We start from the raw sequence: 57,671 nt of genomic DNA on the forward strand, positions 1-57,671 counted from the left end.
AAAGCCAAGGAGCTGAGGAAATATATCGAACCTTTGATCACCAAGGCCAAAGAAGATACCACCCACAACAGAAGGGTAGCGTTTGGATATCTGAAGAATAAAGAAGCCATCAAAATCCTTTTTGGTGAAGTAGTGGAGAAAATCGGGAACCGACCCGGTGGCTACACGCGGATCATCAAGACAGGCTTCAGACTCGGAGACAATGCGGAAATGTGTATCATTGAGTTGGTAGATTACAATGAATTGTTGCTGAAAGAAGATCAGCCTGTCAAAAAATCCGGCCGCAGAAGAAGCAGGAGAGGTTCTGGAAAAGGTAGTGATTCGGCTAATGTACCTGTAGCTGAAGAAGTTAAAGAAGAAGAAAAGCCAAAGTCGGGTAAAAAGGCAAAGGATACTGAAGAAGCTAAGGCTTCCGAAGATGCAGAAAAGAAGCCTGCAGATAGTGCGCCCGAGTCACCTGAAGCTTCGGCTGAGGAGGATTCAGACAAGAAAGATGAAGACAAAAAGTCTGAGTAATCTATGGTTTATCGGATAAATAGAATTTGGGATTGAGCAATTGTTCAATCCCTTTTTTATGCCCTTTTATTTAAATGCTTTCTACTACTTATGATAAATTTCTTAAATTTGCCTATCAAAAATTGATATGAACAAGAAAAAAGCCACCCTCCTTTTAGCAGATGGAACCGTATTTACCGGTAGTTTAGTAGGTAGTCATGGTACAAACGGTGGAGAAATTTGCTTCAACACCGGCATGACCGGTTATCAGGAAATTTATACCGACCCCTCATATACCGGGCAAATAATCGTCAACACCACCGCTCACATAGGGAATTATGGGGTAATCGATGAAGATGCAGAATCTGATAAACCCTTGATTGCCGGTATCGTTGTTAATGATTTTTCTGAAATATACAGTCGTGTTGATGCGAAGGAATCCTTGCAACAATATCTGGAGCGTCACGGAATCACCGGGATAGCAGATGTGGATACCCGGAAGCTGGTGAGACATATCCGGTCCAAAGGTGCCATGAATGCCATTATCAGTTCCGAAATAGACGACCTGGATACCCTGAAAGCGGAATTAGAAAAGGTGCCGGATATGAATGGACTTGAGCTTTCTTCTTTGGTATCGACAAAGACAGCCTATTACCATGGCGATGAAAAAGCTCCCATCAGGGTAGCATGTATCGACTATGGGATTAAAAAGAATATTCTCAGGTGCTTTGCAGAGCGCGGAGTCTATTGCAAGGTGTTTCCGGCCAGGACAAGTCTCGCGGAGATGGAGCAGTGGAATCCGGATGCTTATTTTCTTTCAAACGGCCCCGGTGACCCGGCTGTAATGCAATATGCCGTAGATACCACCAGAGAGATTCTGGAGATGAACAAACCTTTGTTCGGGATTTGCCTGGGACACCAACTGCTGGCCAGAGCTTGTGGTATTTCCACCTATAAAATGCACCATGGCCACAGGGGATTAAACCATCCCATCAAAAATATGACTACCGGTAAGAGCGAGATTACCTCGCAGAATCATGGTTTCGTTGTGAGTCGGGAAGATATTGATCTGAACGAACAATTGGAAATCACTCACTTACATCTCAATGATGGCACTGTAGCAGGCATAAAAGTAAAGGATAAGCCTGCATTCTCTGTCCAATACCATCCGGAAAGTTCTCCGGGCCCTCATGACTCCCGTTACCTATTCGAGCAATTTATTTCATTATTAAAGAACTAAACCATAAACCTTATTTTGATATGACATTGATACAATCCATTCACGCAAGACAAATATTAGATTCCCGGGGTAACCCTACCGTTGAGGTAGATGTATTTACAGATAATGGTGCCTTTGGCAGGGCGGCAGTGCCCAGTGGTGCTTCCACTGGTGTGCATGAAGCTGTAGAGTTGAGAGATGGCGACAAAAGCGTTTATATGGGTAAAGGTGTTTTGCAGGCGGTTGCCAATGTCAATGACCTGATCGCTCCGGAGCTGATTGGGTTTGATGTGTTCGAGCAAAATCAGATTGATCAGCTCATGCGTGACCTCGATGGTACCAAAAATAAATCCAAGTTGGGAGCGAATGCCATTTTGGGTGTTTCGCTGGCTGTAGCCAAGGCCGCCGCAATGGAATCGGGACAGCCATTGTACCGCTATATAGGAGGTGTTAACGCCAATACGCTCCCCGTGCCCATGATGAACATTTTGAATGGAGGCTCCCATGCAGACAACGGGATCGATTTTCAGGAATTTATGGTCATGCCGGCTGGTGCTTCCTCCTTTTCCGAATCTCTCAGAATGGGTGCGCATATTTTTCATGAGTTAAAAGCGGTTTTGAAGGCAAAGGGTCTGTCTACAAATGTGGGGGATGAAGGGGGGTTTGCTCCTGATCTGAAAAACAATGTAGAGGCTATTGAAGTGGTATTGCAGGCTATAGAGAAAGCAGGATTTCGTCCTGGAGAAGACGTGTTTATCGCGATGGATCCAGCCTCTTCAGAGTTTTATGACGAAGATAAAGGCCTGTATGTATTCAAAAAATCTACCGGCGACGAGCTGACTTCAGAACAAATGGCAAACTACTGGACAGAATGGGTCAATAAATATCCGATCAAGTCCATAGAAGATGGCATGCAGGAAGACGATTGGAAGGGTTGGAAAATGATGACGGAGTCTGTTGGTGATAAAATCCAAATCGTAGGTGATGACCTGTTCGTTACCAATGTGGAGAGGTTACAAAAAGGCATCGATGAGAAAATTGCCAATGCGCTTTTGGTAAAAGTAAACCAAATAGGATCGCTGACAGAAACCATCAACGCCGTAGAACTGTGTCACCGAAACAAATATAAATCCGTGATGTCCCACAGATCAGGAGAAACAGAAGATTCCACTATTGCGGACCTGGCCGTGGCACTCAATACAGGTCAAATCAAAACAGGATCTGCTTCTCGCTCCGACAGGATGGCAAAATACAATCAGTTGCTCAGAATCGAAGAGCAATTGGGAGATGCGGCCTATTTCCCGGGATTGAAGTTTTAAAGGAAAAAGACTTTCTTTGGGTAATGTACCCATAGAAAAGAATGAAATCAAATCAGAAAAACCCTTTTAGAGCCTTTGGCTTTGAGTGGGTTTTTCTTTTTTTATTCCACTGTTAAAATTTTGATAAACACCCTCCCGATCTCTCCTTAGAGCAGCATGATTTTAACCGTTCACGTTAGTAATGGCCTGGGTTTGGATTTTCCGTAACTGAGGAAATGCCTCCCCTTATGTCAGGCAGGGCGATAAACACCTCCCGGTACAATTGGTTTTTGTTTGCCGTATTCTTAGGTTTATTGAAATATTGCTACAATGAAAATGAGATCGTTCTGTATCCTCGGTGTTTTTCTTCTTTTGCTGGGAACAACGGCTGCCTTTCCTTCAGAAGCCCAGAGGATCATGGTAGAAGGAAGGGTAGTGGACGAGGAAACAGATTTACCTCTGCCTTTTGTTACAGTATTTGTAAACAATACTGCGGGAGGCACTGTGGCCGATGAAAACGGACATTTTGAGCTGGAAATGGACGCAGGTCATTATGAACTCGTCTTGTCTCTGGTAGGTTACGAAAGTCTCATTTTTTCGGCAGATTTCTCTGATAAGTCACCTCGATTTCTATTTAAGATGGCACAACGGCCAATTGACCTCAACGAGCTCCTGGTGGATGGGGAAAGAAGCCCGGAATGGTATGAAAATCTGAGGACCTTCGAATACCATTTTTTAGGTAGTAGTCAGTTTGCTGCGAGCTGCAAGATCCTCAATCCGGAGGTATTGATTATAGACTTTGATCAAAAGGTATTGAAAGTACACAGCATTGACTTTTTAACGATAGAAAACCATGCCCTGGGATACCGTATCAATTATCTTTTGACTTCTTTTGAATTGGATACGGACAAAAGGACATTTCACTTTTCCGGGTACCCCCGGTATTCGCAAATGGAGGGTGGAAAAATGAAACAGCGCCGCTGGGAAAAAAACCGGATGACTGCCTATCAGGGCTCCTGGTTGCATTTTAGACATAGCTTGCTGAAAGGTTCCTTAGCTCAGGAAGGCTTCGAAGTCAGAAGAATGAAGCTGATCCCCAATCCGGACAGGCCATCAGACAGGAGGATTCTGGAGGCAAAGGGACAACTTAAAATCGTAGAAGAGATGCCCCATAGCCCGTTTAGGGACTCGCTCCTGGCGATTGTCAGAAAGCAATCTCTTCCCAAAACAGTAGAATTGGTTTCGCCGGATACCTTGCAAAAATCGGCCTACAGCCAGGTCCTAGATGGGGAGGGGACCTTGCAACTGGAATTTGAAGATTTTTTGCAAATCACGTATACAAAAGGGAGGTTGAGCAGAGAGTTTGTGGATTCGTTTGCACCTGGTGAAGCACCCAGGTCACCTTATCCGGTTTCTCTGTTGAGTCAGACGGCTCCTGTGAAGATATATCCGACAGGATTGGAAGATCCTGCCCTTAAGTTGTTTGTGGAAGGATATTGGAGTTGGCAGAGAATGGGGGATGCCGTACCGATTGATTTTGAATTACCAGAATAGTGCCAGCAACGGAACACTGTTTTTGGATGGTTGTCGATAGTTTTCCTATATTTGGAAAAACATACAGTAAGGAAATGGCCAAATACATCAGGTATACCAAAAACTTCTACTTCGTATTTACCGTTTTATTCATCATATGGATGGTTTTTATTGACAGCAATGATATCATCAGCCATATTAAACTCCGGTCAAAGCTGAATGATCTGGAAGATCAGAAGGAATTTTACCAGGAGCGAAAGGAAAAAATACAGGCTGAAAGAGAAGAATTGCTAAGCAATTATGAGTTGCTGGAAAAGTTTGCGCGGGAGCGCTATTTGATGAAACGGAAAACGGAAGACCTGTATGTTATTGTGGAAGAATGATTTTTGGTTTAAAGCAGCAGCAAGTATGCTGCTCCTGTTTTTTTTATCCCTGACCACTAGCTTTGGACAGCGGCAGATCTACCCGGAAGACAATCCCCCGTTAAAGGAACGCATGTATTTTGGTGGAAACGGAAGTCTTCAATTTGGCACCATCACCTTTGTCGAAATATCCCCTTTGGCTGGCGTGATGATTACTGAGCGGTATTCTGCAGGCCTGGGAGCTACCTATCAGTATCTGAATAACCGGTTTTACCAGAATGGAGATGCCCATATTTATGGAGGGCGGCTATTTAACAGGTTTAATGTATTGCCCAGGATTTTTCTGCATGCAGAGTACGAAGCCTTGAACGTAGAGGTGGCCAATCCCATTCCAAATACCAATGATGTAGTCTTCACCAGAGATTGGGTTCCCGGTTTATTTGGAGGAGCCGGCTATTTTACCCCATTTGGAGAAAGAGGTGGGATGAACTTTATGCTGTTGTATAACTTTAGCTACGACAACAGAAGATCCCCCTATAATGAACCATATGTCATCAGAGTGGGTTTTGTATTTTAAAGTTACAGTCAAGCATGGATTCATTCATAGACCGATTGCACAAAGCCCACAACCACTGCCCGGAATGTCCATCCCCAAAAGTAATTAATCGCTTTTTTGACGATATCCTGGGTATACTTTTCCCGGAGCATGCCAATGAAATACTCAGAGACCGACAGGCCCTGCAGGCGAAATTTTTTCAATTGAGGGAACAACTGCAACAGATACTCAAAAAAAATGAGGCTTTGCATCACGCTGATGGTGCGGCCCTGTCCCATGCATTTTTTGATCGATTGGAAAAAGAGGTTTTTGAAAGGGTACACGAAGATCTGCAAGCCATGTTTGATGGGGATCCGGCTGCGAAGTCAAAAACCGAGATCATCCGTTGTTACCCCGGCTTTTATGCCATTGCTGCCTATCGCATAGCCCACTTATTGCACGTGTTGGGTATTGGATTGATTCCCAGAATGATAACGGAATATGCTCATGGCAAAACCGGTGTAGACATACATCCCGGAGCCAAAATCGGACGTCACTTCTGTATAGATCATGCTACAGGGATAGTCATCGGTGAGACCACAATTGTGGGGGACAGGGTGAAAATTTACCAGGGGGTGACCTTAGGTGCCCTGAGTGTGAACAAGGAAGATGCAGATAAAAAACGACACCCTACCATCGAAGATGATGTAGTCATTTATGCCGGAGCTACCATTTTGGGTGGGGATACAGTAATTGGCAAAGGCAGTGTGGTAGGTGGCAATGTATGGTTGACCAAAAGTATTCCTCCAAAAAGTAAAATTTATTACCAGACAAAAATTTACGATGGGGCTTCAAACCTGACAGACTTTTATGTGCTGAAAAGTGATGCCTGAAATACCCAGCTATGCAGTTATTTGAATTAATTGGGAATACCCCTTTAATTGAGCTACAGCGGATTCCAACCAATCCCCGAGTGAAAATTCTTTGTAAACTTGAAGGCCAGAATCCGGGAGGTTCCGTGAAGGACCGGGCCGCATATTTTATGATTCGTGCCGCACTTGACCGCGGAGATATCGGCCGGGGATCCAAACTGATCGAAGCCACTTCCGGGAATACAGGCATTGCACTGGCCATGGTGGCCAATCTTTTGGGAGTTCAAATGACTCTGGTAATGCCTGACAATTCTACCCAAGAGCGGATACAATCCATGGAAGCTTATGGAGCCAGACTCGTGCTGACCCCTGCAGAGAAAACCATCGAATACTCGAGAACCCTGGCAGAGGAAATGGCAGAAAACGAGGGTTTTCACATGTTGAACCAATTTGCCAACCCGGACAACTACAGGGCCCATTACGAAACGACCGGCCCTGAAATATACAGGGATACTGACTCAAAAATCACTCATTTTGTTTCAGCAATGGGTACTACCGGTACTATCATGGGTGTATCCAGGTACCTCAAAGAAAAGAACCCTGACATCCGGATCGTCGGGACACAGCCCACCGATGGTTCAAGTATCCCGGGCATCAGGAGGTGGTCTCCGGAGTTTTTACCAAAGATTTTTGAGCCTGAACGAGTGGATCAGGTAATCGACGTCAGCGAGGAGCAGGCGACAGTTATGACCCGTAGAATGGCCAAAGAGGAGGGTATTCTGGCCGGCATGAGTAGTGGAGGGGCGCTTCATGCGGCCATAGAACTTTCGAAAACGCTCGAGGAAGGACTGATCGTCTGCATTACCTGCGACAGGGGCGACCGCTACCTGAGTTCGAACCTGTTTGGCTGATTACCTGGGATCAGAAAGCTGACAAAGTTTTTAATATTTTTAATTTTTTTCCACGCCTTTTTCGGCAGTGGAAAATATCCCTTATCTTGCCCCGCATGAATGACTACAAAGCAATAGAGGCCCATTGCAGGGTTAATTCGGCAATTTCCGCCAAAGTATTGGATGAGTTTTTACTTTATTATGCTGCACAGAAAAATAAGCTGGACAGGGAGGCAGATCTACGACTCGGAACCTACCGGCACATCACCCAGACTGTAGACAAGAGCTGGTACAATTTGCTGAAATCACAGTATATCATCCACAAGGTGCTGAAGGACGGAGGCCTGATTCACAAATACCTATCTCATGTCGCTGTCAAAAACCTGGAGGATGAACAACGCGCCTGGCTTGGAGAGCAGGCTGCCATTCCCTGGCGGTTTAGTTTTTCAAGAGTTTTGGATAGCCCTCAAGCTGGCTTCTACAATATGGAAGATGTATTTACAGAGGAAAAGTACCTGCTGTATTCTCCGGGCATGGCGGATATATCGAAAGATGGAGACATAGAACTTTGGTTTAACCTGATAGCATTCAATGGATCCTGCTGGCAAACCTATGGTCCCCTGGCTGGCTACCGGAGTTTTTCTGCCGATGACATTTTCTTTTATGCAACCGAGGTAAATTCTTCAATTTCGGACGAGGAGGAGTTGATGCAGGACGTGGATAAAAATCCCGTACCTTATATGATGCTCTTCGGAAGATCTAATTACCCGTTGACCATACATGAGGGGCAGGTGCTGGAACTGGTACTGTCAGAATTAGATGACATTATTTTGAATGAAGCAGATTTAGAAAATGAGTTTGAGGTGGACCGCATAGACATGGTATACCGAATCAAATTACCTGGAATGGAAAACAAGCCGCACTTTGCTGCTGCTTATTACGATCAGGAAGCAAAATTTCTCCAGGTCACAGCCATGACGGAGACAGGATATATGGGATTGGTCAAAGCTTTTAAGAAGCTGGGAGTTTCCGTAGGTGTTCCGGCAGATATCTATGTTCGCCCCTCCATGTTGACGGCTGCGCAGGAGATCCTTAAAAAGGAAATCGAACTCATGCCCTATGAATTGCTTTTTGAAGAAGATCTGGACCAGGAAGATCCTGATGTAGAGATGAAAAAGCTGAATGAGTTGATGGCGCTGGCACTCCCATATATCAATGCTGGAAAGGAACCGGATCTGGAAGCATTGGCCGATGAAGTCGGCCTGGATCTGGAAGGCAACAGGGAAGTCATCACTGCTCTATTTGACGATATCAAACAAAAAAGGAAGGGATGAGCTTCTGATAATGCCATGCCGACGTTAATTTGAAATAGAGCGGCTGTTTTTGCATCAACTACATCAAAAAAATGCCTATATTACCTTTATAACCTTGCGTGGTCCACAATGAATAATAGAAGAGAATTTTTAATCAAATCGGTTCTTGGCATGGCGGGTCTGTCATTACTCCCTGGCTGGTCAAATGGAGCTCCGGCCATTATCAGGAACTACAACAAGCCCGACTCGAAAATCAATGGTGTGCAGATAGGCTGCATCACGTATTCCTTCCGCTCCCTGCCTGACCAAAGTGCTGAAGCTACCTTGAAATATGTTACTGACTGCGGTATCAATGCTATAGAATTGATGGGAGGACCGGCTGAATCTTTTGCCGGCATGCCGGAATCGACCCTTGACCGCAGGCGAATGTACCAACTGGCTGGAAAAAGGCGAAGTGGTGAAACACTTACTGATGACGAAGCAAAAGAGTTTGCTTCACTTCAGGAGCAAGCAGCTGATTATGCGAAGGTAGTCGCGGCATGGAGGGCTAAAGCAGATTTTCAGAAATTTGAACAAGTCCGTAAAATGTATAAAGATGCGGGGGTAAGTATTTATGCCTTTAAGCCCGGCGCTTTCAGTCAGAACAATACCGATGCAGAAATTGCCTATGGCATGAAAGCAGCCAAAGCACTCGGAGCCTCCCACGTCACTCTGGAACACCCTTCTGATGATGCCCATACATTGAAATTGGGAAAAATGGGAGAACAACACAAGATATCAGTAGCGTATCATGGCCATGAGCAACAAACCTTCACCTTCTGGGATACTGCCCTGGCCCAAAGCTCCAGGAATGCATTGAATTTTGATGCCGGTCATTACATAGCTGCAGGGCATACAGATATCATGGCTTTCTTGGAAAAACACCACAAGAGGATATTAAGCATGCATACCAAGGACAGGCAAAGCCCGGCAAATGGCAAGGGAAACCTCCCCTGGGGTACCGGAGATACGCCGATCGTGGAGATTTTACAAAAGATGCAGCAAAGCAGGTACAAATTCCCAGCTTCTATTGAATTGGAACATCAGATTCCGGAGGGGTCGGATGCGATCCGCGAAGTGCAGAAATGCCTGGAATACTGTAGAAAAGCCCTCGCCTGAGCAAATACCTAAAGCACCCCGGCCATTGGCGGGGGCGCTGAAATACCTTTAGACCATTCCACAAGGAAGGAGCTTCCACCAGTCTGATCAGGAGGACCTTTTCCAACTCGCCCGTGAGCGGACAGAAGTGTCCGTTTTTATTTTGGTCAGAAGGAAAAATCTGTCTTTACGGCCCTCACTAAACATTTTTTGTCCTGGCATCATATTGGCGCAGGGTTGGTATAAAGGCTGCTCTGCCTACAATGACCGAACAGATATGGTACAGCACTACTTCCGGATATTTCTCCGAAACCTCCAACAGCACCCTACCTTCACCCTGATCAATATCTTCGGGTTAGCAGTGGGGATGGCGTCCAGCATCATGATCTTTATGTTTGTTCAGCACGAACTCAGCTATGACGGTTATCATGAAAAGTCGCACCGGATTTTCAGGGTATCAAGGGCATGGTACAACCAGGATGGAGCCATTAGTCTACACCTTGGCCATGCGGCGCCTCCTTTTGGGCCCCTGCTGAAATCTGATTTTGATCATCAGGTGCGGGATGCAGTAAGGCTCATGAATACGGATGTTATTATTGCCAGGGAGGAAAAGGTGTTCAGAGAGGAGCGCTTCTTTTTCGCAGACCCCCAGCTATTTGACGTCTTTTCATGGAAAATGGTGGAGGGAAGCGCAGACAAAGCACTATCCTTTCCAGATGGTCTGGTCCTTAGTGTATCCATGGCCGGAAAATATTTTGGCGACCAGGATCCCATGGGTCAGGCATTGGAAATACGCGTAGGCTCCAATGTTTTTTCAGGGCTTGTGAGGGGGATTATGGCTGATATCCCGGATAACTCACATTTCAAAGCTGATTTTTTTGCGGCTATGGACCCGGTTGTGGATTTTTATGGTGGTTATGATGCCATGATGACAAACTTTGGCAGTAATAATTTTGCCACTTACCTGCTACTGGAGGAGGGGGTTGCACCTGAGGAGATCGAAAGCCAACTGGCCGATTTCATTGATCGCCATATCCCTGCAAACGGACAAGGCATGCCCGCTTCCCTGGGGACGCAGCTTTTTCTATGGCCCTTGACGGATATCCACCTCTATTCCAATCTCGATTCAGAAGTTGAACCCAACAGCAATATTGAATATGTCTACATCTATGGGGCAATAGCCTTGTTTATACTGTTGATTGCCTGTATCAATTTCATGAATCTGGCCACGGCACGCTCTGCACGGAGGGCATTGGAAGTGGGATTGAGAAAGGTTATGGGGGCAGATCGGCAGCTTTTGGTCAGGCAGTTTATGGGCGAAACCACGCTCATGTCTTTTCTCGCCTTGCTGATAGCGCTACTCCTCGTCTGGCTCACCTTACCCTTTTTCAGTCAATTTACCGGAAAAGAGTTGAGTCTGAATTTGTTGAAACACCCGGAATACCTGGTGGCATTTGCAGGATTGGTGATTCTGGTGGGTTTAATTTCCGGTAGCTATCCCTCGCTGTTTCTTTCGCGATTTCAGCCTGCAAACGTTCTTAAAGGTACCTATAAGATCGGTTCAATTCATGAAAAGTTGAGGGCTATTCTGGTAGTGGGTCAATTCGCAATATCCATAGCATTGATTGTAGCAGTGTTGGTGGTAATCCGCCAGCTTGATTTTATGAAAAATAAGGACCTGGGTTTTAGAAAAGATGAGATTGCAGTTCTTCCAGCCTTCCAGGAATTTACAGCCAATTATCAACTGCTGCGGGACCGTTTGATGCAACACCCGGGGATTGAACAGGTGGCCATTTCCAGCAGGATCCCTTCCGGCAGACTGCTGGACTCTCAGGGTGCGCAGGCAGAGCTGGATGGTAATCTTACCCCCATCAATACCCGCATCTCCGACATACATGTCAGTCATACCTTTATGCAGACTTTTGGGATGGAAATATTGGAAGGAAGGGACTTTGACTTCAACATAGGAGCGGATTCTACCCAGGCTTTTATTCTGAATGAATCGGCGGTACGGGCCATTGGCTGGAGATCACCGGCTGAGGCTCTAGAAAAACAGTTTAACTATGGTACCAGAAGGGGACAGGTTATAGGAGTAGTCAGAGATTTTCACTTTGAATCATTACACCAACCCATCAGTCCCATGGTTTTTATGGTGCCTGACTCCAGGTTCAATCAGGTAGCGGTAAAACTCAAAAGAGAAGGAAGGGATGATGCCCTGGCGTTTCTCCGGGAAGAATGGCTGGCCATGAGGCCGGATTATCCCCTGGAAATCAGTTTCGTCGCCGATAAATTCGATGAACAGTATCGCGATGAGGAAAAAATCGGAACTGTTTTTGGTTTTTTTGCCGGCCTGGCCATTTTGATATCCGTTCTTGGCTTGTTTGGGCTTTCTACCTACGCTACAGAGCAAAGGACCAAAGAAATAGGAATCCGAAAGGTGTTGGGGGCAAGTAGCTGGAATATCGTGTTGCTATTGGGAAAGGACTTTCTGACTCTGGTATCCATCGGTTTTGCTATTGCCGTACCCCTGGCCTGGTTCGGGATGAACCAATGGCTGGAAAATTTCGCCTATAGTATTTCAGTTTCCTGGCTTGTAATGATTATGGCAGGTGTACTGGCTTTGTGTATAGCGGCCATCACAGTCAGTTCACAATCGTTTCGGGCTGCATTGATCAATCCGGTGGATACCTTTAGGAAAGAGTAAACTTTCTTTTATATTGGGAAAATTTCAACAGCTCCCTTTTCACCTCCGAAATGCAGCCCATAGAATGCTGTTTTTTAGCAGGTTCCGGTACCGGGAATCGGCAAAAATCCCGGGGCCATGCCCTGGTTGCAGGTATACCGATCGGGTTTTTGGGTTGACTTCCCGGCTCCACATCAGGTGCTCCATGCTTTCAGAATGGGAGCTGCTGATCAGTACATTTACATCAGGAGAAATAAAGACCTGACCATATATCTCATCAAAAATTTCAAAATCCTCAATGGCCAGGCTGATCGGATGGTCTTTGTCTGCGATCCTGGCATCATAATGTACATCATGCTGGTAATTTGATTGCATTTGGGTACTATCCTCATTTTCAATGTACCGACCTCCCAATACATCCCGGTAAAAATCCCAATCCTGGTAGGAAACGATGGCATGATGGAGAAATACCAGACCTATGCCATCCTTTACCAATTGTTCGAATCCGGCCTTTTCAGCTTCGCTGATTTCCTGGACCATATCATAAAAGAGGATCACATCATATCCTTCAGGGTTAAGAAAATAAGCATTGGCTTCGGGCTGAGCCAGTTCTTTATATTCAATGTTACGCAAAGCATCCATCATTTCGAAAAACGCGGGGCGATCAAATCCATGCCCTCCTGTGATCACCAATACGGAGATTTTCTCCTGCCGGGCATTTCCCACATTTGTCAGACAAAAGCAGATAAGCAGGTATATACACAATGCTTTCATAGCGGATTTATTTTATATGATCGCCTCCTTTCGGGAATGCTGCCACCGCATCTGAATGCCGGCGCAGCATGACTTCCAATAATTCTTTTAACCTGTCTTTCAATTCCTGTGGCTGAATGATGGTGACCTCATCCGCCATCATGATGATCCACCTCAGAAAACCTTCTAAAGAACAGGTCATAAAGGTCAGTAAAACAGTATCACCGCAGTCCTCTTTTAGTACAAATCCCTGGTCATACAGTTGGGATTGGAGGTATTTTACCATCGATTTTTTGGTTGCTATAACGACTTTGGTCAGGTTTTCTTCTTTCTCAATTTTTTCCAGGTAGGCCTGAAGAGAGGGGTGGTTCCCTTTGAATCTTTCATCCATGACCTTTAATGCATTTATCCTGTCCAGCCGGAAGGTGCGGTAATCATTCCTTAACCTGCAGTAAGCGATCATGTACCATTGCTCGAAAGCAAAGTATACCCCGATGGGTTCTAGGATGCGGGTGGAGGTTTGCTCTTCTACGAAAGTGGTGTAGCAGATCTCGATCAGTTTTTTTTCCGAAAGGCTATCCAATATCCCCTGCAGTACCTGTTCCTTGCCAGCTGCCTGCAGGCTGTTTTTTCTTCTCACCTGTATATGGGAAGATAGGTGCTCGATGACGTCTTTTTCCGGTTGGCGAAGGACAGATTTGATTTTATAGACCGCAGTTTGAAAATTTTTACTACTTTCTCTATCCGCTACTTTTTCAACGACCTTTTCTGCCACCAGAAAAGACAAGGCTTCTTCCCGGGTAAACATAACTGGTGGAAGCCGGTAGCCGTCAACCAGGGCATATCCTTGTCCGGCCTCACCGATGATGGGAACACCAGCCTCTTCCAGGGCCCGCATGTCGCGATAAATGGTCCTGAGACTTACACCAAACCTTTCCGCAATCTCATTGGCCCTGAGCAGTCTCTTGGATTGCAATTGGGTAAGTATGGCTGTAAGTCTGTCTAATCTGTTCATCAGTTCTAAAAACAAATCAATGTAATGAATTTATAGTGCCAGAAAAAATGTATGTTTTTTTTAGGGAAGGGTAATCCTGCTGACATAGGGCTGTCACAGTCGGGTGTTTAATTTGGAACATCAATAAAATTTTAACCAAATAAACATCATTATGGGAACCAATGCAGCAAAAAACGAAACCACGCATCAAATCATTTCTCCCTCCCAGATGCATGCCCACTGGCAGGGACACCGGAAGTTGACCAGGCGGGTCATTGAAGCCTTTCCGGCAGACCAATTGTTTACTTTTAGTTTAGGAGGCATGCGAAGCTTCGGGGAGATGGTCAAGGAGCTGATCGCCATTGCGGGGCCCGGGGTGAAGGGGCTGGCTACCGGAGAGTGGAAAGAATTGGATGAAAACCTGGACCTGGGCGATAGTAGGGAAAAACTGTTGGAAATGTGGGATGAAACCACACAGGAAATCGACCATTGGTTTCCGGAAATTCCATTGGACAAATACCAGGAAACGGTGATTGCCTTTGGTCAATACGAAGACAAAACATACTGCACCCTGCTGTACTTTATCGACAATGAAATTCACCACAGGGGACAGGCATATGTTTATCTCAGGGCATTGGGCATCGCACCGCCTGATTTTTGGGAACGGTAATCTGCAGATGGAAGATTTCTTCCGGTAGTGGATAAAAAGAAACAAGCCCGAAGCCATACAGCTCCGGGCTTGCTCCGTTTATGCTCCGGTTACCCAGTTTTCTACCTCATCTTTGGTAGGGTTGGGCGCTTCCAGTTTGAGTTTTTTTCGTTTTCCGCAGACATCATTGAACAGTTTGTTTGGGTTTTGTCCCCTGAGCTGCTCCAGTGTATGGATATTCAATTCCCGGATAGCCGGGACCAGTCCCGGGTGTATACCCAAAGCAATAAAATCATCGTCTGAAGCCACCTGAACTTTTTTCTCTGGTTTCATCTGTGGGAAAAACAAGACCTCCTGAATCGTGCTCTTATTGGTGAGCAGCATACAGAGCCGATCTATGCCGATACCAAGTCCAGAGGTTGGGGGCATTCCATATTCCAGTGCCCGCAGAAAATCCTCATCCATGGCCATGGCTTCATCATCTCCTCTGGCAGCCAGTTTGAGTTGTTCCTCAAATCGTTCCCGCTGGTCGATCGGGTCGTTCAGCTCTGTGTACGCATTGGCGATTTCTTTGCCATTGACAAAAAGTTCGAACCTTTCCACCAACCCTGGCTTGTCCCGGTGTTTTTTGGCCAGGGGGGTCATTTCTATGGGGTAGTCGGTGATGTAGGTGGGTTGAATAAGGTGGTCTTCCACTTTTTCACCAAAAATTTCATCGATGAGTTTTCCTTTTCCCATGGAGTCATCAACTTCCACTCCCAAATCAGCGCATACAGCCCTCAGGGCTTTTTCGTCCATCTGGCTGACATCCACCCCCGCATATTCCTGAATAGATTCAAACATGGTCAGCCGGCGGTAAGGCCCCGCAAATTCAATCATATTTTCACCGACCTTAGCCTGTGTTTCGCCTAAAACAGCCCTGGCGATCTGACCCAAAAGGTCCTCAACCATCTCCATCATCCAATTGTAATCTTTGTAGGCGACATAGATTTCCATTGATGTAAATTCTGGATTGTGGGTACGGTCCATGCCTTCATTCCGAAACATCTTACCAATTTCATATACTCCTTCAAAGCCTCCTACAATCAATCGCTTCAGGTAGAGCTCATTCGCTATTCTTAAAAACAGCGGAATGTCCAGCGCATTGTGATGGGTGTCGAATGGTTTGGCAGCTGCTCCACCATGCACCTGCTGAAGGATGGGAGTTTCTACTTCCAGCCAGCCATGCTCGTCAAAATACCTTCTCATGGATGAGATCACCCTGGACCTGGCCACAAAGGTGTCTTTTACCTGCGGGTTTACAATCAGGTCTACATACCGCTGCCGGTAGCGCAATTCCGGGTCGGTAAATCCATCGTAGACGTTTCCCTCCTCGTCTCGCTTAACGACAGGAAGCGGTTTTAGTGATTTGGACAGCAAGGTCAGTTGCTGCACATGCAGTGATATTTCACCGGTTTGGGTAGTGAAAATAAAGCCATTCAGGCCGATAAAATCACCAATTCCGAGCAATTTTTTGAATACCGTATTGTAAAGGGTTTTGTCTTCTCCGGGACAGATGTCATCCCGTCTGACATAGATTTGTAGCCTGCCGGTGCTGTCCTGTATTTCTGCAAAACTAGCCGACCCCATGATCCGGCGGGTCATTAGCCGGCCTGCAATGCTGATGTTCTTATAGTCGTTTTTTCGATTTTCATAGTTTTTGTGAATGTCTGCTGCCGAGGCATTGATCGGATAGGATATCGCTGGGTAGGGGTCTATGCCCAATTGCATCAGCGCTTCCCGGTCCTTTCTTTTTTCTATCTCCTGTTCGTTCAGTAATTGCATGTATAAAGGTGGTTATGCTATTGTTGGAAACTCGGGCAGGTTTTTACGCCTGCGTATTTCTTGTTTGATCAGTTTCAGTTCTCTGCCTGTCTGGCCGGAAATCCCGGAATTTTCTTTTGCTCTCCTGCCAAGGTAGGGCAAGACTTCCTTTACCGGGCCGTAGGGCAGGTATTTGATCACGTTAAACCCCGCCTGGGCCAGGTTGAAGGAAATCGGATCACTCATACCGTATAACTGGGAAAAATAAACCCGCTCGTCATTCCGGGACAGCCCGTGAAGGTCTGTCAGCTCAGCCAATATGGTATTGCTCAGTTCATTGTGAGAGCCATTTACCACGGATACCCGCTGTTTGTTGTTTATGCAAAACTGCAGTGCTTTGTTAAAAGCTTCGTCTGTATCCGCCTTTGTCTTATGGATGGGGTCGGGATAGCCGCGGTATGCCGCTGCCTCACGTTCCTTTTCCATATAGGCTCCTCTCACCAATTTTGCCCCCAGAAAATAGCCTCTGGTGACGGCATCCAGGTGTGCATCCTTTAGGTTGCGCAGCATGTCTTTGCGGTATAACTGAAAGGTATTGAAAATGATTGCACTTTGTGTATTGAACCGCCGCATGGCTTCCCGGGACCATTCGTCTATGACTCCCTGAAACCAACTTTCCTCACCATCTACCATGATGCGCACTTTGGATTGAAATGCAGCCTGACAGATAGCCATAAACCGTTCTTTACCTTTGGCCAGTTGTTGCCGGGCTTCCTCAGAAAGATGCTGACCAGCCTGTGCCTGCGCAAGGAGCATGCTGTCAGCTATTCCGGAAACCTTGAAAACAGCGAATGGCAGGTTTTCATTGGTCCTGGCTTCCTGAATGGTTCGGATGATTTCATCCATTGCGGCTGAAAAACCGACTTCATCCTTTTTTCCTTCCACTGCATAATCCAATACAGACCTGACTCCAAACCTGGCCAGCCGTTGGATAGTTGGCCTGCAATCCGCTATATGCTCTCCGCCGCAAAACTGGCGGAAAACAGTTTCCCTTACCCATTTATCGATAGGAAGACCGACCGAAAATGCCATCCTTGTGAACCAGATACCGGCCTTTACCAGGATAGGATAGCCCAGCAGCTGAAACAATCCCTGCATTTTTTTCATCTCCTCATCAGAAAGGTGGGCAAAGGCTGTTTCCAGGTTATCAAAAGAAAAAGCAGGTTTTTTTTCCATTTTCAAGGGGCAAAGATACCAAAAAAACACTGATTGAGCTGCTTTTGTTGTTTAGATTTCGACAATCGCTATATTTCCGTACGGATCATCCTGTTAGGAATTTATACCGGGAATGGTCCGCGGCCTACCTGCTTTACGATTCTCAAAATCGACATACCTGTCAGATTATTGTTGAGATTTTCCCTATAAAAGGCCATCTGTATAGATGCAGGCTGAGAGCACCAGTCCATTCCTTTTCAATTGGCGGGATGAAATAAAATTCAAATGATTTTCAATAAAAAATCAATAACTGTTTGATTTTTAATCGGGGAAGGATTACATTTGACGCATGAAAAAATTTGCAGCTACATATTTTAGCTTCTTTTACTTTTACTTTCGTCCCTATGGCCGAATCGGAGCTGCATATTGTCTTGAGAAAAAGTAACTAAAGATAAACAAACACAAAAGCCCGATTCGCGAGAGTCGGGCTTTTTTAATTTAACCGTAAATCGAAAAATGGAAAATCACTTACAAACGAAAGACTGGGGCCTGGGCCTGGACAAGGAGCACCTGATCATCGCCGGACCCTGTAGTGCCGAGACGCCCGAGCAAATCGAGAAGGTTTGTCAGGACATGATCGCAGCAAATGTGGTGCCCGATGTATTTCGGGCAGGAATCTGGAAGCCCAGGACCAGACCGGGAAGTTTTGAGGGCATCGGTGAAGATGGTCTGAAGTGGATGGAAATCGTTCGGCATCACCTGAATATTCCCATTACAACTGAGGTAGGCAATACGGCTCACGTCGAATCAGCACTGAAGCATGGGGTAGATATTCTCTGGATTGGTGCCCGTACCACTGTCAACCCATTTGCGGTACAGGAGATTGCAGAAGCTTTGAAAGGGGTAGATATACCGGTGATGGTAAAAAATCCCATGAATCCAGATCTGGAACTTTGGAGGGGAGCATTGGAAAGGCTACAGGCTGTTGGAGTCAATAAATTGGCTGCGATTCACCGGGGATTCAGTGATGCCTACGACAAGAAGTTCCGAAACAAACCCAACTGGTCTATGCCGATTCACCTCAAAAGGATGTGGAAAGGCATGCAGGTCATCAATGATCCCAGTCATATTGTAGGTAACCGAACCGGACTGCTGGAGACGGCACAGCGCGCCATAAACTTCGGGTTGGATGGCTTGATGATTGAAACCCATCACGATCCCGACAATGCCTGGAGTGATGCCAAACAACAGGTTACGCCCAGGCAATTGAAGGACATTCTGGATCAGATTGACTTCAAACATACCCTTCAAACGGAGCATCCATCAGAAAAACTAAAAGATCTCAGAAATGCCGTAGACCACCTGGATGACCAATTGCTGGACTTGCTGGCCGAACGCTTCTCTATCATAGATCAAATCGGTGCACATAAGAGGGAACACAACCTCACCGTTTTTCAGGCAGATCGCTGGAAGCAGGTGATGGATTCCAGAACCCAAAAAGGAATGTCCAGAAACCTGAGCGAGAAATTCATGAAAGAATTGCTTTATTGCATTCATGAGGAGTCCGTTAAAAGACAAGAGAAAAAATTAAGGGAAGAACAACCTTCTAATAAATCAGTCTGACGGTTAAGCCCGTTTTGTGTTCGGTACCATTTTCCTGATAGTTTTTGATTGCGGGAGCGTATCCCTCCTGTCAAAACCGGAAGCTTGCCTGTAAAAAAATGTAACTTCCTACCGGAGACTGTTCGACAACAAAACGGGTTTAATTTTTTACCTTTACCAAAAAACACCGTTTTGGAAACAATCATATTTTCGTCTCAAATCGCACAGGATCTTCCACGTTACCTCCACAATAAAAAGTATTCCAGGCTGGGGATTATTATGGATAGCCATACCATAAAGCATTGCTACCCATTAGTTTCTGAAAGTCTTCCAGAACATTGTCTGCATGCTTTTGAAGCCGGGGAAGTACACAAAAATCTGGATTCCTGCCAGGGAATCTGGCAGTGGATGACAGAGAATAGTTTTGACCGTAAAACACTGATAGTCAACATAGGCGGCGGGGTTGCCGGCGATATGGGGGGCTTCTGTGCAAGTACTTACAAGCGAGGGATTCGTTTCGTCAATATTCCTACTACTCTGCTGTCTCAGGTTGATGCCAGTGTAGGAGGCAAGTTGGGAATAGACTTCAATGGGTTCAAAAACCATATAGGGGTTTTTAACGAGCCCGAGGGGGTATTGATCTGTGAGGAGTTTTTGAAAACGCTGCCCGAGGCAGAATTGCGCTCGGGATATGCTGAGGTGATCAAACACGGTCTGATAAGGAATGAAAATTACTTCAATAGTTTGAAAGCAGAAAACTGGCAGTTCCAACCCTGGAAGGATATTATTGAAGTGTCGGTAGGCATCAAGCGGGAAGTAGTGGATAAGGATCCAAAGGAAAATGGCCTCCGGAAGATTCTGAATTTTGGGCATACCATCGGGCATGCCATCGAGTCCCATTTTCTCCATAGTCCGTACCAGTTATTGCACGGTGAAGCCATTGCGATTGGCATGGTCACAGAAGCCTATCTTTCGCACAAGTTTCTGCGTCTCCCCCTTACCCAACTTGAAACGATTCAGCAAAAGCTGCTGGCTGTATTTGGTAAAATATCCATTTCAGAAAGTGATTTTGATGCGATCATCAAACTTTGTTTTCAGGATAAAAAAAATGATGGAGAGAAGCTGAATTTTTCCTTGCTGAGGAAAATAGGCGATTGTGATTTTAATATTGTGGTGGAACGGGAGGCTGTAGTTGAGGCTCTGGAATATTACAATAAACTGGAAGAATGAAAAGCAAAATGATATCAGGCACCCTACAGGTATCCCACCGTTAAGCAGCTAATTTTATGAAAAGCATTGACTTACCCAAACTTGAATCAGCCATAAAGGTCAAAATCCCACTTCCCTCCTCCAAGAGTGAAAGCAATCGGGTATTGATCATCGACGCCCTGACCAGCGGCAAAAACCACCTGTCCAATCTGGCTGAGGCCAGGGACACCCAGACCATGATCCGTCTGTTGGCGGAGGACCCCGATACCTATGATGTATTGGACGCCGGCACCACCATGCGGTTTTTGACGGCTTATGCGGCTCTGAATAATAAACGAAAAACACTGACGGGTACGTCCCGGATGTGTGAGCGTCCCATCGGTATCCTGGTGGATGCCTTGCGGGAGATTGGAGCGGAAGTAAAATACCTGAAAAACGAAGGTTTTCCTCCCTTGCAGACAGGTGGTTTTGTCAACCAGAAGGCTGCCGGGATCAGCATACGGGGAGATGTCAGCAGCCAGTACATTTCTGCCCTGCTGATGAACGCCCCCCTGCTTCCCAGGGGACTCAGCTTACACCTCACCGGCAAAGTGGGGTCGCGCACCTACATCACCATGACCCTGGAATTGATGAAAACCTTTGGTGTTGATTATGAGTTTGAAGACAATAAAATCACCATTGCCCCGCAACCCTACCAACCTACCTCATTCTCAGTAGAAAGCGATTGGTCCGGAGCCAGTTATTGGTTTAGCCTATTGGCTTGCGCCGGCGCCGGCGAAATATTTTTGTCGGGATTGAAAGCGGACAGCCTGCAGGGAGATGCCAGGATAGTAGCTATTATGGACCACCTGGGGGTGAAGAGTACGTTCCGTGACGGTGGCGTCGCGCTCCAGGCTCAGCCTGTCCGGGGTTTGGCGGATTTCGATTTTTCAGATTGTCCGGATCTTGCCCAGACGGTTGCGGTTACCTGCGCCCTGACTGGTCAGCAGACAGCCTTCAGGGGTCTGGAAAGTTTGCGGATAAAGGAAACAGACCGGATCGCTGCCCTGCAAAAAGAGCTGGCAAAAATCGGCGCCGGACTTGAGGAAAAGCAGCCCGGAATATTTACATTGATTCCAGCTGAAAAAATACCTGAATCTGTGGAAATTGACACCTATGATGATCACCGCATGGCCATGGCATTTATGCCCCTGATGGCCAGAACTAAAGTTCGGATTCTGGAGCCGGAAGTTGTCAACAAATCCTATCCGAGCTTTTGGAAGCATTGCGAACTTTTGGGTATCAGACCAGCTTATAACCATTAACGGGCCGATTCCCTGGAAATGAAAGGGCTGTATACAATTGTCCTGCTGTGTCTCTCCAATGCCTTCATGACGTTGGCCTGGTACGGACATCTGAAGTTTAAAGAGCTTAAGTGGTTTGAAAATCTAGGATTGGTGGCCATCGTGTTGATTAGCTGGGGCATTGCCCTTTTCGAATATTTCTTCCAGGTGCCGGCAAACAGAATAGGATTTAAAGGGAATGGGGGTCCGTTTTCACTGGTAGAGTTAAAGGTACTCCAGGAAGTGATTACGCTGCTGGTATTCATGCTGTTTACTTTCCTGTTTTTCAAGAATGAAAGCATCCGGTGGAATCATTTGGTAGGTTTTTTCTTTTTGGTAGTGTCGGTGTATTTTATATTTAAAAAATAATAGCTTTTGGAAAATAAATTAAAAATCGCCATTCAGGGTGTACTTGGTTCGTTTCACCATCAGGTAGCTCAACAGTATTTTGGAGAGCAGATTGATGTATATGGATTCAATACCTTTGAGGAGGTGGGAAAAAGTGTGGAAAACGGTACCGTGGATTTTGCCGTAATGGCCATAGAAAATTCTATTGCCGGTGCCATATTGCCCAATTATGATATCATCGACAGGCACGAATTGTTTGTAATCGACGAACATTATCTGCCGATATCCCATAACCTGATGGCTTTGCCCGGACAGCAGTTGACAGCCATCAGGGAAGCCCGGTCGCACCCTATGGCCTTGCTGCAGTGCAAGCAGTTTTTTTCCAAACATCCTGATATACAACCAGTAGATGATGTGGATACAGCATATGTGGCCAAACTGATTGCTGAAAAGAAGCTTATGGGAGTGGCGGCGGTAGCCAGTACCAAAGCTGCTGATTTCTACGGATTGGAGATCCTCGCCAGAGATATTCAGACGGTAAAAAATAACTTCACACGTTTTATTATTCTGCAGAAAAACCAACCGGATCCCGCAAACGCCCCTACCAAAGCAAGTCTGAAAATAACGGTTAGGAACGTGAAGGGTGTTTTGGCGAAACTGCTGACAGTAATGAGCGAACATGACCTGGATCTGACCAAAATTCAATCCATTCCGGTAATGAGCAAGCCCTGGGAATACAGCTTTTTTATCGATACATTGATAGCAGAAAAAGAACGGTTTAATGCTGCAATAAGAGTTATAGAAGCCAATTATGGCACGGTAAAAATATTTGGGGTCTATCAAAACAGAAAACAATGAAAGGATATTCGAGCCGACTGGCAGAGGTACAGGAATATTACTTTTCTCAAAAATTAAAGGAGGTAAAGGAGCTCCGTGATACTGGCAGGCCTATTATCAATATGGGGATAGGAAGTCCTGACCTGCCGCCAGACCCAAGTGTCACGGCTGCCCTTGTAGAGACAGCCTCCCGGCCGGATGCCCACGGGTATCAGTCCTACCAGGGAATCCCCGAACTTCGGAAGGCCATGACAGATTTTTATAACAGGCATTATGGTGTGGTCCTTGATCCACAGACCGAAATGTTGCCGCTGATGGGGTCAAAGGAGGGAATCATGCACATTTCTATGGCTTTTCTAAATGAAGGGGATGAGGTACTGGTGCCTAATCCAGGGTATCCTACTTACACCTCTGTGACCCGGTTGTTAAATGCCAGGCCGGTATATTTTGACCTGCTCGAGCGTACAGACTGGGAACCGGACTGGGAAGCGCTGGAAAACACGGACCTTTCCAGGGTAAAACTCATGTGGGTCAACTACCCCCACATGCCTACTGGCGCACCAGGGTCGAAAGCACTGTTTCTGAGATTGTTGAACTTTGCCAGGAGAAATGATATCCTGCTCGTCCATGATAACCCATACAGCTTTGTACTCAACGAGGAACCGCTAAGTTTGCTATCCCTGCCGGATGCAAAAGATCATGTACTTGAGTTAAATTCCCTGAGCAAAACTTTCAATATTCCCGGGTGGCGTGTGGGCATGCTGGCTGGAAAGCGGGAATTCCTGCAGGCAGTATTGCGGGTAAAAAGCAATATGGATTCCGGGATGTTTCTGGGTATACAGGCTGGTGCAGTAGCCGCATTGAGGCTGGGGGATTCGTGGATAAGCTCCATGAATGCCATTTATGCAAAGAGAAAAGCGCTGGTATTGGAAATGGCCAGACAGTTGAATTTGGAGGTTTCAGAGGGGAGCGTGGGTCTGTTTGTGTGGGCCAGGGTGCAGAAAACTGTACAAGCACCCCAGTTGGTGGACCGGCTGCTATACGAAAAGGATATTTTTATCACACCCGGGATGATATTTGGCAGCCGGGGTGATGCTTATGTCCGTTTTTCCCTATGTGTAGACGAGATTCTGATCAGGGAAGCCCTGAACAGGCTGATTAAATAGCCAAAAAATCATACTGACCGGGCGATGGTTATTTTTCAGATAAAGCCGTCCCGGATTTGTTTCAGGGACTGGCGATCCCCAGTCAGCTTGTTTGACAGGTTAGGTAATCTGAAGGATAATATATGAACACATTTGGCCATTATAAATCAAATTGTAAACACATGAAAAAGGTACATATTGTTGGTTTAGGATTACTGGGTGGGTCTTTTGCCAAGGCGCTTAAAAAATCGTTCCCGGAATGGGATATTACCGGTTTTGACAGTAATCCGGAACATCTCTCGTTGGCATTAGAAATGGGCTTGATTTCCCGTAGCCTGGAAGTTCCTGAAAAGGATTCGGCGGTTGTGGTCCTCGCTACGCCTGTGGATACTCTTTTTGGTTTGTTGGTCGAAACTCTGGCGCAGGTGGGGCCGGATACGATGGTGATGGATTTCGGCTCCACCAAGGGAGAGCTATGCCGGCAGATTGCCGATCATCCCAAAAGAAATCAATACCTGGCCGTGCACCCTATCGCAGGGACGGAAAATTCAGGGCCTGCAGCTGCCGTTACCAATCTCTTTGACGGAAAGGTGTTGATCATTTGTGAGATGGAAAAAACTGATATTCACCTCAAGGGGATGGCCTACGACATTTTCGAGGCAATAAACATGAAGCTTCGGTTTATGGATCCCGGCGACCATGATCTCCACCTGGCCTTCGTGTCCCATCTATCTCATGTGTCTTCATTTGTACTGGGCAAAACAGTACTGGACAAAACCGAAGACGAAAAGAATATTTTTGATATGGCGGGCAGTGGCTTTGCGTCTACTGTACGCCTGGCCAAGAGTTCGCCAGCCATGTGGGCACCCATATTTCTGGAAAATAAAAAAAATGTGCTTGAGGCCATGGATAGCTATATTGAGCACCTTCGCCATTTCAGGAAGATGCTGGCTGAAGATGATGTGGATGGTCTGAAACACAACATGAGAGAGGCCAATAAAATCAGGGATATACTGGATTTAAAGGAATGAATTGTATTTAGATATGCGGTAGCACATTTAATCCGTAATATTTTGTAGATTTATTACCATGCAATTGTCCATCTCTTCGGAATTCAGGCGGCTCAGAGAAGTATTGATACACCGCCCCGGTAAAGAAATTGACCGGCTGACGCCCTATAACAAAAAATTGTTGTTATTTGAGGACGTACCTTATCTGGAGGAAATGCAGCGGGAGCATGATGTCTTTACAACAACGATCCGCGAAAAATGTGGTGCGAAGGTTTATTTTTTTGAAGATTTATTGCTCGACATTCTGATGAAGGATACCTTGCGCAGAGAATTGATGAATGAAGCATTGTCTGCCTCGCGCCTGGGACACCTGACCGATGAGTTGCTCGGTGTACTTTCCGTGGAGGACTGTGCCAAAGCCCTGATGGCTGGTATCAAGGTACATGAGGTGAGGAGAAAAATGAGCGCAGTGTCGCTGGCAGACCTGATGGACGTCGCTTTTCTGATCCCGCCCTGTCCCAACCTTTATTTTCAGAGAGATACCGCTGCCATGGTGCCGGGAGGGATGGTTTTTTCGAGCATGCGGTTGCCAGAGCGACAACGAGAGGCGAACATGGTGCGCCGTATTTTTGAAAATCACGCTCATTTTACTGATCGTTTTCAAAAGTTATATCCTTTAGATGCGCATAATAATCCCCCATCGATAGAAGGAGGTGATGTGATTATTCTGAACGAAAAAGCCGTTGCAATCGGCTATTCCGAAAGGACAGAGGAAAAGGCCATCTACCACCTTGCCAAAACCTTGATTGCGGCAGGTAGGGTTGAGCGGATCTATGAAGTGCACTTGCCCAAGAAGAGAAATTTCATGCATTTGGATACCGTATTTACCATCCTTGATGAAAACAAGGTGTTGACTTACCCGGATGCGATCCAGTCAGTGCAGAGGGTTTCCATGTACGTACGCAAGAGCGATGAGGCCGCTGAAGTACATGTGAAGCGCGTGCACCTCAAAGCATCGCTGCGGGAGATTCTGAAACAGGAAATCCAGGGGCTGGAAATCATCGGAACAGACCGGGTAAACCAGGAATATGCCCTGAGAGAACAATGGTTCGATGGCGCCAATGTTTTTACCATAGGACCCGGTCAGGTAATATCCTACAACCGCAACAAGCATACCAACAGAGCTTTGCGGGAATTTGGTATTGAGGTATTGGAAATACCCTCTTCTGAGCTGTCTCGGGGTCTTGGAGGTCCCAGATGCATGAGCATGCCTATCAGTAGGGAAAGCCACTGATGAGGCTTTTCTGGTTTGGCAGGAATGCTGCGCCTGAGGTCCGGTTGGCAGTCTTCATCAGGAAACCGGTAACGAACAGCCCGGCTCTTTTCTGCAGCGGATAGACCGATCGGGCGTTAATGGTTGTGGTTAGAAACTGTCGAAAAAGGACCTCCTCCTGGATACTTTCAGGTCTCTGAGAATATTGGATTTCACCCGGATATCAATATTGTAGGAGGTAAATCGCCCGAAGGGGACCCAGTTGACGTTCATTTGCCAGCAGTGCAGATCTCTGGCAATACCGATCATGGTTTGAGTAATTCGGGCTGCCGCCACATCGTAGCCTGAGTTAAAATTGATTTTCCATTTGTCGGACAGGCTCAGGTCGCCGGAAATATTGATGGCCTGCGTGATGTTTGTGTTGCCGGATGCGGCCTTATTGTAGCTCAGGTTATACCCAAAGGTCATGTTCCAGGGTATCGACCAGTCGATGTATTGGCTGGGATCATTGGCAATTCGATTGATCTCATTTTCGACAAAATCGTTCATTTGCCCTCCCTGGTTCAAAAATTCATTGGTGAGTTCATCCTGAACCTCTCCGGGAGATTTTTCTGTTTTGCTTGGATTGATGCTTCCGTTGATATTGAGCGAAGCCCGGCGGATGGTCCCCAGGCCCTGGCCCCGCCTCCAGGCAAAATCATTGACCCTCCGGGTAACTACCTGCTCTCCATTCTGGAAATTTCCCGTCGCATAGGGATCAAAATTGGCACTCATATTGACGGAGAGCTTGTTTTGAAATAGAGAAGTACGGGTGTTGAGGTTAATCGGTGCCAGGTTAAATGAGTCCACTGCGAAGTTATAGCTGGTGGATACATTCAGGGTTTGTAATATGGGAACTTTTTTTGTCACGGCCTCAGCAGTATCGCTTTCTGTACGTACTTTGGCTTCTACCACATTTCGGATATTTATGCTGAGAGATTTGGCCTCGCCCATAGGGGCTCCGCCATAGATAAATCCCTGATACCTAGACAATCTTTGTACACGCCCTTCAGCATTGGTCTGCACCTCCTGGTAGTATCCGTATTTAGGGTCGGAGAAATCGGGGGTACTGGTAAAACCAAAGGTAGGTTGCATGTGGTGTCTGATGGCTTCTATTTTTGATCCCTTTCTAAAAGTATAAAAACCGTAAATATTGGTTGAAAGGTTAAAGGAGGAATTGTAATAATTGACCCGGTTGAAGCCACTTTCCAGAATACGGTCCAGTCTTTCCTCGGCGGGATTGTAATAATAATTGATCCGGTCCAGGTACCACAACTCCGTAAAATTCATGGAAGCCGTTCCGGTAAAAAAACGGAAAATGGTGAAGTTGGAAGAAATGGGCACCGTGTGCCTGAAACCATTGTCTGCATCGCGCAGCAATTGAGGCAGGTTGGCAAAGGTGAAAGGAAGAACATCGGGAGCGTTCGGCTGTCCCAGTTCTTCAAATTGTTGCTGCAGGTTAGGATCTACTCCAAGTTCGGGGGTAATCCTGTTGTTGATGGAATTCTGTGCATTGAAATTCCAGGCGATGTTCAGGGTTTTCAAAGGCTCAAACCGGATATTCCTAAAGGGGTTTTGTCGGTTCATATTCACAGCCACATCGGGCAAAAGCAGGTTTACTTCGTCGGTAACCTGGTTTTGAGAATGCCTCAGATTAGCAGACATACTAAAAGGAGTCCCGGTGAAGGTTTTGCTATAGGAAATATTGGAGGAAAAATCCGATTGCTGATTTTGCTGGAAATTGCCTTGGTTGAGGATGTTGTCGTTGTATGACTTGGTACCGAAGTTGGCGGAAGCAGAAAACCTCGAGTTGCCCCGCGATTCAGGAGTATGGTTCCATCTAAACCAGAACGCATCGTATTCCAAAGGCTGTTCGGCAGTTTCCGGGCTTTGGAATTTTTGGTAATCTATATTCAGGCCACCTTTAAAGCGATACCTTTTGTTGTACACGGAGGCTGTTTTGAGTCCATAGCCACCTTTGGAAAATATCTCGCCGGTCACCCGGGTATGTACATAATCGTTGAATGCAAAATAATAACCAAAATCCCTGAGAAAAAAACCGCGCCTCTGTTCTTCACCATAGGAGGGGAATATGATGCCTGAGGTTTTCTCCTCAGGCGTGTCCGGAATGATCCCAAATGGCAGTCCGAGGGGGGTTGGGATATTGTTGAAATACAGGTTAAACGGGCCGGAAATGACGTGCTTTCCCCTGACGGACTTGATTTTTGAAGAGGAGATGTGCCAGTGTGGTTCTACCAGATCACAGGTAGTGTAGAAGCCTTTGTGAAGGTAAACCGACCCATCCTTTGTTTTCTTGACGGTTTCTCCCCTTAGCAACCCTTCATCTTGCTGGGTTACCACATCAGAAATGATCGCCTTCTGAGTTTCAAAGTTGTAGCGCATCTGTTTTCTGATTTCATAAATGCTCTGTCCCTCCTTAAATACCGGTGTCCCCTGAACTACCCCGGTACTGTCTTCCAGCCCGGAGGCGTAGAGTTCGCTTTTTTCCCAATCAATAATAATATAGTCTGCGTCCAGCCGTATATTGCCATATTCAAACCAGGCCCCCTTGTACAGAAATACTTTGTTTTGGGAAAAATCGGAGATGATGCTGTCTTCGGCGTAATAATTGATGGTCGTTGAAATGTCTCCAATTTCCGCATTGATGGCTGAGTCCAGGTCTGCCTCAGATACCCGGAGGATACTGTCAGGGAGAGTGGGAAGCAGGGTATCGGCGCTTACAGTAGGATTAATCAGCGTATCCGGAACGGTCATTTCTATTTCACCAGAATTGATTCTCCCGGTTTCTTGTCCAAACGAAGCCTGCCCAAAAAGCATCAGCATAAGCATGGAAAGAATAGCGGACTTGATATTATGCACTGATAATTTCTGTTTGCTTCAAAAATTTCTAATTTTTGCGTAAAGTTAACGTTATTAACGTTTATGAAACGAACCAGGATGAAAAATATTCTCATAATTTCGTTGCTTTCCATGACCTTTGTTTTTGCAGGTTTTATTCCTGCCGGAGAGAAAAAAGCAGAGTTCAAACTCAGACGGATCGTGATCGATGCCGGCCATGGCGGTAAAGACCCGGGAACTATCGGAAGGATATCGCAGGAAAAGGATGTAGCACTTGACCTGGCACTAAAAGTGGGGTCTTATGTGCAGGAATTGTTGCCGGAAGTAGAGGTGATTTATACCCGAACCACCGACAAATTTATTGAACTCAAAGAAAGAGCGAATATTGCCAACCGGAATAGGGCAGATCTTTTTATTTCCATTCATTGCAATGCTACTTCCTCGTCGGGAGTACATGGTACAGAAACTTTCGTTATGGGGAATAAAAATTTTGATGCCAATTTTGAAATCGTGAAGCGGGAAAATGCGGTTATACTCCTGGAAGACGACTACCAGGAGAACTATGAGGGGTTTGACCCACAGTCCCCGGAGTCGTATATGATGTTTAACCTGATGCAAAGGGCTTATTTCTCAAACAGCCTTTCTCTGGCTGAAAAAATTGAAAGGGACTTTTCTACCCGCGTTAACAGGCACTCCAGGGGAGTAAAACAGGCTCCATTTTATGTGCTCTGGACCACTAGTATGCCCAGTGTACTGATAGAAGCCGGCTTTCTTTCCAACCCTACGGAGGAGCGATATCTCAATAGTAAGAATGGACAAACCTATGTAGCATCCGGCATTTTCAGAGCCATCAAAGCCTATAAGGAAGAAATAGAAGCCATTTAATGATCAAGCTATAAATGCCATAGGCTTGGAAAGCAGTAGTATTGTAGTATTGTGGGGATCCCGGCAAGTGATATGATGAAATTAAAATAACTTTTGGGTAAGGTAATTGCGTATAGTAACAAATGGACAATGAGCTTACAGATAAAGAATTGAATGCCTTGATCTCCCTTCTCGACGATACGGACCAGGAAATCAGAGAGCATGTTCGGGGAAAAATCATCTCGCTGGGAAATGAGGTCATCCCCTATCTGGAAGACAAGTGGGAAAGTTCTTTTAATCCCGAAGTGCAAAAGGAAATTGAAGAGCTGGTCCACGAACTTCAAATCAACCTGCTCAGGAAGCGGCTTCTAAACTGGAAGCACTCAGAGGAACAGGAATTGTTGGAAGGCTTGTGGATCATCAACACCTACCTGTATCCTGAACTGGAATTTGAGCAGCTGAATGCCGTGATGCAGCAGATATATTTTAATGTATGGACGAACTTCAAGAATGAGTACTCTGTATACGACAAGATCAAGCTGATCAACAATGTGCTTTTTAATGACCTGAAGTTCTCTGCAAACACCAAGAATTTTCACAGCCCGGGAAACAGCATGATCCGAACCGTCCTGGAAACCAAAAAAGGAAACCCGATCAGCCTTTGCTCGGTTTACCTGCTGGTGGCCCGAAAACTTGGTCTGCCTGTGTATGGCGTTAATCTCCCCAATCTCTTTGTCTTAACCTACCAGTCCGGTAAATTTAAATTTTACATCAATGCTTTCAATAAGGGGCTGATCTTTACCCGGCAGGATATCAACAATTATCTGGAGCACCTTAAGCTGGAGCCCAAGTCGACTTACTTCGATCCCTGTGAAAATATAGATATCATCAGAAGGACCCTGAGGAATTTGATTTTTGCCTTTGATAAGATCGGAGAGGTAGACAAAGCCGAAGAAGTCAAGGGCTTACTGGGGATAATAGATAAGGATTAGTTTGTAAGCCTTATGTTGCAACCCACTGCCCGGGTAATCGCAGGGCTGGGCCGTTTGCGGGCCAGAATATCCCGTAGTGCATTGTCCAGATAATGTACCGATGCACTGGTGTCAGACTGAGGGTTATTGTCTATGGCTCCCTGATACACGATGGAATAGCCGGTAGGTCCTGAAGATACCAGGACCACTTCAGGGATTTTTCTCACGCTGGTTTGCCTTGTAAATGCTTGGTCTGTGTCCATAAGAAAAGGAATGCCCAGATTTTTTGCCCAGCTGAGGGAAGCCATTTGTTCCCTGCTTTCTCCGGACTGGCCGGCATGGGGGTTTACTAACGCAAAGCTTACCCTCGACCCGGCATATTTTTGGAAAAGCTCCTGAATCCGGTCTTCGTAAAGCTTGGCATATGGACAGCTCATGCTGGTAAATACAAAGACCATGGTGGTGGATGGGGGATGCAGGGCGGTAGCAAAAGTATTGCCTGAAATGGCATCTACGAGTTCCACATTGCTTACCTGCTGGGCGGTGGCCAGAAAGCTACAAAGGAAAAATAGAATAAAACACCTTATACATTTCATAGGAAAAGCTGCTTTATGAACAAATATAAAAAAAATCACCAAACGGTATAAGTTAGGATCATATCATTTTCGGCAAAGACCTTTACTGCGTAATGGTGGTCTGCGAAATCAGTACCATGAATTTTGCCTTTGACGATCTGGTCGGCACAGGTAAAGGGTTGCAGTAAGATGTTTTGGCGGAGGCTGATTCCTTTCTTTCCCTGGCATTTGAAAATGGTTTCTTTCACAGACCAGGCAAGTGTGTGTAGATACGGATCCTTATTTAAAAATTCCATTTCTGAATCATCCAGGTATTTTGGTCCGAGTGTGACTGTCTTTTCCCGGACTTTCTCCAGGTCAATCCCTACGGGTATTTCCTTATGAAAAATAGCTCCCGAATAGTCACCATGGTGGGTCAGAGATACATATCCATATCCATCCATGGCATGTGATTTTCCGTGGGTATCTTTGTAGAATCCAGGATAAGGAAGCTGTATACTGTCCAGTGCCGATTTTATGGCGAGTCTGGCACCTTTCCATTCTTTTCTTTTTTTCGGGTGCCCGATATTTGCGAGAGAAAGTTTTTCCCGAAAACTTAAAAATTCCATAGGGTTGTTTTCAGATTCATGAATATTGTTGATCGCAAAAGCAGATAAAGGGCTAATTTTTTCTATTTTTGTTTGCATGGTTACTCACAATGAGCTGGGTGATAAATACAAGATGCAATATATGCCAAATATTCAAGTAAATAAACTCCATACATTAAGGGGCCATAATCATTCAGTTTTTGCACTTTGCGGGGGATTGACTCCCCATAATTTTTATACCGGTTCAGGTGATGGCATGGTAGTGGAGTGGGATCTCAGAGAGCCAAAAGATGGATTGCTTCTCGCTAAATTGCCCCGTTCTGTATATGCACTGGCGGTAGACCCGAAAAGAAACCTGCTGTTTATCGGGCATAATTTTGAGGGCGTGCACGCCATCGACCTGGGCAGCAAGAAGGAAGTCTGGTCGCTGAAAATCACCTCAAATGCCATTTATGACATGCAGGTGGTAGAGGACTTATTGCTGGTCGCCACGGGAGACGGTGTGCTGGTGGTATTGGATATTGAGGAACAATCTCCTGTAAAGCATTTGAAAATAAGTGACCAGCACCTGAGGGTACTTGCAGTAGCTCCCGGTGGAGCGCAATTCAGCGTGGGTGCAAGTGATAATCAGGTTAAGGTATTCAGTTTCAATGGCTGGAAACCGGTGGCCAAACTGGAAGGACACAGCAATTCTGTTTTTGCCTTAAAATATTCTCCGGATGGCAAAACGCTGGTCAGCGGTGGGAGAGATGCCCAGCTTAAATTTTGGGATGCCTCGGATTTTAATGAGAAGACAAGCATCGCCGCTCACATGTATGCCATCAATTACCTGTCTTTTCGTGATGATGGCAGGTATTTTGTAACTTGTAGCATGGACAAGTCAATTAAACTTTGGGATCCCGCCGAATACAAGTTGTTGAAGGTGATAGATAAAGCCAGGCATGCCGGACACGGGACGTCTATCAACAAAGTCCATTGGTCTTCGTACAAGGATCAGGTAGTTGCCGTCAGCGATGACCATACCATTTCCATCTGGGACCTGGGCCTGGACGAATAGCATCCGGATACCTGTTTTCTGGAATTAAAAAATTAGAAATGAAAATAACACCATTGGATATCCGTCAGAAAACCTTTGAAAAAAAGATCAGAGGATATGATAAAGATGAAGTCACTGCATTTTTAAATTACCTGTCTCAGGAATGGGAGAAGCTGGTAGAGGAAAAAAATGGTTTGCAGCTCAGGTATGAGCAGGCGGAGAAGGAGGCCTCCAAACTAAGAGAGGTGGAGCAGTCGCTTTTTAAAACGTTGAAGACTGCGGAAGATACAGGTGCCAGTATTATCGAACAAGCCAATAAAACAGCCGAGCTGATTTTAAAAGAGGCGCAGATGAATGCTGATGCGATTAGTGCCGAGTCCAAAGGCAATGCACGAAGCATTGTAGATCAGGCAGAATCCCAGGCAAAAAACATCATGGAAGATCTCAAAGAGGATGTGCAGTTGCTGGTCGACAATTATGAGAAATTGCAGACCCAGCGGGATTATTTGCTGAAGCATCTTAAGAAAACGGCTACTGAGACGCTCGAGAACGTAAAAGTCGTACAGGATGGGTTCAATGAGATCGATGCAGCGGCCCATACCAGGCTGATAAAAGACTTGCAGCGAAAAGATAAATATTACAGTTCCCTGAACCGGTCTTCCCCAAAAACTGCCTCAGATACTCCTGCGGAAGGTAGCAGCAATACTTATACCTGGGATAAACCGGAGGTTGAGGCAGCGCATGCAGACGATGATGGAAGAGAAGATGCACCGCCAGCGGGAGAGAAGGATACACAGGATGCCGGGTCTCCGGATGAGAACCACAGCGAAGAGGATGTAAAAAATGCCGGAGAGCAGGGCAAGCAGGATAACAAGCCATCAGGCTCATTTTTTGATCAGTTTGAGTAATGGGCAAAGTTTCTTTGGAGGGAATAGAGTTTCACGCCTACCATGGGGTGTTTTCAGAAGAAAAAAAGCTGGGCAACCGTTTTACCGTTGACCTGCATGTGCATACGGATTTCCAGAAAGCCATGTTGCACGATGATCTTAAGAGAACTGTGGATTATTTTAAGCTGTACCAGATCGCCAAAGCACACATGCAGGTTCCTGTCAAATTGCTAGAGCACCTGGCCCATCTGATGATACAGGATATCCTGAAAGTCTACCCTGAAATCAAGAAAATTAAAATCATTATTAAGAAGCACAACCCAGCCATCGGAGGCGTGGTCAATTATTCGGTAGTGGAAGTAAACTATCCTAAGGATTACGCATAAAATCAATCACTCGTGTATACAAAACAAGAGGTAAGCCGGAGTAAGCAGGAATTTTGGACAGCTTTCGGATGGTATATGAAGCCTGTTCCCTCGGCGGAGGGAATTCCAGTCAACTGGAAAAATTACAAAACGGGCATACCCCACCTTTACTTCCGAATGCAGGCCGAGCGGGATTTCGCGGCTGTCTCTGTAGTCATACAACATCCTGATCCCGGTATAGGAGAATTGCTTTTTGAGCAATTGCTCGCATTGAAGCCACTTTTGGAAAATGAATTGCAGGAAACCTGGGCCTGGCTACCGGTAGAATGCACAGCGCAGGGAAAAGCCATTTATAGGGTGGAGAGAAAACTTGAGGAGGTGAATGTCCTGGAAAAAGAATCCTGGCCTGAGATTATTTCATTCTTAAAGCCCAGGATAATAGCCCTGGATGCTTTCTGGTCCAATGCCAGGTATGGTTTTGAAGGATTGATCTGAGTTGAGACGGGGCAACTGACAATTTCAAACGCTAGCCGTCAGGCCGATTTTCCCCGCTCATTTGTCATGTCTTTCGGGAATCTTCGGATTGCTGAATACAAAACCCCTGGCATCATTGCTTTCATGGAAATCTACCTGCATGCCCATAAGAAACATGATATGTCTTTTCTCTACCAGTACTGGCAGACCGCCAATGGTATACTGCTGATCCCCTTCCCTTGACTTGTCAAAACCGAGTACAAAAGAAACTCCTCCACATCCGCCGCCTTTGATCCCTACGCGCAAGGCATAGTCTTCCGGGATATTTTTAGAATCCATGATGTGTTTAATTTCGTGTAGTGCCTGGGGACTTATTTTTATGGGTACCAACATGTTCAAAAAAGGTCAATCAGTAGTGAAAGGTTCCAAAAATAGTGCAGAAAATACTCAGGACATAGTATAACTTGCCATTATTTCAGATATTGTGATTTAAAACAGCAAACGATGGAATACCTGATAGAACTTCTTAAGATTGTACTTCCGGCAGGTCTGGTCATATATGGCATGTTTATCATTACGGTATCATTTTTGAAGAAAGAGAAAGAAATGAAATGGGTAGACATCAGGACAAAAAATACAGAGCTGCTGCTGCCCCTTCGTCTGCAGGCCGGAGAGCGCCTTTGCTTGTTATTAGAGCGCATTTCTCCAAACAATTTGATCAGAAGGGTCAACGAGCCCGGTTTGACGGCCGGTGAATTGCATGGCAGATTGACCGAGGAAATCCGCAATGAATTTAACCATAACCTGTCTCAACAGGTTTATTTTTCAGATGATACCTGGGAGACGGTAAGAACTGCGGTAGAACAAACCATTTCGCTGGTAAACAGATCCTCTCAGGAGGTCTCCGGAGATGAAAAAAGTCTGGAGCTGGCTAAGAAGATCTTTCAGGCAGCGCTGGCGCAGGAAAAGGATATTATCGGCCATGCGCTGAAAAAAATAAAAGATGAAATACGTATGTATTTTTGATACTTACCTAACCGAGAAAATATATGAATGCAACTACCGAGGAGCAAAACCTATTTGAAAAAGTCAAAGCGATCTATATGGATCGGGCAAGGCATATCGCCTCCACAGAAAAAAAATTGCGTAATTTACTGGATAAGGCCAGTATGAAATGGCAGGAGCTTTCTCAAAATCCCACCTTTGCACAGGTGAAATTTCAGGTGGAGGTTTTTATCCGGATGATACGTTCACATCTTAACAAAAAGTATTCGGGACTTTCAAACCGCTCCCTGGGCCTGCTCGCACTCGGGCTTTTCTATTTTGCACTACCTACGGATTTGATTCCTGATTTTATACCTTTTGTGGGTTATGTAGATGACATCACGGTGCTGCTTGCCATTTTCAAAAGTCTGCAGTCAGATATAGAACGTTTTCTGGAATGGGAAAGGAGCCAGCAGGAATGAATCACAGGATCGTTTTCGTAGCGGGTTCGTCCGGAATGGTGGGTATGCAGCTACTTCACCAGCTTTTTCAGCACCCTGAAGTAGACTGGGTGGTTTCTTTTGGACGCCGGGAACTTGCGCTGAAGCACCAGAAATTGGTCCAGGTAAAGGTAAATTTTGATCGCCTGGATCAGGTTGATGTAGTCGATGAAGTACGCAAGCAAAATAGGGGTGGTGATTTTCAATCTCTGCTCGTTGCGCTGGAAAGGGGAGATGACCGACCTCTTGTTTTCTGTTCCCTGGGAACCACCATCCGCCAGGCCGGTTCAAAAGATGATTTTTATCGCATTGACCACGACTATGTTATCAGTTTTGCGAGGATGTCGCTCAGGTACGGTGCGAAGCGCTTTGCCTATGTCAGTGCCATAGGTGCCGATGCGCAATCTTCTATTTTTTACAATAAGGTAAAGGGTACTGTGGAAGATGACCTGAGAAGGATGGATTTTGAATACCTGGGTTTGTTTCAGCCCTCCCTGCTTTTGGGAGACAGAAAAGAAAACCGGCTGGGAGAGGAGGTAGGAAAGGTGTTGATGAGAGCGGTCACTTTTCTGGGGCTTTTCAAAAAGTACAAACCCATCTACGACCACCAGGTAGCCAGGGCGATGGTGAAGAAAATGCTGAATAGCCAAACTACAGGAAATGAAACCATTACCTCACTGGAAATGCACAAAATGACAAAATGATTGCAGTAATCCAACGGGTAGCAAAAGCTGCCGTAAGTATCAACAATGTCGAAAAATCTTCTATTGCTACCGGCTTGCTGGTCTTGCTGGGAGTGGAGGATGTGGACACAGCGGAAGACGTGGATTGGATCTGCAGAAAGCTGGTACACATGCGTATATTTCCTGACAGCGCCGGTGTAATGAACCGAAGCATACTCGATGCCGGCGGGGACATCTTACTCATCAGTCAGTTTACCCTTCATGCCAGCACCAAAAAAGGAAACCGCCCATCGTACGTAAAGGCGGCAAATCCTGAGACGGCTATACCACTGTATGAAAGTTGCATCAGGGAATTGTCAGCAAAACTCGAAAAACCGGTGGCTACCGGAGAATTCGGTGCAGACATGCAGGTATCATTAATCAATGATGGTCCGGTGACCATCATCATAGACTCCAGAAACAGGGTGTGAATATGCCTAAGCAATCAATGAGCTTACTTTACCTCAATTCCGGACAAAGTGGCATTGTGGTTTGAATATTAAAAGATGATGGATCAGTATCAGCAGGATGATTTTTTAGTTATCGAGAATGCCACGGTGCATCATTTCGGTAAAACCTTGTTTCAGGAGTTGAACTTCAGGGTAAAAAAGGGAGAGTCCTGGGCGGTATTGGGAGCATCCGGAAAAGAGCGGACGGCGTTTTTAGAAACGCTGCTGGGGAGGACATCTCTGGTGGAAGGCCGCATCGACAGGCCTTTCGCTCATGCCTATAAGGAGGAGCAACGCAAAAGAGGGCAGGTGAACAGCTTCAGAGATCTGATCGCTTTCATTTCACAAAAATATACCTTTAAAAATAAGTCTAACCAGCAAAATTTTTACTATCAGCAGCGCTTCAATAGCTCGGAATCGGAGGATACAGAGACAGTAGGCGCGTACCTGGCCGGAGTGGAAAGCAGGCGAGACGGGTACTGGGATCTGGATAAGGTAATCCGGCTTTTTGACCTGGACCAGTTTGCAAATAAATCTCTGATTAAACTATCCAATGGGGAAACGAGACGGCTTGCCATGGCGGTTGCCCTGACGAAAAACCCGAAGCTATTTTTAATGGACATGCCACTAACCGGGCTTGACGTCCAGACCAGGGAAAGGTTTGATGAGGTTTTGCAGGCCATTATGGACTCTGGCGTGCAGGTGATCTTGTCCACTACGGCCAGGGAAATCCCGGCTTCTATACAGCATCATGCCTGGATAGGCGAAGGGAAGTTAAGGCAAAATCACTCCAGGGATGAATTGCTCAGACTGGAAGCGGCACACATGCACCCCCAAGAGCTTAAAGACATCAATTTTCAGCGACTATTGAACAAGGTAAACCGGGATGCCGGGAGCTCATCAGTAATTCAGATGAAGGATGTTTCCATCAGGTATGGCACCAACCTTCTGCTGGACAAAGTAAATTGGCAGGTGCTTCCCGGAGAGAAATGGCTGATCAAGGGGCACAACGGCGCAGGGAAATCCACGCTAATCAGTTTGATTATAGGCGAAAACCCCCAGTCCTATGCCAACGATATCACTTTGTTTGGTAGAAGAAGAGGAACTGGTGAAAGTATTTGGGAGGTTAAAAAGCCTACCGGATTTGTGTCTTCTGACCTGGCCCGTTTTTTTCCTCCAAATCAAACATGCAAAAAGGTGGTGCTGTCCGGATTTTTTGATACCATGGGCCTGTTTAAAAAAACCAATTCCGAACAGGAAGCGTTAGCAGATCAGTGGCTGAAGGCCCTGAAACTGTCTCACGCTGAAAATTTAAGGTTGCAGCAGGTAAGCCTGGAAGAACAGCGATTTTGTCTTCTGGCCAGAGCCATGATCAAATCGCCGAAGCTACTTGTCCTCGATGAAGCTTCGCAGGGGATGGATGAGCAACAGCGACTGCGGTTCAAATGGCTGATAGACTTTTTTTGCAGACAAACTGGCATGAGCTTGTTATTCGTCAGCCACTACAGCGAAGATATTCCGGATTGTATCGATCATCAAATAGAATTGACTCAGGGAAGGATTACAAAAAACACCAGGAAATGAGTATTGCCGAAGCACAAAAAAAAGTGGACGCCTGGATTCAAAGCCATGGGGTCAGGTATTTTAATGAATTGACAAACATGGCCATCCTAACCGAAGAAGTAGGGGAGGTGGCCCGGATCATGGCCAGAAAATACGGTGAACAATCCTTTAAGGAAAGTGATAAAGACAAGGAGTTGGCCGATGAAATGGCCGATGTGCTATGGGTGTTGATCTGCCTGGCCAATCAGACAGGCGTAGATCTGACGCAGGCTTTGGAAAGGAATTTCGAAAAGAAAACCATCCGCGATAAGGACAGGCACAAGAATAATGACAAATTGGGATAAGAATGTTTTCTGGTTATTTTTGGAAATTCAATTTTACCAACATGTTGCTTCTGGCGAATAATGGTAGAGGTGTTAGTTGCATCTCTATCCCGTACGCAGCATGTTTATTTCCAGACCCATTCATATTGACACATGCATATAAATAGGACATGCTTTTGTTCGCCCATATTTATTGTCCTTATTGGGTTAATGCTGCATTTTGGAAAGTCCGTTAAAAACTCATGGAAAAAAGTAGCGAGAACGAGTTATATCGTTTTTCGCATCCCTGACCCAACGGATACCAGTATATATCTCGCAGATCCGAGCATTTTTTACCATGAAGGCAGCTACTACTTGTATGGTACAAGTGGAATGAATGCCGATTTGGGATTTGAAGTGTATGTTTCAAAAGATTTGGAAAAGTGGGAAAAACCCAAAGGTGCACATGATGGATATGCCCTAAAGCGCGAAGATGTTTTTGGAGACAAAGGATTTTGGGCACCACAGGTAGTTGAAAAGAATGGCCGTTTTTACATGGCTTATACTGCGAATGAAAATATCGCCATTGCGGAAGCTGCTCATCCCCTGGGGCCATTCGAGCAATCAGAAAAAGTACCTTTAGCAGCCTCTGTAAAACAAATAGATCCTTTTATTTTTAAGGATGATAATCGCAAATATTACCTTTATCATGTCAGGTTGATGGACGGAAACAGGCTTTTTGTGGCAGAGCTCGCCCCCGACTTTTCCAGGATCAAAAAGGAAACCCTGACCCAGTGTATCGTGGCTGAAGAAGGTTGGGAAAATACCCAAAATGAAGCATGGCCCGTCGCTGAAGGGCCTACTATCATCAAGCATAAAGAGTTGTATTATTTTCTTTATTCTGCGAATGACTTCCGAAACCCTGATTACGCAGTAGGTTATGCCGTAAGTGGTAGCCCCTATGGCCCCTGGAATAAACACAGGGGTAATCCCATCTTAAGCAGAGAAATGACGGGGCATAATGGAACAGGGCATGGAGATGTATTTTATGACAAAGAGGGGAAATTACACTATGTCATGCATACCCATTTTGGCCCGGATGCTGTAGCTCCCAGGCGAACGGCACTGGTTAGTTTGGAGATGGTACCTGCTATAGGGCAAAAAGCAGAAAAGTTAAACCATGTAACCGGGAGTTTTCACTTTCTTAAAAAAACTGAAAAATAGTACTCCATGATTGGGTCCAATAAAATTTTATTAGGAAATGCCGGTTCAGTAAATGTGTCGAATTTGTTAAGGGCTATTGCAGTGACCATTTTGGTTATCGTATTTGGCTGTAGCGGATTTTCTCAGGAGGCCACATTTACCAACCCAATTCGCGATGGAGCAGATCCCTGGGTTTTCCAAAAAGGAGAAAATTACTATTACTGTGCCTCTTCAGCGGGAGGGATCGCAATTTCCAGGTCTGCAAAACTTACTGACCATGGTACCTTCCAAAAGGTATGGGATGCGCCAGATCAGGGATGGAATTCGGCCAATATCTGGGCACCGGAACTCCACTTTATTGATGGGCATTGGTATATCTATTATGCTGCCGGGAAAAAGAAGGGAGGCCCTTTTATCCACCAGAAATCAGGAGTATTAAAATCCGAGGGAGAGGATCCTTTTGGTTCCTATGAAGATATGGGGATGCTTTATACCGGGGATGATATTACTGATCCGGAATCTGCAAAATGGGCCATTGACCTCAGTCCGTTTGAACATAAGGGGCAACTATATGCCATTTGGTCGGGCTGGGAGGAAGACAGCGATACTGACCGCACACCCCAGCATCTTTACATTGCCAGAATGAGTGATCCGGTCACCATCAGCAGCAACCGGGTGAAACTTTCCTCTCCGGAGGAAAAATGGGAAACCGGCGGAGAGTTGGATTTGAATGAAGGCCCGCAGGTTTTGAAGCAAAAAAAGCAGACATTTATCATTTATTCAACCAGGGAGTCCTGGCTAAAGGACTACCGCCTCGGACAATTGAGGTTAAAGGATCCGGAAGCAGATCCTATGCTGCCGGAAAATTGGGAAAAGAGTGGCCCTGTCTTCTCCGGAAGCGCTAAGGTACATGGCGTGGGGCATTGTAGTTTTGCCAAATCCCCTGACGGATCCGAGCATTGGATACTCTATCATTCCAAAAAGACCACAGAACCTGGTTGGGATCGGGATATCCGGCTGCAACCTTTCCACTGGCAGGAGGATGGTAGTCCTTTTTTTGGTACACCCAAATCTGCAGGTGTACCTCTGAACGTACCATCCGGTGAAAAATAAACAAATCCGTAACCCTAGTACACTTATGAAAACCATTATCTACGCCATCCTGTACCTTGCTGCTGTAACAGCATGTAAGCAAGACAAAGCCAAAGGCAAGCTGGCAGTTGAAGAAAATAATGTTCCGGAAAACATAATCAATCCGGTACTCCCCGGGGACCGGCCCGATCCTACGGTCATTCAGATCGGAGAGGAATTTTATGCTTCCACCACCTCCAATGAATGGGCACCTCTTTTCCCCATTTATAAATCTACCGACTTGCAGGAATGGGAATTGGTCAATTATGTATTTCCGGATGGTGCACCAGACTGGGCAAAAAACAACTTCTGGGCGCCTGAACTTGCATATGATGAAGCCCAGGGGAAAATATATGTCTACTATACAGCAAGGGACAAGAGCAGTAACCGGCTGAGTGTGGCTGTAGCCAGTGCAAGTTCACCAAGCGGCATATTTGAAGATCATGGACCTTTGGTGGCCCAGGAGTTTGGCTCCATTGATGCTTACGAGGTTCGGGATGATGATGGTGAGATCTATGTATTATGGAAGGAGGATGGAAACAGCAAAGGATTGCCTACACCTATTTGGGCACAGCAAATCAATGAACAGCGGACCCGTTTGATGGGGCAGCCGGTGGAACTTTTCAGGAATGACCGGCCCTGGGAAAAAAACCTGGTAGAAGGGGTGAGTGTATTTAAAGAAAACGGGTATTTCTATGCTACTTATTCTGCAGGAGCCTGTTGCGATAAAGCATGCAATTACCAGACAGGGGTGGCCAGATCAAAAGAATTATTGGGACCCTGGGAAAAATATCCTGGCAACCCCATATTGGCAGACAATGATGACTGGCACTGTGCGGGGCATGGGACGGTGGTAAAAAACGGTGCTGATTATTTCATGCTTTACCATGCGTATAATGCTGAGGGCTCAGTATACGTCGGCAGGGAAGGGGTTCTCGAAAAAATGGTTTGGACAGATGATCAGTGGCCGGTGTTCGAAAATGAGGCTACCTATAGCCGGGAGAAAGGAATGATTGACTTTAAAGATACTTTTGAGGATGGATTAGATCCCTTATGGCAATGGAGAGTAACTCAGGATATCAAGTTTGATACCGGTGAGAATGGGCTGTTGCTAAGGGCATCCGAGGAAAATCAAAATATGGGTAGTTTGCTTGTTCAGAGTACCAAATCCACCAATTATGAGCTGGAAAGTACCATCAATATGGACAGCACAGATGCCAAAGGAGGGCTGTTATTGGTAGGTGCAGCCAATAATGGTTTTGGTGCTCCGATAGCCGGGATGGGAATAGCTGTACATGGGGGAGGTTTGGAATTGTTTGAAATAAGGGATCAAAAGGAGGCAATACTCTCACGGCAGGAAATGGGACTCTCCAGAAAAATTTCGATTAAGATGCGGGTAACAGACGGCCATCGGCTAGGTTTTGCGTTTAAAAAGGAAGGCCAGCCCTGGGAATCATTCGATGATGAGGCGGATGCCAGCCACCTGGTGCCCTGGGGAATGGGATTCCGGCTGGGTATGTTCGCGAAGGGACAGGAAGATCAGGCCGTGAATTTCGTCCATACCACAATAACTAACCGCTAATAGGCAGTTTTCGGAAATTGAACACAACTGAATTTTTTCAGAACACAATAGTGTTTAATCAGGACAGGGCAGAGCCCTTACCTGGAATTCGACCTGATCTGATAATAAATATGATTTTTCCGAGACCTAACCTTATAAACGTATCCCCTCGAACTGGCATAGGGTCAAAGCCGGTTTTCATTGACGTTCCTAATTCGAATTCAGTTTTATAACCGTTTCCTACTGAAAGCAGGCTATTTGGGCTTTATCTGTAAGGGTATTTACCAGGAAGAGCGTATGGATCATTTGGGTGTCCATCCGGATACAGTGATCTGTAATTACGTGGTTCCGAGCGGAGATTCCGCAAAAGCCCGAGCCGCACCCGAAACGATGTAATTTTCGGATCCATCAAACAACCCTGATAGAAAATTTCTTAGTAAAACATGCCAATAGACATTTCGGGGGGGGCGCGAAAGCAAAAAAAATCCGGACTGTATATCAGCCCGGATTTTTTATTTTACATGGTTTCCTTTATTCCACGATAAGTTTGATCTTCTTGATCCAGGCTCTCCCGTCGGAAACCGTTAGTACGTATACGCCGGACCTTAATCCCTGAAGCGGAATCGTATAAGTACCAAAGCCGTCACCAGCAGTTTTGGGATCAATGCTTTTTACCATCGCGCCGGAGGTGCTTTGCAGGTAGATCTCACTGATCACAACATCCTCTCCCAGCCTTAGTTTGGTCTGATGAGTGGCCGGATTTGGATAAACCCTGGTTTCTGAGATACCGCTTGCCCCTGCCTCCATCTTTTCTGAAGGCTGGGTTGGTTCTGCAGAAGCAAGTCTCATATTTGAGGCAGTGTAAACTCCTTCCGGAATGATGGCTATTCCCGATACTGTCGCATTATCAGCGATTGCAGACATGGTAATATCGAGAATACCGTCTTCTACTTTGATGGATCTGAATGTCAGCGCTGTAGGATTATTGTTGTTTTCCTTATAGATGTCAAAATTGGATTTCACCCTTTTCTCTTCGATATCGATATTGAAGACCCGGTTGCCTGATCGGGCCGCAGGTCCGTATGATCCAAACCAAAGTTCATTGTGGTACGTGACGACAGTATATGTACCGTTTTGAATCGGAATATTGTAGCTCAGATTTAGGGAATACCGCTCCGTGAGGAACATCTTTGACCCATTGACATTATAATTGAAATTGGTTTTGGATGTGCCTGGATAACTGGTCTTGCGATCTCCCAAAAAAGTCTGGTTATCGTAGTCAGCATCATCATAGCTTCCCGCGTTCAGGAAAATAGCCTTTTGACTTGGTTTTGTCCCTGGAGATGGAGTATATCCGTTCACTTTCGCAATCGCAATACCTGAAATGGTTGCATTGTCTCTGCTGGCATTCAAATCCAGATTCAGGGTACCATCGGTCACTACAATGTTATCGAACGTAAACACCGTTGGGGAATTTCCTTTTTCTGTGAAAATATCAAAATTATCTTTCTTTAGTTCTTTTTCAATAGAAATATCGAATACCCTGTTACCCGATTTGGCTGAAGGGCCAAAAGAGCCGAACCACAATTCATTGTGATAAGTTTTGACCTGGTAGGTGCCGTTTTCAACAGGGATGCTGATGCTCATGTTTTTCGCATATCTTTCGGTCTGAAATATTGGATCCCCCGATACCGTCAGATTAGAATTGGCTGTTTCGCTGGTGAGATAACTTGTTTGATAATCAGAAACAAATGTTTTGCCTTCATGTAAAACATCCTCTCTACTTCCGGCATTGATCAGCAAGTAATCGGAATATCCTGCTTTTTCATCCTCACCAGACGCAGGCATTCCGTTAGTGAATTCAGAGGGGATGTCGATTGGATTTTTACTGATGACGATACCGGAAATGGTTGCATTGTCTGCTGATGCGGTGAAATCCAGATTCAATACACCATCAGTTACATTTATCCCGGAGAATGCAAGTACCATTGGCTGGTTTTTATTTTCCCGGTAAAGGTCAAAATTTTCCTTTACTCTATCATTTTCCAGCGAGATGTCAAATACACGTTGCCCCGCCTTTCCTGCAGGTCCTTCTTGTCCAAACCACAGCTCATTGTGAAATGTGTACACATGGTAGGTGCCATTTGTGACCGGTATATCGTAGGATAGATTTGAGCCAAATCTTTCGGTTTGGAAGAGTGCATAAGCGCTGGCATCGGGCGCCGCATGTACTTTTGAACTGCTGTAGAAATTGTTGTTTTGGTTTTCTCCAGAAAAGTTGATTCCATTAAAATCAGTATCCGCGCCGGTACCGGCATTGATAAAATAGTTAGTTTCTGTCTTCGCGTCGGAGGAGGAAGAGCCTGGCGCATTGATCTTCAATGCAACGACAGAAGAAGAAGCTTCCTGCCCATTATCGGCAACGGCCACGGCGGTGATGTTATAGCTGCCTGCGGCTGCGTTTTTCCAGGCAAAGGTGAAGGGAGTAGTTGTACTGGAACCCAGTTTTACAGATCCGTTGTAAAAATCTACCTGGCTGATTTCCCCCTCGGAAATGGATGCTTCAGCCTCCAGCAAAATGGTTTCTCCCTGGCTGGAGCTTGTGTTTTTTTCCGGTTTCACCAATGTAACGGTTGGACTTTCTAATTCATTTTCTATGACTCCGCTACCACTTTTCAATAGCAATATGGAGGAATAAGGTTCAATGCTAAGAGTATTTGAGAGGTACTGATGGAGAAGTCCTACAAAACCTCCAGATGTAGAAAAGTTGCGCTTTTGACGGCTTGGGTTTTTTTCGAAAAGCACCTTATTTTCAGGTTCTATGACATTTGCATCTACTTCATAAAACTCCAGATTATCCATCCATAATTCGCCACTTTCTCCGGTACCGATTGCCATAACCAGCCGTGCACCGTCCATATCTGCCAACGACTTGATGAGCACTTCATGTTCGCCCCTTTGCCAGTCGACTCCGACCTTATGTTTATTTGAAAGGGTATACCAGGGAGAGCTACCCTGCCGCAGATAAAAAGAAAGTGGGATGTTTTTATTGGCCACGGCATCAAACTTCAGCAAGTATTTTTTACCTTTTTTTAGGGAGCCAATGCTGATTGAAGTCTGGCTAACACCTTTTGTTTTGATCTTTAGCGTACCCCCATCCAGCTTGCCTTTGTCCCAGGAAGTACTGCAATCCGAACAGCTCACATAATTCACGTTGCCGTTAAAGGAGCCATTCGAAATTCGGTTTGAACCGACCTTCTTTTTGACCTGATAAAGGTCGTCCAGTTGTCTGCCGGTTTTGGAACTCCAATCCTTGTTATACATCCGTTGCCATCCTCTCAGATCAAAAAACTTTCTGGCTTCGTTGCTCGAGTTTGCATTGTAACGTACAGCAAACCGAAAATTATCAGAGAATGGAGCGGAATATTCATTGTGATTGAAGTTAGCCAGATCCGCTACATCATCGAAAAGGGTGTATATGTATACAAAATTCTGTGAAGCATCTTTCGCCAGTAATTTATTGTTTTCAATTCTGGTATTGGCAAGAGGATTTCCCATCAGATCGTTTCTCAGGAAAATGAGATTTTCGGAATCATATATGGTATTATTAGTGACCCTGATGTTGTCAGTATTGTGGAGATAAATTCCTTTTGAAGTAATATGGGCCACAGTATTGCCCGAAACTTCTACATCAGTCACATTATCATCAAGATAGATGCCCTCTGCCTGTGGTTTGTCTACAAAATTTTTGATTGTTGTACCTTCCTTAACGCCAATACCGTTTACAATGATATTGTTAGTGATTTTCCGGTTTTTGAAATTATCATATTTCTGCTGATAGGTATATATTCCGGCTCCATCGTTTTTTGTTAGACAAAATCCATCAATATAATTTGATTTGACCTGCGTATCATTCCCGCCAAACCTTATACCGACATATCCTGTTTGCTTGATTTCGTTGTACTCGATTAAATTGGCGTCGCCTGTAGAATAAATACCAAGACCTACGTTGTCCCCACTTCTACCGTGACCAGGAAAGAGGTAGGTATCAAATATTTTGTTTCCCCGGACCACGGCACCATCAGAAATTTTTATATTCATGCCAACATTATTGGCATTTTTAACTTCGGAGTTCTCTACAATCAAATTGTTCACGCCAGCCAGATAAAGGCCATCTTCCCCCGAGTTTTCGATGATACAATTTGAGATTTTGATATCACTCCCGCCTTCAAATTGGAATGCATTTCGATTGGCGCCTTTAAAGTGAAGGTTCTCAAAATTGATGTGTCTCGCTGATCCGGTGCTACGTACAATGAAATTGAAGGTACTGACCTCCACCTTAGTGCCGCTGGGATATCCCCCAAAGTAAACCCTTAATTTTCTTTGGGAGGTATCGTAATACCACTCGCCATACCTGTCCAAAGTTCTCGGGTGATCCTGAATAAAGTATCCATATCCAGGCTTCGGGTCATAGGAGGTGTCTGGGTTTGATGCATAATTTAAAGTATTCCCTGAATGGGAAGTTATCCTGTGCCGGTCTGTAATCCAGTACACTTTTCTCAAAACTACCTCTCCCCCTGTCCAGTTTGTGCCGGATGACAACTGGTAATCGGTAATAGCACGATTGCCCGCGTGGGATTCATAGGTCAGGTAGCCTTTGTTTGCAGTATTGGAATTCGGATATCTTCCCATTTCCTGAGGATTACCGTCAATGGCAACCATATTTACTTTATGGCTGGGAAGCCGGCTGTGGCCGGCCTCATATACTCCGTTTCCGACAGATTGCCAGTTTGAAAGGGTCACAAATGAAGTAATTATCGGTTCTGGCCCTGAGCCATAAGCGCCAAAAGTGATTGGGGCACCCGACCGTCCCGATTCATTGATCAAAATCGAACCATAAAAAACATCTCCTCTTCGAAAATAAATTTTGTCTCCGGGCTTTAAACCAGGGATGATGGCATTAAGTTTGTCAATAGTTTTCCACGGAGTGTTTGCATTCTGGGCTTGGGATGAGCTTCTGGAATCATCACCTGTTTCGCTGGAGAAATAGTAATTGGCCGCGTGGATATCAAGGCCAGATAACATTAAGATGCAACACAGGATTAGCTTGGATAAAACTGTATTCATTGAAAATTAATTTGGTTGGTGTTAATTTATGTATGGTTTTTTTTACAAATCAAGACCACTGTAAGCCCGGCTCTTTTTGCCAGGGCATACCCCTATCAGGTAGTTTGAAATAGTACATCAAACCCGTCAAAAATCTCCCCTGCTGATTGTAATTATTTACTACTCGAAACTAAGCTTTTTGGTAATTCAATGGGTAATTAAGTTGGTTGCTTATGAGTTTCAGTAATCTAAATTTCATGCCAAATGTAAGCAAAGTTTTTTTGCCTCTTCCCCGGATTATAACGAGCAGTCTGCTCAAAGCCGCCAAAACAACCACTTACAAATTTTGCATGTAATTTTCAGTATATAATATTAATAAAAATGTATTTAAAATACTATCATTGGCGAAATAAAAACTAGACTATGTTATTTTTATATCTTAAGAGTTGAAAAATACGTAATGTCGTAAAGGAATGGTGCCCCAAAGTGTATAAATATTACACAATTTTTGCAAATCTTCATAAATCTATGAGATCACCGATCGCCAAATCACCTTCATTCAGTGCGATCAGGTTCTGACCAAAAAATATCTTGTTTTCCTTTCTTCTGTAACGGGCCAATGTATGTAAAGGTTCTTTACCTTTCCTGCCCGTATTCTGGTCTACCGTAGTCATGATACATCTGGCACAGGGTTTAGTCACCTTAAAATTCACGGGTCCAATCGAAAACCTATCCCAGGTATCTTCGGCGAAGGCATCAGCCCCGGAGAAAACAATATTCGGACGAAACCTGTCCATGGGGACCGGCGTCTCCAGTCTTCCGTTGAGGTCATCCAGGGAAGATTGTCCGATAATCAAAAAGGGCATGCTATCCGCAAAACCCACATGTTCCCTTCTGAACTGGTATTTTTCCGGGATCCATCGTTTTTCGTTGGCCGGCATTTTTACCAGATGGCATTTCCGGTGAAGAAGATCCGAAAACCATTCGTCTGCTTCCTTTCCTATAAAAGATGCTTCTACCTGATCTTCCCAGATACGCACTTTCCTCCGCTCTCCAGAATCCATTGCCACAGGCAAACGGAGCCTGGTATTTTCGTATTCCCTATGACTCAGCAGCAGGTGGTCTGCTTCCAGTTTTACCTGAAAAAGCGCCATTTCCGGCAAAGTTCTCTGGCTCAGAAATTTGCCCTCACTGTCTACGAGCATCCATTGCCTGTCATACTGAAATCCACTGATTTCTACCCTGCTGCGGGGTATGGAGATACCTGCCAGGGACTTGATGGGAAAGATGTTGATGGAAGTTACTTTCGGGGATGACATTATTTACGAATTTGGGTAAGTTGACCGGTAGTTTTTTGAAAATTAAGTAAAAATGCTGACATATCTAATCGGAAAAATGTCATGTATTATGACAATGTGGCATTAAAATATGCATTCATTTACTTGGCACATTGGTTGTTGGTCTAGTTTCGTAACCAAAATGAAAACGACAAAATAAATATAATTATGGGAAAAATTATTGGTATCGACTTGGGTACGACCAACTCTTGCGTTGCGGTAATGGAAGGTAGCGAGCCCGTGGTCATTCAAAACAGTGAAGGTAGAAGGACTACACCCTCTATCGTGGCATTTTTGGACAACGGAAATGGAGAGAGAAAAGTAGGAGATCCTGCCAAAAGGCAGGCCATTACCAATCCTGCGAATACCATATCCTCTGTAAAAAGATTTATGGGTAAAAAGTTCTCCGAAATTTCGGAGGAAAGAAAGCACGCTTCCTATAAAGTAGATCAGGGAGCCAACGATACTGTAGCCATCAAAATCGGCGATCGTTCGTATACGCCACAGGAGCTTTCGGCAATGATTCTCCAGAAGATGAAATCTACAGCAGAGGATTTTCTGGGGCAGGAAGTAACGGAAGCGGTAATCACCGTGCCTGCATATTTCAATGACTCCGAGCGACAGGCAACCAAAGAAGCCGGACAAATTGCAGGATTGGAAGTGAAAAGAATCATCAATGAGCCTACCGCCGCTGCCCTGGCCTATGGTCTGGACAAGAAAAACAAGGACATGAAGATAGCTGTCTATGACCTTGGTGGTGGTACCTTTGATATCTCCGTATTGGAGTTGGGAGATGGTGTATTTGAGGTGAAATCTACCAATGGGGATGTGCACCTGGGTGGAGACGATTTCGACCAGGTAATCATCAACTGGCTGGCAGATGAATTCAAGGCAGAAGAAGACATTGATCTGAGAAAAGATCCCATGGCGCTTCAAAGGTTGAAGGAAGCAGCTGAAAAGGCCAAAATCGAGCTTTCCAGTTCCTCAGGTACGGAAATCAACTTGCCTTACATCACCGCTACACAATCCGGTCCGAAACACCTGGTAAGGAACCTCTCCAGGTCCAAGTTTGAGCAACTTTCAGACGATCTGGTCAGAAGGTCTATGGATCCGGTGAAAAAAGCCATTTCTGATGCCGGCTTGTCCCCCTCAGACATTGACGAAGTGATCCTCGTCGGAGGTTCTACCAGAATACCTAAAATCCAGGAAGAAGTAGAAAAGTATTTCGGAAAGAAACCTTCTAAAGGTGTTAACCCGGATGAGGTCGTCGCAATAGGTGCAGCCATTCAGGGTGGTGTGCTTACCGGGGAAGTGAAGGACGTATTGCTGCTGGATGTAACACCCCTTTCTCTGGGTATAGAGACCATGGGGGGAGTGTTTACAAAATTGATTGAAGCCAATACCACTATTCCTACGAAGAAATCCGAGGTATTTTCTACAGCGGCGGACAATCAACCCGCAGTGGATATTCATGTACTTCAAGGTGAAAGATCTATGGCCAAGGACAACAGGGCTATTGGCAGGTTTCAGCTCACAGATATTCCGCCAGCACCCCGAGGTGTTCCGCAAATCGAGGTAACCTTTGATATTGATGCAAATGGTATCCTGAATGTATCTGCCAAGGACAAGGGTACAGGAAAAGAGCAGAAAATTAAGATTGAGGCTTCTTCGGGACTCTCTCAGGAGGAAATTGACCGGATGAAGAAGGAAGCAGAGGCAAACGCTGCCACTGATAAGGTCGAAAAAGAAAAGATCGACAAGATCAATCAGGCGGATAGCTTAATTTTCCAGACTGAAAAGCAGTTGAAGGAATTTGGAGACAAGCTCTCTGAAGGCAACAAAACTGCGGTCAATGGTGCGCTGGAAAAACTAAAAGCGGCTCACCAGAGCCAGGATCTGGCAGCTATTGATAAGGGCATGGAAGAACTAAATGCTGCCTGGAGTGCGGCCTCTCAGGAGATGTATAATGCTACTCAGGGTGCAGAAGGTGCAGCCGGCCAGGGAGATCCTACCGGTGGAGCTGCCAGCGGAGCAGGTGATACTGCTTCCGGAGATGGCGTGTCCGATGTGGATTATGAAGAGGTAAATGAAGAAGACAAGAAGTAATTCACATTTAGTCTTAAAAGTAAAATAGAAATGATGGCGTCTTCACCTGGTGGGGATGCCATTATTTTTGCGACAGTAACCCGGAGCCTTATTTGAAATGTAAAAAATATGCAATTGACTTCTGAAAATAAATTAAAAAAATTGATCATCGTTGGGGATCGTTTGCTGATCAAACTCAAAAAGCACGATCAAAAGACATCAAGCGGTCTTTATCTGCCTCCTGGCGTCAGGGAGAAAGAAAAGGTTCAGCAAGGCTACATCATCAAGGCCGGGCCCGGATATCCCATTCCGCTACCGGTGGAGGATGATGAGCCCTGGAAAGATCATGGCGAAAACGTGAAGTATGTTCCCCTGCAAGCCAGGGAGGGTGACCTGGCCGTATTTCTGATGAATGGTGCGTTTGAGGTGATCTACGAGGGCGAAAAATATTACATCGTGCCTCAAAATGCGATTCTGATGTTGGAGCGAGAAGAGGATTTGTAAGTACAGTATAAGCATTTTTGCTGATTAAAGGCCACAGTGGGTATTCCTGCTGTGGCTTTTCTTTTTGATATACAGCCGGTATAGCTGATCGCTGATTATTCTGCCCAGGTGAAGGCCTGAAATCAAACCCTAGTAACATAATCAGTAGGTTTACAACTCCCGAATTACCTAATTTTTAATAATATTCACATAGATAGATTTATTTTTAAGTTAATTCAAATCAAAATAAAAATCGTATATAAATTGATTATGCATTTTGAATATACTGATTAATTTAAAAAAACACTTCTAAAAAGCTGAGTTTTTTCGAAAGTAATAAAATGTATTTCATTTGATTTAAATCTAAAAAATGGCCTTCATATTTAGAAATAATCGTAATAATGGTGTATTAAAGTAAAAAAAATAACCAATAATAATTTTTTTATTGCAAAATTGATAAATATAGGGTAATATTGAAACTCAAAATAACCCCTAGTTATTTTAGAATTAAATTTTGAATCAGTTTCAGTTTAAAAATTAACCTTAATTATCAAAACCATGAGAAAATTTAACATTCCAACTTTATTGAAAAGCTTCATTGCTATTTCATTGTTTTTTGTCTTTGCAGTAAGTACTGCATCAGCACAAAGTGAAACAGACGATAAATTCAGTTACACCATCACAGTAAACTCGGATCAGTTTTTTGGTTTTTACCCGTTTTTTGCCGGATCTTATGCAGTAAGTGAAACCTCTGCCTTCACTTTCTATGGTATTTTGTGGTCTGGTGGTACGGGTGGCAACCAGGGTTCCGGCGGAGGCTGGGGCAACTGGACGGAATTTGGTGTGGGCTATAGTTTTGATGCTGCGGAAGGCCTGAGCATTAACCCACAGATTGGTGTGACCGGCGGAAATTTGCTGTCTTCCGGTACAGCAGGTCCTGGTGTATTTGGGGATGGTCTGGTTCCTAACCTGACCATCGGTCTGGACAAGGCCAAAACCGAAGGCGAAATTTATTTTGGCTTGTACACTCCGTTGAGGGACCTGGCTCCTGCAGATGGAACCACACTTGCGTATATCCACTACTGGGCTAACTTTGGAGTGAAGGCTTCAGATTTCTTTTCTCTGGGATTGCACTATGAGCACCTGATCAATTCCGGCGGCTCCAATGTGGCAGAGTCAACTGATGTTTATCAGTGGTTTGGACCCTACATTCAGTTTTCTGACCCCAATGGAATGGCATTTGCAAGATTATCTGCCGGAGGAGACCTGGTGGAGGGAAATGACTCCTTTTTCAAAGTAACTACCGGTCTTAGCTTCTGAGATCTCTACAGAATTTAAAGAAAATGATAGCGCGGGTAGGCTGTTTTACAGCTTGCCCGCGTTCTTTTTATTAAGCTAGTAACGTCGGCGCTTACAGTAGATCAATCTCCGTATTTTTTCTGCGCATGGTTCCCATGTGATAGAGGGACAGTCTATCGATGCCTCAACGAATAAAGCGCCTATTTTCGCTTTTGTCTAAAAATATTGGGGTATCAGCACGGCTAATCTTCCTACAAAGCCAATCAGCAACACAATCTGGGCCAATGAAGTCAACCTCTGCAGTTGTTTTCATCAGGATGCCATTCAACACGTTGCTAAGATGAAAGCATTTAGAGGGCAAGGAAAATACAAAAAACCTGGTTGAATATTTCCTGAGGTATTTGGCTAAGGTTTAGCCGGATTAATTTCGTGGCATAGACCTTTCTTAATAAAAATATATTATTTGGAGCGGTTTTTTGAAGTGTGCCTTCAGTAGTGCACCGGTGTTTTCATGGATATATTTTTGAAAGCAGGAAAAAAATTCAAAAGTTAAATATCCTGCCAGGATTTGTTAAGGGCCACTTCTTTGGCAAAGTAGGTCAAAATAATTTTGGCACCTGCCCTTTTGATGCTGAGCAGAGATTCCAGCATGGCCCGCTCTCCATCCAGCCAGCCGTTTGCAGCCGAGGCCTTGATCATGGCATATTCCCCACTCACATTGTAGGCAGCAATAGGTATTGGAAATTGCTGGTGTAGCAGTTGGATGATGTCCAGGTAGGCCAAAGCCGGCTTGACCATCAGAAAATCGGCTCCCTCTTCCATGTCCAGTTGGGCTTCAATCAGGGCTTCCTGGCTGTTGGCAGGGTCCATCTGGTAGGTTTTTTTATCCCCTGACTTCGGTGCCGAATCCAGTGCGTCCCGGAAAGGATTGTAGAAAGCGCTGGCATATTTGGCCGTATATGACATGATAGACACTTCCTTGTGGCCATTTTCATCCAGCAACCTTCTCAGATAACCCACCCGGCCGTCCATCATGTCAGAGGGACCAATGATGTCTGCTCCGGCCCTTGCCTGTGCCAAAGTCATCTTACCGAGGATTTCCAGCGTTTCGTCATTCAGGATTTTTCCGTTTTCTACCAATCCGTCATGCCCGTCAGAATTGTAAGGGTCCATGGCCACATCGGTCATGATGCAGGCCTGGGGGAAGGTTTGCTTTATTTTCCGAAGCGCCTTTAAATAAAAGGTATCCTCCCGGTAACTTTCTGTAGCAAAACGGTCTTTTTTGTCTTCGGCATAGGCCGGAAAAATATCAAACGCATTTATGCCCAGGCTCAGACAGTCGTCGATTTCTTCCAGCATCAGGTCCAGTGAATACCTGTAGATGCCCGGCATGGATTTTACTTCCACTTTTTGATTGATGCCATCGATCAGAAAAAGCGGAAAAATAAAGTCTTTCACCGAAAGCCTGGTTTCTTCTACGAGAGAACGGATGGCTGCGGATTTTCTGTTTCTTCTGGGTCTTCTGTTCATAGCCGATATAACTGCGTTGGTGACAAAGGTAGGGGATTTGCCAGCTAATCAGGCCTTACCCGCTGCATAAAATGACTCAGGTCAAAAGGTCTGCAATTAGGCGGGCATTTACTTCATGGAAATCTTTGATATACAGATTACACGGGGGCAATTCCTCTTTGGTATGAGAAGAAAGCACGCCGATAACCTGCATGCCGGCGTTCCTGGCTGCGGAAACGCCACTGTAGGAATCTTCAAAGACCAGGCAGTGTTCCGGCGATACCCCCAGATTGCTGGCAGAAGTGAGGTATACTTCCGGATCTGGCTTGTGCTTTTGGACATGTTCACTGGCCAGAATGGATTCCATTCTGGGTCCAAAGCCCAGGGCTCCCATGATCAGCTCCAGATTGGCCCCGGGAGCGGAGGTAGCGACACCGGTACGGAAGCCGTTTGCTTTCAGCTCATCGAGAAAGGGCAGAAAGCCTGGAATGGTTTCCACTTTTGATGCATATATTTCCCTGAACAGTCCTTCTTTTTCGTTTTCGAGGGCTGCGAATTCCTCGCCTACGAACTCCCTGCCTAAAAAATGGCTGAAGATGTATTTGTTGCTCTTGCCATACATGTGTTGGGCAAACTCTTCCTCTGTAGGGTTTAACCCTCGTTTGCCAAAAAACACCCGGAATGCTTCGGAGTGATAGGGATTGGTATGGCAGATCACTCCATCCATATCAAAGATGACAGCCTGTTTTTTCATTCGTTTTCTGCAGGTTTTTCAAATGCCAGAATGGTTTTTTCTATGATATCGCAGCAGCTGTGCAATTCTTCCATAGTCATGACCAGGGGAGGAGCAAAGCGGATGATATTGCCATGGGTCGGTTTGGCCAGCAGCCCATTGTCTTTCAATGCCAGACAAATATCCCAGGCAGTGCTGCTTTCCGGGCTATCATTGATCACGATGGCGTTCAGCAAGCCACGGCCGCGCACTAGCTTCACCAGCGGCGATTTTTCAGCCAGCAATTGCATGCGCTCCCGGAAAGTCTTGCCCAGCGCCCTGGCATTTTGGGCCAACCTTTCGTCTCTTACCACTTCCAGTGCAGTCATGGCAATTTTGGCCCCCAGCGGATTGCCGCCAAAGGTGGAGCCATGTTGGCCCGGGTGGATGACTTCCATAATGGTCTCATTGGCCAAAACTGCTGAGACCGGAAAGAAGCCTCCGGAAAGGGCTTTGCCCAGAATCAGGATATCCGGTTCCACGTAGCTTTCCTGCTTTTCACAGTGCCCCTCGCAACGGCATTCCCCGCAAACAGCGAGCAATGAGCCTGTCCGGCCTATACCCGTTTGTATTTCATCTGCCAGCAGCAAGGTATTGTGCTCCTGACATAGTTTTTTGGCTTCCCTGATGTAGGCCGCGTCAGGGGTATTGACGCCCGCTTCTCCCTGTATGGGTTCGATGAGAAAACCCACGATATCGGGATTATTGGTCAAAGCAGCTTTGAGGGCTGTGAGGTCATTGTAGGGTATGCGAATAAATCCAGGGGTGTAAGGCCCAAAATTCCTTCTGGCGTTTTCGTCGTTCGAAAAGGAAATCACCGTGGTGGTACGGCCGTGGAAGTTATCCTCTGCCACGACGATTTTTGCCTGTTGCCCGGGAACACCTTTTTTTTCATAGCCCCATTTCCTGGCAATTTTGATGGCGGTCTCTACAGCTTCCACACCGGTGTTCATAGGCAGGACCTTATCAAATCCAAAGTAATCGGTAATGTATTTTTCGTAGGGACCCAGCACGTCATTGTAAAACGCCCTGGAAGTAAGGGTAAGGGTACCCGCCTGTTCGATCAGGGCCTCTTTTATCCTTGGATGGCAGTGGCCCTGGTTGACAGCCGAATAGGCAGAAAGGAAATCAAAGTATTTTTTTCCTTCCACATCCCAGAGGTAAACGCCCTCCCCCCTGCTGAGGACTACGGGTAGGGGGTGGTAGTTGTGCGCGCCGTATTTGCTTTCCAGTTGTATGGCTTCCTGGCTTGAACTGATCTCCTGCATCATGGATCTCTTTATTATAATCTGTGGTGATGAATTTGAGCAACCCTTGGCTCCAAAGGGCAAATATAAGAAAAGGAGGTTGTAATCATGCCCGAAAACCAAAAAGTTGGCCAGCAGGGATTTGTTAAATATTTATAGGGGCTGCTTTTGTTATTTAATGAATTCTTCCGATATTTGCAAACCCAATTGAAAAAAGTCTATCATTACTGTATACATATATCATGGCAAAAATTTGTGACATCA

The 57,671-nt window shown here is 45.5% G+C and carries 52 protein-coding genes (2 of these 52 cut by a window edge); 39 read left to right on the forward strand and 13 right to left on the reverse strand.

Annotated features, from left to right (window positions below):
• From rplQ to BUB19_RS15260, 11 genes are all read left to right on the forward strand, one after another.
• Positions 1 to 516, forward strand: partial view of a 50S ribosomal protein L17 gene (gene rplQ / locus BUB19_RS15210; RefSeq protein WP_073095419.1) — the 3' portion only. The gene continues 117 nt to the left of window position 1, outside the view; the window shows 516 of its 633 coding nt (coding positions 118-633); its start codon lies beyond the left edge, outside the window; it ends in the stop codon at positions 514 to 516.
• 127 nt (positions 517 to 643) lie between these two features.
• Complete coding sequence (carA, locus tag BUB19_RS15215) at positions 644 to 1,735, forward strand: glutamine-hydrolyzing carbamoyl-phosphate synthase small subunit (protein WP_073095420.1); 1,092 nt, start codon at positions 644 to 646, stop codon at positions 1,733 to 1,735.
• Positions 1,736 to 1,755: 20 nt separating this feature from the next.
• Positions 1,756 to 3,033 (forward strand): phosphopyruvate hydratase, encoded by a 1,278-nt coding sequence (gene eno / locus BUB19_RS15220; RefSeq protein WP_073095421.1) that lies wholly within the window; start codon positions 1,756 to 1,758, stop codon positions 3,031 to 3,033.
• 309 nt (positions 3,034 to 3,342) lie between these two features.
• Positions 3,343 to 4,566 carry a carboxypeptidase-like regulatory domain-containing protein gene (locus BUB19_RS15225; protein ID WP_073095422.1) on the forward strand — a complete coding sequence of 408 codons (1,224 nt, stop codon included), beginning with the start codon at positions 3,343 to 3,345 and terminating at the stop codon, positions 4,564 to 4,566.
• A 74-nt stretch (positions 4,567 to 4,640) separates the two neighbouring features.
• Positions 4,641 to 4,928, forward strand: coding sequence for an FtsB family cell division protein (locus BUB19_RS15230; protein ID WP_073095496.1), 288 nt, complete (start codon positions 4,641 to 4,643; stop codon positions 4,926 to 4,928).
• The gene (locus BUB19_RS15235; RefSeq protein ID WP_073095423.1) at positions 4,909 to 5,484 is read left to right on the forward strand and encodes a hypothetical protein; all 576 of its coding nucleotides are present in this window, start codon (positions 4,909 to 4,911) and stop codon (positions 5,482 to 5,484) included. Before BUB19_RS15230 ends, BUB19_RS15235 begins: the two co-directional genes overlap by 20 nt.
• Before the next feature lie 14 nt (positions 5,485 to 5,498).
• Entirely contained in the window at positions 5,499 to 6,335 is an 837-nt protein-coding gene (locus BUB19_RS15240; protein WP_073095424.1) for a serine O-acetyltransferase, read from the forward strand.
• 11 nt (positions 6,336 to 6,346) lie between these two features.
• Positions 6,347 to 7,225, forward strand: a complete 879-nt coding sequence (gene cysM / locus BUB19_RS15245) for a cysteine synthase CysM (protein ID WP_073095425.1) — start codon at positions 6,347 to 6,349, stop codon at positions 7,223 to 7,225.
• 95 nt (positions 7,226 to 7,320) lie between these two features.
• Positions 7,321 to 8,538, forward strand: coding sequence for a hypothetical protein (locus tag BUB19_RS15250; RefSeq protein WP_073095426.1), 1,218 nt, complete (start codon positions 7,321 to 7,323; stop codon positions 8,536 to 8,538).
• Between the two features lie 108 nt (positions 8,539 to 8,646).
• Positions 8,647 to 9,675, forward strand: a complete 1,029-nt coding sequence (locus BUB19_RS15255; protein WP_073095427.1) for a sugar phosphate isomerase/epimerase family protein — start codon at positions 8,647 to 8,649, stop codon at positions 9,673 to 9,675.
• A 256-nt stretch (positions 9,676 to 9,931) separates the two neighbouring features.
• Positions 9,932 to 12,358, forward strand: coding sequence for an ABC transporter permease (locus BUB19_RS15260; RefSeq protein WP_073095497.1), 2,427 nt, complete (start codon positions 9,932 to 9,934; stop codon positions 12,356 to 12,358).
• A 39-nt stretch (positions 12,359 to 12,397) separates the two neighbouring features.
• Here BUB19_RS15260 and BUB19_RS15265 read toward each other — a convergent pair whose 3' ends face one another.
• On the reverse strand, positions 12,398 to 13,111 hold the full coding sequence (locus BUB19_RS15265) for a ThuA domain-containing protein (protein ID WP_073095428.1): 714 nt from the start codon (positions 13,109 to 13,111) through the stop codon (positions 12,398 to 12,400).
• A 7-nt stretch (positions 13,112 to 13,118) separates the two neighbouring features.
• Positions 13,119 to 14,105, reverse strand: coding sequence for a helix-turn-helix transcriptional regulator (locus BUB19_RS15270; RefSeq protein ID WP_073095498.1), 987 nt, complete (start codon positions 14,103 to 14,105; stop codon positions 13,119 to 13,121).
• A 151-nt stretch (positions 14,106 to 14,256) separates the two neighbouring features.
• On the opposite strand from BUB19_RS15270, the gene BUB19_RS15275 reads away from it, so the two are divergent.
• Positions 14,257 to 14,754: a DinB family protein gene (locus tag BUB19_RS15275; protein ID WP_073095429.1), complete on the forward strand. Its 498-nt coding sequence runs from the start codon at positions 14,257 to 14,259 to the stop codon at positions 14,752 to 14,754.
• A gap of 78 nt (positions 14,755 to 14,832) precedes the next feature.
• Here BUB19_RS15275 and lysS read toward each other — a convergent pair whose 3' ends face one another.
• Together lysS and BUB19_RS15285 are read right to left on the reverse strand one after the other, a co-directional pair.
• The gene (gene lysS, locus BUB19_RS15280) at positions 14,833 to 16,557 is read right to left on the reverse strand and encodes a lysine--tRNA ligase (RefSeq protein WP_073095430.1); all 1,725 of its coding nucleotides are present in this window, start codon (positions 16,555 to 16,557) and stop codon (positions 14,833 to 14,835) included.
• Positions 16,558 to 16,569: 12 nt separating this feature from the next.
• Positions 16,570 to 17,772: a proline dehydrogenase family protein gene (locus BUB19_RS15285; protein ID WP_073095431.1), complete on the reverse strand. Its 1,203-nt coding sequence runs from the start codon at positions 17,770 to 17,772 to the stop codon at positions 16,570 to 16,572.
• Positions 17,773 to 18,267: 495 nt separating this feature from the next.
• Here BUB19_RS15285 and BUB19_RS15290 point away from each other — a divergent pair, with 495 nt between their 5' ends.
• From BUB19_RS15290 to BUB19_RS15325, 8 genes are all read left to right on the forward strand, one after another.
• A complete protein-coding gene (locus BUB19_RS15290) occupies positions 18,268 to 19,374 on the forward strand; it encodes a chorismate mutase (protein ID WP_073095432.1) in 1,107 nt (368 codons plus the stop codon).
• Positions 19,375 to 19,545: 171 nt separating this feature from the next.
• Positions 19,546 to 20,583 carry a 3-dehydroquinate synthase gene (gene aroB, locus BUB19_RS15295; protein ID WP_073095433.1) on the forward strand — a complete coding sequence of 346 codons (1,038 nt, stop codon included), beginning with the start codon at positions 19,546 to 19,548 and terminating at the stop codon, positions 20,581 to 20,583.
• Positions 20,584 to 20,639: 56 nt separating this feature from the next.
• A complete protein-coding gene (locus BUB19_RS15300; RefSeq protein ID WP_073095434.1) occupies positions 20,640 to 21,866 on the forward strand; it encodes a 3-phosphoshikimate 1-carboxyvinyltransferase in 1,227 nt (408 codons plus the stop codon).
• Positions 21,867 to 21,884: 18 nt separating this feature from the next.
• Positions 21,885 to 22,253, forward strand: a complete 369-nt coding sequence (locus BUB19_RS15305; protein ID WP_073095435.1) for a DMT family protein — start codon at positions 21,885 to 21,887, stop codon at positions 22,251 to 22,253.
• A gap of 6 nt (positions 22,254 to 22,259) precedes the next feature.
• Complete coding sequence (locus BUB19_RS15310; RefSeq protein WP_073095436.1) at positions 22,260 to 23,090, forward strand: prephenate dehydratase; 831 nt, start codon at positions 22,260 to 22,262, stop codon at positions 23,088 to 23,090.
• Positions 23,087 to 24,235: a pyridoxal phosphate-dependent aminotransferase gene (locus BUB19_RS15315; protein ID WP_073095437.1), complete on the forward strand. Its 1,149-nt coding sequence runs from the start codon at positions 23,087 to 23,089 to the stop codon at positions 24,233 to 24,235. Before BUB19_RS15310 ends, BUB19_RS15315 begins: the two co-directional genes overlap by 4 nt.
• A gap of 161 nt (positions 24,236 to 24,396) precedes the next feature.
• Positions 24,397 to 25,245 carry a prephenate dehydrogenase gene (locus BUB19_RS15320; RefSeq protein ID WP_073095438.1) on the forward strand — a complete coding sequence of 283 codons (849 nt, stop codon included), beginning with the start codon at positions 24,397 to 24,399 and terminating at the stop codon, positions 25,243 to 25,245.
• Between the two features lie 58 nt (positions 25,246 to 25,303).
• Complete coding sequence (locus BUB19_RS15325) at positions 25,304 to 26,518, forward strand: arginine deiminase (protein ID WP_073095439.1); 1,215 nt, start codon at positions 25,304 to 25,306, stop codon at positions 26,516 to 26,518.
• A gap of 129 nt (positions 26,519 to 26,647) precedes the next feature.
• Here the strand turns inward: BUB19_RS15325 and BUB19_RS15330 are convergent, their stop codons facing one another.
• Positions 26,648 to 29,416: a putative LPS assembly protein LptD gene (locus BUB19_RS15330; RefSeq protein WP_394333884.1), complete on the reverse strand. Its 2,769-nt coding sequence runs from the start codon at positions 29,414 to 29,416 to the stop codon at positions 26,648 to 26,650.
• Positions 29,417 to 29,479: 63 nt separating this feature from the next.
• On the opposite strand from BUB19_RS15330, the gene BUB19_RS15335 reads away from it, so the two are divergent.
• Both BUB19_RS15335 and BUB19_RS15340 read left to right on the forward strand, forming a co-directional pair.
• Complete coding sequence (locus tag BUB19_RS15335; protein ID WP_073095441.1) at positions 29,480 to 30,280, forward strand: N-acetylmuramoyl-L-alanine amidase family protein; 801 nt, start codon at positions 29,480 to 29,482, stop codon at positions 30,278 to 30,280.
• Between the two features lie 122 nt (positions 30,281 to 30,402).
• On the forward strand, positions 30,403 to 31,251 hold the full coding sequence (locus tag BUB19_RS15340; protein ID WP_073095442.1) for a transglutaminase-like domain-containing protein: 849 nt from the start codon (positions 30,403 to 30,405) through the stop codon (positions 31,249 to 31,251).
• Here the strand turns inward: BUB19_RS15340 and BUB19_RS15345 are convergent.
• Together BUB19_RS15345 and BUB19_RS15350 are read right to left on the reverse strand one after the other, a co-directional pair.
• A complete protein-coding gene (locus BUB19_RS15345; RefSeq protein ID WP_073095499.1) occupies positions 31,248 to 31,826 on the reverse strand; it encodes a thioredoxin domain-containing protein in 579 nt (192 codons plus the stop codon). The two genes, BUB19_RS15340 and BUB19_RS15345, sit on opposite strands and share 4 nt — an antisense overlap.
• A gap of 35 nt (positions 31,827 to 31,861) precedes the next feature.
• A complete protein-coding gene (locus BUB19_RS15350) occupies positions 31,862 to 32,491 on the reverse strand; it encodes a 4'-phosphopantetheinyl transferase family protein (protein ID WP_073095443.1) in 630 nt (209 codons plus the stop codon).
• Positions 32,492 to 32,534: 43 nt separating this feature from the next.
• Between BUB19_RS15350 and BUB19_RS15355 the strand changes: the two genes are divergently transcribed.
• From BUB19_RS15355 to BUB19_RS15370, 4 genes are read left to right on the forward strand one after another with little or no spacing between them, the layout of a single operon-like run.
• On the forward strand, positions 32,535 to 33,449 hold the full coding sequence (locus BUB19_RS15355; RefSeq protein WP_073095500.1) for a WD40 repeat domain-containing protein: 915 nt from the start codon (positions 32,535 to 32,537) through the stop codon (positions 33,447 to 33,449).
• A gap of 38 nt (positions 33,450 to 33,487) precedes the next feature.
• Positions 33,488 to 34,336 carry a DivIVA domain-containing protein gene (locus tag BUB19_RS15360; RefSeq protein ID WP_073095444.1) on the forward strand — a complete coding sequence of 283 codons (849 nt, stop codon included), beginning with the start codon at positions 33,488 to 33,490 and terminating at the stop codon, positions 34,334 to 34,336.
• On the forward strand, positions 34,336 to 34,701 hold the full coding sequence (gene folB / locus BUB19_RS15365; RefSeq protein ID WP_073095445.1) for a dihydroneopterin aldolase: 366 nt from the start codon (positions 34,336 to 34,338) through the stop codon (positions 34,699 to 34,701). The genes BUB19_RS15360 and folB overlap by 1 nt, the downstream gene beginning before the upstream one ends.
• Positions 34,702 to 34,713: 12 nt before the next feature.
• Positions 34,714 to 35,175: a DUF4268 domain-containing protein gene (locus tag BUB19_RS15370; protein WP_073095446.1), complete on the forward strand. Its 462-nt coding sequence runs from the start codon at positions 34,714 to 34,716 to the stop codon at positions 35,173 to 35,175.
• Between the two features lie 57 nt (positions 35,176 to 35,232).
• Here BUB19_RS15370 and BUB19_RS15375 read toward each other — a convergent pair whose 3' ends face one another.
• Entirely contained in the window at positions 35,233 to 35,547 is a 315-nt protein-coding gene (locus BUB19_RS15375) for a HesB/IscA family protein (protein ID WP_073095447.1), read from the reverse strand.
• Positions 35,548 to 35,658: 111 nt separating this feature from the next.
• On the opposite strand from BUB19_RS15375, the gene BUB19_RS15380 reads away from it, so the two are divergent.
• The 9 genes from BUB19_RS15380 to BUB19_RS15420 all read left to right on the forward strand — a co-directional run bounded on the left by BUB19_RS15380 (position 35,659) and on the right by BUB19_RS15420 (position 43,590).
• The gene (locus BUB19_RS15380; RefSeq protein WP_073095448.1) at positions 35,659 to 36,180 is read left to right on the forward strand and encodes a DUF7935 family protein; all 522 of its coding nucleotides are present in this window, start codon (positions 35,659 to 35,661) and stop codon (positions 36,178 to 36,180) included.
• A 23-nt stretch (positions 36,181 to 36,203) separates the two neighbouring features.
• Positions 36,204 to 36,620, forward strand: coding sequence for a YkvA family protein (locus tag BUB19_RS15385; RefSeq protein WP_073095449.1), 417 nt, complete (start codon positions 36,204 to 36,206; stop codon positions 36,618 to 36,620).
• Positions 36,596 to 37,342, forward strand: a complete 747-nt coding sequence (locus BUB19_RS15390; protein WP_245802866.1) for a Rossmann-fold NAD(P)-binding domain-containing protein — start codon at positions 36,596 to 36,598, stop codon at positions 37,340 to 37,342. Before BUB19_RS15385 ends, BUB19_RS15390 begins: the two co-directional genes overlap by 25 nt.
• Positions 37,339 to 37,791, forward strand: a complete 453-nt coding sequence (gene dtd / locus BUB19_RS15395; protein ID WP_073095451.1) for a D-aminoacyl-tRNA deacylase — start codon at positions 37,339 to 37,341, stop codon at positions 37,789 to 37,791. The genes BUB19_RS15390 and dtd overlap by 4 nt, the downstream gene beginning before the upstream one ends.
• 75 nt (positions 37,792 to 37,866) lie before the next feature.
• Entirely contained in the window at positions 37,867 to 39,393 is a 1,527-nt protein-coding gene (locus BUB19_RS15400) for an ATP-binding cassette domain-containing protein (RefSeq protein WP_245802867.1), read from the forward strand.
• Positions 39,390 to 39,716, forward strand: coding sequence for a nucleotide pyrophosphohydrolase (locus tag BUB19_RS15405; RefSeq protein ID WP_073095452.1), 327 nt, complete (start codon positions 39,390 to 39,392; stop codon positions 39,714 to 39,716). Before BUB19_RS15400 ends, BUB19_RS15405 begins: the two co-directional genes overlap by 4 nt.
• A 189-nt stretch (positions 39,717 to 39,905) precedes the next feature.
• Positions 39,906 to 40,898: a glycoside hydrolase family 43 protein gene (locus BUB19_RS15410; RefSeq protein WP_073095453.1), complete on the forward strand. Its 993-nt coding sequence runs from the start codon at positions 39,906 to 39,908 to the stop codon at positions 40,896 to 40,898.
• Positions 40,899 to 40,904: 6 nt separating this feature from the next.
• Entirely contained in the window at positions 40,905 to 41,990 is a 1,086-nt protein-coding gene (locus BUB19_RS15415) for a glycoside hydrolase family 43 protein (RefSeq protein WP_073095454.1), read from the forward strand.
• Positions 41,991 to 42,015: 25 nt separating this feature from the next.
• Entirely contained in the window at positions 42,016 to 43,590 is a 1,575-nt protein-coding gene (locus tag BUB19_RS15420; protein WP_073095455.1) for a glycoside hydrolase family 43 protein, read from the forward strand.
• A gap of 510 nt (positions 43,591 to 44,100) precedes the next feature.
• Here the strand turns inward: BUB19_RS15420 and BUB19_RS15425 are convergent.
• A complete protein-coding gene (locus tag BUB19_RS15425; RefSeq protein ID WP_084097348.1) occupies positions 44,101 to 48,696 on the reverse strand; it encodes a malectin domain-containing carbohydrate-binding protein in 4,596 nt (1,531 codons plus the stop codon).
• Between the two features lie 497 nt (positions 48,697 to 49,193).
• On the reverse strand, positions 49,194 to 49,994 hold the full coding sequence (locus BUB19_RS15430; RefSeq protein ID WP_073095457.1) for an MOSC domain-containing protein: 801 nt from the start codon (positions 49,992 to 49,994) through the stop codon (positions 49,194 to 49,196).
• A 186-nt stretch (positions 49,995 to 50,180) separates the two neighbouring features.
• Here BUB19_RS15430 and dnaK point away from each other — a divergent pair, with 186 nt between their 5' ends.
• The 3 genes from dnaK (at position 50,181) to BUB19_RS15445 (ending at position 53,900) form a co-directional block, all read left to right on the forward strand.
• The gene (gene dnaK, locus BUB19_RS15435) at positions 50,181 to 52,118 is read left to right on the forward strand and encodes a molecular chaperone DnaK (protein WP_073095458.1); all 1,938 of its coding nucleotides are present in this window, start codon (positions 50,181 to 50,183) and stop codon (positions 52,116 to 52,118) included.
• 108 nt (positions 52,119 to 52,226) lie between these two features.
• Positions 52,227 to 52,601, forward strand: coding sequence for a co-chaperone GroES (locus BUB19_RS15440; RefSeq protein ID WP_073095459.1), 375 nt, complete (start codon positions 52,227 to 52,229; stop codon positions 52,599 to 52,601).
• A gap of 537 nt (positions 52,602 to 53,138) precedes the next feature.
• Positions 53,139 to 53,900, forward strand: a complete 762-nt coding sequence (locus tag BUB19_RS15445; RefSeq protein ID WP_073095460.1) for a DUF6733 family protein — start codon at positions 53,139 to 53,141, stop codon at positions 53,898 to 53,900.
• A 528-nt stretch (positions 53,901 to 54,428) separates the two neighbouring features.
• On the opposite strand, the gene hemB is transcribed toward BUB19_RS15445, so the two are convergent.
• From hemB to rocD, 3 genes are all read right to left on the reverse strand, one after another.
• Positions 54,429 to 55,409: a porphobilinogen synthase gene (gene hemB, locus BUB19_RS15450; protein WP_073095461.1), complete on the reverse strand. Its 981-nt coding sequence runs from the start codon at positions 55,407 to 55,409 to the stop codon at positions 54,429 to 54,431.
• A 76-nt stretch (positions 55,410 to 55,485) separates the two neighbouring features.
• Positions 55,486 to 56,142 carry an HAD family hydrolase gene (locus BUB19_RS15455; RefSeq protein ID WP_073095462.1) on the reverse strand — a complete coding sequence of 219 codons (657 nt, stop codon included), beginning with the start codon at positions 56,140 to 56,142 and terminating at the stop codon, positions 55,486 to 55,488.
• Complete coding sequence (gene rocD / locus BUB19_RS15460) at positions 56,139 to 57,431, reverse strand: ornithine--oxo-acid transaminase (protein ID WP_073095463.1); 1,293 nt, start codon at positions 57,429 to 57,431, stop codon at positions 56,139 to 56,141. The genes BUB19_RS15455 and rocD overlap by 4 nt, the downstream gene beginning before the upstream one ends.
• A 218-nt stretch (positions 57,432 to 57,649) precedes the next feature.
• On the opposite strand from rocD, the gene rpmB reads away from it, so the two are divergent.
• Positions 57,650 to 57,671: the 5' end (the start) of a 50S ribosomal protein L28 gene (rpmB, locus tag BUB19_RS15465; RefSeq protein ID WP_073095464.1), read on the forward strand. 221 nt of this gene lie beyond the right edge of the window; the window shows 22 of its 243 coding nt (coding positions 1-22); it begins with the start codon at positions 57,650 to 57,652; the stop codon falls past the right edge of the window.

Origin of the sequence: Cyclobacterium lianum (genome assembly GCF_900143075.1) — a bacterium.
Lineage (GTDB): Bacteria > Bacteroidota > Bacteroidia > Cytophagales > Cyclobacteriaceae > Cyclobacterium > Cyclobacterium lianum.

What these genes read in the sequence shown, in the direction of transcription:
- BUB19_RS15240 (WP_073095424.1), top strand. Translation starts at nt 5,499, where the DNA reads ATGGATTCATTCATAGACCGATTGCACAAAGCCCACAACCACTGCCCG.
- BUB19_RS15235 (WP_073095423.1), top strand. Translation starts at nt 4,909, where the DNA reads ATGTTATTGTGGAAGAATGATTTTTGGTTTAAAGCAGCAGCAAGTATG.
- BUB19_RS15355 (WP_073095500.1), top strand. Translation starts at nt 32,535, where the DNA reads ATGCCAAATATTCAAGTAAATAAACTCCATACATTAAGGGGCCATAAT.
- BUB19_RS15285 (WP_073095431.1), bottom strand. Translation starts at nt 17,772, where the DNA reads ATGGAAAAAAAACCTGCTTTTTCTTTTGATAACCTGGAAACAGCCTTT.
- rocD (WP_073095463.1), bottom strand. Translation starts at nt 57,431, where the DNA reads ATGATGCAGGAGATCAGTTCAAGCCAGGAAGCCATACAACTGGAAAGC.
- lysS (WP_073095430.1), bottom strand. Translation starts at nt 16,557, where the DNA reads ATGCAATTACTGAACGAACAGGAGATAGAAAAAAGAAAGGACCGGGAA.
- hemB (WP_073095461.1), bottom strand. Translation starts at nt 55,409, where the DNA reads ATGAACAGAAGACCCAGAAGAAACAGAAAATCCGCAGCCATCCGTTCT.
- BUB19_RS15390 (WP_245802866.1), top strand. Translation starts at nt 36,596, where the DNA reads ATGGGAAAGGAGCCAGCAGGAATGAATCACAGGATCGTTTTCGTAGCG.
- BUB19_RS15335 (WP_073095441.1), top strand. Translation starts at nt 29,480, where the DNA reads ATGAAACGAACCAGGATGAAAAATATTCTCATAATTTCGTTGCTTTCC.
- BUB19_RS15400 (WP_245802867.1), top strand. Translation starts at nt 37,867, where the DNA reads ATGATGGATCAGTATCAGCAGGATGATTTTTTAGTTATCGAGAATGCC.
- BUB19_RS15415 (WP_073095454.1), top strand. Translation starts at nt 40,905, where the DNA reads ATGATTGGGTCCAATAAAATTTTATTAGGAAATGCCGGTTCAGTAAAT.
- BUB19_RS15260 (WP_073095497.1), top strand. Translation starts at nt 9,932, where the DNA reads ATGGTACAGCACTACTTCCGGATATTTCTCCGAAACCTCCAACAGCAC.
- BUB19_RS15275 (WP_073095429.1), top strand. Translation starts at nt 14,257, where the DNA reads ATGGGAACCAATGCAGCAAAAAACGAAACCACGCATCAAATCATTTCT.
- BUB19_RS15385 (WP_073095449.1), top strand. Translation starts at nt 36,204, where the DNA reads ATGAATGCAACTACCGAGGAGCAAAACCTATTTGAAAAAGTCAAAGCG.
- BUB19_RS15430 (WP_073095457.1), bottom strand. Translation starts at nt 49,994, where the DNA reads ATGTCATCCCCGAAAGTAACTTCCATCAACATCTTTCCCATCAAGTCC.
- BUB19_RS15320 (WP_073095438.1), top strand. Translation starts at nt 24,397, where the DNA reads ATGAAAAAGGTACATATTGTTGGTTTAGGATTACTGGGTGGGTCTTTT.
- BUB19_RS15290 (WP_073095432.1), top strand. Translation starts at nt 18,268, where the DNA reads ATGGAAAATCACTTACAAACGAAAGACTGGGGCCTGGGCCTGGACAAG.
- BUB19_RS15375 (WP_073095447.1), bottom strand. Translation starts at nt 35,547, where the DNA reads ATGTTGGTACCCATAAAAATAAGTCCCCAGGCACTACACGAAATTAAA.
- BUB19_RS15350 (WP_073095443.1), bottom strand. Translation starts at nt 32,491, where the DNA reads ATGCAAACAAAAATAGAAAAAATTAGCCCTTTATCTGCTTTTGCGATC.
- BUB19_RS15410 (WP_073095453.1), top strand. Translation starts at nt 39,906, where the DNA reads ATGCTGCATTTTGGAAAGTCCGTTAAAAACTCATGGAAAAAAGTAGCG.
- BUB19_RS15440 (WP_073095459.1), top strand. Translation starts at nt 52,227, where the DNA reads ATGCAATTGACTTCTGAAAATAAATTAAAAAAATTGATCATCGTTGGG.
- folB (WP_073095445.1), top strand. Translation starts at nt 34,336, where the DNA reads ATGGGCAAAGTTTCTTTGGAGGGAATAGAGTTTCACGCCTACCATGGG.
- BUB19_RS15360 (WP_073095444.1), top strand. Translation starts at nt 33,488, where the DNA reads ATGAAAATAACACCATTGGATATCCGTCAGAAAACCTTTGAAAAAAAG.
- eno (WP_073095421.1), top strand. Translation starts at nt 1,756, where the DNA reads ATGACATTGATACAATCCATTCACGCAAGACAAATATTAGATTCCCGG.
- BUB19_RS15345 (WP_073095499.1), bottom strand. Translation starts at nt 31,826, where the DNA reads ATGAAATGTATAAGGTGTTTTATTCTATTTTTCCTTTGTAGCTTTCTG.
- BUB19_RS15250 (WP_073095426.1), top strand. Translation starts at nt 7,321, where the DNA reads ATGAATGACTACAAAGCAATAGAGGCCCATTGCAGGGTTAATTCGGCA.
- BUB19_RS15230 (WP_073095496.1), top strand. Translation starts at nt 4,641, where the DNA reads ATGGCCAAATACATCAGGTATACCAAAAACTTCTACTTCGTATTTACC.
- BUB19_RS15445 (WP_073095460.1), top strand. Translation starts at nt 53,139, where the DNA reads ATGAGAAAATTTAACATTCCAACTTTATTGAAAAGCTTCATTGCTATT.
- dtd (WP_073095451.1), top strand. Translation starts at nt 37,339, where the DNA reads ATGATTGCAGTAATCCAACGGGTAGCAAAAGCTGCCGTAAGTATCAAC.
- BUB19_RS15300 (WP_073095434.1), top strand. Translation starts at nt 20,640, where the DNA reads ATGAAAAGCATTGACTTACCCAAACTTGAATCAGCCATAAAGGTCAAA.
- carA (WP_073095420.1), top strand. Translation starts at nt 644, where the DNA reads ATGAACAAGAAAAAAGCCACCCTCCTTTTAGCAGATGGAACCGTATTT.
- BUB19_RS15340 (WP_073095442.1), top strand. Translation starts at nt 30,403, where the DNA reads ATGGACAATGAGCTTACAGATAAAGAATTGAATGCCTTGATCTCCCTT.
- cysM (WP_073095425.1), top strand. Translation starts at nt 6,347, where the DNA reads ATGCAGTTATTTGAATTAATTGGGAATACCCCTTTAATTGAGCTACAG.
- BUB19_RS15255 (WP_073095427.1), top strand. Translation starts at nt 8,647, where the DNA reads ATGAATAATAGAAGAGAATTTTTAATCAAATCGGTTCTTGGCATGGCG.
- BUB19_RS15455 (WP_073095462.1), bottom strand. Translation starts at nt 56,142, where the DNA reads ATGAAAAAACAGGCTGTCATCTTTGATATGGATGGAGTGATCTGCCAT.
- BUB19_RS15405 (WP_073095452.1), top strand. Translation starts at nt 39,390, where the DNA reads ATGAGTATTGCCGAAGCACAAAAAAAAGTGGACGCCTGGATTCAAAGC.
- BUB19_RS15225 (WP_073095422.1), top strand. Translation starts at nt 3,343, where the DNA reads ATGAAAATGAGATCGTTCTGTATCCTCGGTGTTTTTCTTCTTTTGCTG.
- BUB19_RS15325 (WP_073095439.1), top strand. Translation starts at nt 25,304, where the DNA reads ATGCAATTGTCCATCTCTTCGGAATTCAGGCGGCTCAGAGAAGTATTG.
- BUB19_RS15425 (WP_084097348.1), bottom strand. Translation starts at nt 48,696, where the DNA reads ATGAATACAGTTTTATCCAAGCTAATCCTGTGTTGCATCTTAATGTTA.
- BUB19_RS15315 (WP_073095437.1), top strand. Translation starts at nt 23,087, where the DNA reads ATGAAAGGATATTCGAGCCGACTGGCAGAGGTACAGGAATATTACTTT.
- BUB19_RS15270 (WP_073095498.1), bottom strand. Translation starts at nt 14,105, where the DNA reads ATGAACAGATTAGACAGACTTACAGCCATACTTACCCAATTGCAATCC.
- BUB19_RS15380 (WP_073095448.1), top strand. Translation starts at nt 35,659, where the DNA reads ATGGAATACCTGATAGAACTTCTTAAGATTGTACTTCCGGCAGGTCTG.
- BUB19_RS15305 (WP_073095435.1), top strand. Translation starts at nt 21,885, where the DNA reads ATGAAAGGGCTGTATACAATTGTCCTGCTGTGTCTCTCCAATGCCTTC.
- BUB19_RS15265 (WP_073095428.1), bottom strand. Translation starts at nt 13,111, where the DNA reads ATGAAAGCATTGTGTATATACCTGCTTATCTGCTTTTGTCTGACAAAT.
- BUB19_RS15420 (WP_073095455.1), top strand. Translation starts at nt 42,016, where the DNA reads ATGAAAACCATTATCTACGCCATCCTGTACCTTGCTGCTGTAACAGCA.
- dnaK (WP_073095458.1), top strand. Translation starts at nt 50,181, where the DNA reads ATGGGAAAAATTATTGGTATCGACTTGGGTACGACCAACTCTTGCGTT.